This is a genomic window from Nocardioidaceae bacterium SCSIO 66511, assembly GCA_023100825.1.
GTDB lineage: Bacteria > Actinomycetota > Actinomycetes > Propionibacteriales > Nocardioidaceae > Solicola.
In genome coordinates, this window is the sequence record CP095846.1 from 4,543,303 (window position 1) to 4,600,973 (window position 57,671).

General features: G+C 66.1%; 57 protein-coding genes (2 of these 57 only partly in view). 30 read left to right on the plus strand and 27 right to left on the minus strand.

Going from position 1 to position 57,671, the window contains the following annotated elements; genetic code table 11:
- A protein-coding gene (locus MU582_21600) for a 1,4-alpha-glucan branching protein (GenBank protein ID UPK74995.1) crosses the window boundary here: on the minus strand, positions 1-306 show its 5' end (the start). It extends 333 nt beyond the left edge of the window; only the first 306 of its 639 coding nucleotides appear in the window; it begins with the start codon at positions 304-306; its stop codon lies beyond the left edge, outside the window.
- Positions 307-394: 88 nt separating this feature from the next.
- Between MU582_21600 and MU582_21605 the strand changes: the two genes are divergently transcribed.
- Genes MU582_21605 through MU582_21620 form a run of 4 tightly spaced genes read left to right on the plus strand, consistent with a single transcriptional unit; the run spans position 395 to position 2,858 of the window.
- Positions 395-913, plus strand: coding sequence for a CAP domain-containing protein (locus MU582_21605; protein UPK74996.1), 519 nt, complete (start codon positions 395-397; stop codon positions 911-913).
- Between the two features lie 43 nt (positions 914-956).
- On the plus strand, positions 957-2,009 hold the full coding sequence (locus MU582_21610) for a lysylphosphatidylglycerol synthase domain-containing protein (protein UPK74997.1): 1,053 nt from the start codon (positions 957-959) through the stop codon (positions 2,007-2,009).
- Positions 2,010-2,055: 46 nt separating this feature from the next.
- Positions 2,056-2,379 (plus strand): metalloregulator ArsR/SmtB family transcription factor, encoded by a 324-nt coding sequence (locus MU582_21615; protein ID UPK74998.1) that lies wholly within the window; start codon positions 2,056-2,058, stop codon positions 2,377-2,379.
- Positions 2,376-2,858, plus strand: a complete 483-nt coding sequence (locus tag MU582_21620; protein ID UPK74999.1) for an SRPBCC family protein — start codon at positions 2,376-2,378, stop codon at positions 2,856-2,858. The genes MU582_21615 and MU582_21620 overlap by 4 nt, the downstream gene beginning before the upstream one ends.
- A gap of 6 nt (positions 2,859-2,864) precedes the next feature.
- Here MU582_21620 and MU582_21625 read toward each other — a convergent pair whose 3' ends face one another.
- Both MU582_21625 and MU582_21630 read right to left on the minus strand, forming a co-directional pair.
- Positions 2,865-3,467 carry a class I SAM-dependent methyltransferase gene (locus MU582_21625; GenBank protein ID UPK75000.1) on the minus strand — a complete coding sequence of 201 codons (603 nt, stop codon included), beginning with the start codon at positions 3,465-3,467 and terminating at the stop codon, positions 2,865-2,867.
- A gap of 45 nt (positions 3,468-3,512) precedes the next feature.
- On the minus strand, positions 3,513-3,908 hold the full coding sequence (locus MU582_21630; protein UPK75001.1) for an SRPBCC family protein: 396 nt from the start codon (positions 3,906-3,908) through the stop codon (positions 3,513-3,515).
- Between the two features lie 192 nt (positions 3,909-4,100).
- On the opposite strand from MU582_21630, the gene MU582_21635 reads away from it, so the two are divergent.
- The gene (locus tag MU582_21635) at positions 4,101-4,451 is read left to right on the plus strand and encodes a hypothetical protein (protein UPK77220.1); all 351 of its coding nucleotides are present in this window, start codon (positions 4,101-4,103) and stop codon (positions 4,449-4,451) included.
- Here MU582_21635 and MU582_21640 read toward each other — a convergent pair.
- Positions 4,410-4,877, minus strand: coding sequence for a hypothetical protein (locus MU582_21640; protein UPK75002.1), 468 nt, complete (start codon positions 4,875-4,877; stop codon positions 4,410-4,412). The genes MU582_21635 and MU582_21640 overlap by 42 nt on opposite strands.
- A 72-nt stretch (positions 4,878-4,949) precedes the next feature.
- Here MU582_21640 and MU582_21645 point away from each other — a divergent pair, with 72 nt between their 5' ends.
- Positions 4,950-5,390 (plus strand): MarR family winged helix-turn-helix transcriptional regulator, encoded by a 441-nt coding sequence (locus MU582_21645; GenBank protein ID UPK75003.1) that lies wholly within the window; start codon positions 4,950-4,952, stop codon positions 5,388-5,390.
- A gap of 42 nt (positions 5,391-5,432) precedes the next feature.
- On the opposite strand, the gene MU582_21650 is transcribed toward MU582_21645, so the two are convergent.
- The 3 genes from MU582_21650 to MU582_21660 all read right to left on the minus strand — a co-directional run bounded on the left by MU582_21650 (position 5,433) and on the right by MU582_21660 (position 8,608).
- Positions 5,433-6,143, minus strand: coding sequence for an ATP-binding cassette domain-containing protein (locus tag MU582_21650; protein UPK75004.1), 711 nt, complete (start codon positions 6,141-6,143; stop codon positions 5,433-5,435).
- Positions 6,144-6,185: 42 nt separating this feature from the next.
- Complete coding sequence (gene dnaB, locus MU582_21655; GenBank protein ID UPK77221.1) at positions 6,186-7,550, minus strand: replicative DNA helicase; 1,365 nt, start codon at positions 7,548-7,550, stop codon at positions 6,186-6,188.
- A gap of 545 nt (positions 7,551-8,095) precedes the next feature.
- The gene (locus MU582_21660; protein ID UPK75005.1) at positions 8,096-8,608 is read right to left on the minus strand and encodes a MarR family transcriptional regulator; all 513 of its coding nucleotides are present in this window, start codon (positions 8,606-8,608) and stop codon (positions 8,096-8,098) included.
- Positions 8,609-8,698: 90 nt separating this feature from the next.
- On the opposite strand from MU582_21660, the gene MU582_21665 reads away from it, so the two are divergent.
- From MU582_21665 to MU582_21680, 4 genes are all read left to right on the plus strand, one after another.
- Complete coding sequence (locus MU582_21665; protein ID UPK75006.1) at positions 8,699-9,610, plus strand: ABC transporter ATP-binding protein; 912 nt, start codon at positions 8,699-8,701, stop codon at positions 9,608-9,610.
- Positions 9,607-11,232: an ABC transporter permease gene (locus tag MU582_21670; protein ID UPK75007.1), complete on the plus strand. Its 1,626-nt coding sequence runs from the start codon at positions 9,607-9,609 to the stop codon at positions 11,230-11,232. The genes MU582_21665 and MU582_21670 overlap by 4 nt, the downstream gene beginning before the upstream one ends.
- Before the next feature lie 161 nt (positions 11,233-11,393).
- The gene (locus tag MU582_21675) at positions 11,394-11,741 is read left to right on the plus strand and encodes an antibiotic biosynthesis monooxygenase (protein UPK75008.1); all 348 of its coding nucleotides are present in this window, start codon (positions 11,394-11,396) and stop codon (positions 11,739-11,741) included.
- Between the two features lie 44 nt (positions 11,742-11,785).
- On the plus strand, positions 11,786-13,120 hold the full coding sequence (locus tag MU582_21680) for an MATE family efflux transporter (GenBank protein UPK75009.1): 1,335 nt from the start codon (positions 11,786-11,788) through the stop codon (positions 13,118-13,120).
- A 6-nt stretch (positions 13,121-13,126) separates the two neighbouring features.
- Here MU582_21680 and MU582_21685 read toward each other — a convergent pair whose 3' ends face one another.
- Genes MU582_21685 through MU582_21705 form a run of 5 tightly spaced genes read right to left on the minus strand, consistent with a single transcriptional unit; the run spans position 13,127 to position 18,144 of the window.
- Positions 13,127-13,825: a gamma-glutamyl-gamma-aminobutyrate hydrolase family protein gene (locus MU582_21685; GenBank protein ID UPK75010.1), complete on the minus strand. Its 699-nt coding sequence runs from the start codon at positions 13,823-13,825 to the stop codon at positions 13,127-13,129.
- A gap of 14 nt (positions 13,826-13,839) precedes the next feature.
- Positions 13,840-14,607, minus strand: a complete 768-nt coding sequence (locus tag MU582_21690; GenBank protein ID UPK75011.1) for a 3-oxoacyl-ACP reductase — start codon at positions 14,605-14,607, stop codon at positions 13,840-13,842.
- A gap of 46 nt (positions 14,608-14,653) precedes the next feature.
- Positions 14,654-16,015 (minus strand): aldehyde dehydrogenase family protein, encoded by a 1,362-nt coding sequence (locus MU582_21695; GenBank protein ID UPK75012.1) that lies wholly within the window; start codon positions 16,013-16,015, stop codon positions 14,654-14,656.
- Positions 16,016-16,019: 4 nt separating this feature from the next.
- Positions 16,020-17,393: a glutamine synthetase family protein gene (locus MU582_21700; protein ID UPK75013.1), complete on the minus strand. Its 1,374-nt coding sequence runs from the start codon at positions 17,391-17,393 to the stop codon at positions 16,020-16,022.
- Between the two features lie 16 nt (positions 17,394-17,409).
- Positions 17,410-18,144, minus strand: a complete 735-nt coding sequence (locus MU582_21705; GenBank protein UPK75014.1) for an FCD domain-containing protein — start codon at positions 18,142-18,144, stop codon at positions 17,410-17,412.
- A 176-nt stretch (positions 18,145-18,320) separates the two neighbouring features.
- Here MU582_21705 and MU582_21710 point away from each other — a divergent pair, with 176 nt between their 5' ends.
- The 5 genes from MU582_21710 (at position 18,321) to MU582_21730 (ending at position 24,659) form a co-directional block, all read left to right on the plus strand.
- On the plus strand, positions 18,321-19,859 hold the full coding sequence (locus MU582_21710; protein ID UPK75015.1) for an amino acid permease: 1,539 nt from the start codon (positions 18,321-18,323) through the stop codon (positions 19,857-19,859).
- Between the two features lie 43 nt (positions 19,860-19,902).
- Positions 19,903-20,724 (plus strand): GntR family transcriptional regulator, encoded by an 822-nt coding sequence (locus MU582_21715; GenBank protein ID UPK75016.1) that lies wholly within the window; start codon positions 19,903-19,905, stop codon positions 20,722-20,724.
- A 167-nt stretch (positions 20,725-20,891) separates the two neighbouring features.
- Positions 20,892-21,125 carry a hypothetical protein gene (locus MU582_21720; GenBank protein ID UPK75017.1) on the plus strand — a complete coding sequence of 78 codons (234 nt, stop codon included), beginning with the start codon at positions 20,892-20,894 and terminating at the stop codon, positions 21,123-21,125.
- Positions 21,126-21,298: 173 nt separating this feature from the next.
- A complete protein-coding gene (locus MU582_21725) occupies positions 21,299-22,216 on the plus strand; it encodes a choline kinase family protein (GenBank protein ID UPK75018.1) in 918 nt (305 codons plus the stop codon).
- Positions 22,209-24,659: an FAD-dependent oxidoreductase gene (locus MU582_21730; GenBank protein ID UPK75019.1), complete on the plus strand. Its 2,451-nt coding sequence runs from the start codon at positions 22,209-22,211 to the stop codon at positions 24,657-24,659. The genes MU582_21725 and MU582_21730 overlap by 8 nt, the downstream gene beginning before the upstream one ends.
- A gap of 4 nt (positions 24,660-24,663) precedes the next feature.
- Here MU582_21730 and MU582_21735 read toward each other — a convergent pair whose 3' ends face one another.
- The 3 genes from MU582_21735 to MU582_21745 are packed head-to-tail and all read right to left on the minus strand — an operon-like array spanning position 24,664 to position 26,559.
- Positions 24,664-25,440 carry an isocitrate lyase/phosphoenolpyruvate mutase family protein gene (locus MU582_21735; GenBank protein UPK75020.1) on the minus strand — a complete coding sequence of 259 codons (777 nt, stop codon included), beginning with the start codon at positions 25,438-25,440 and terminating at the stop codon, positions 24,664-24,666.
- A gap of 49 nt (positions 25,441-25,489) precedes the next feature.
- Positions 25,490-25,735 carry a LapA family protein gene (locus MU582_21740; GenBank protein ID UPK75021.1) on the minus strand — a complete coding sequence of 82 codons (246 nt, stop codon included), beginning with the start codon at positions 25,733-25,735 and terminating at the stop codon, positions 25,490-25,492.
- Positions 25,736-25,746: 11 nt separating this feature from the next.
- Positions 25,747-26,559 (minus strand): deoxyribonuclease IV, encoded by an 813-nt coding sequence (locus MU582_21745; protein ID UPK75022.1) that lies wholly within the window; start codon positions 26,557-26,559, stop codon positions 25,747-25,749.
- 250 nt (positions 26,560-26,809) lie between these two features.
- On the opposite strand from MU582_21745, the gene MU582_21750 reads away from it, so the two are divergent.
- Positions 26,810-27,796, plus strand: a complete 987-nt coding sequence (locus MU582_21750) for an iron-siderophore ABC transporter substrate-binding protein (GenBank protein UPK75023.1) — start codon at positions 26,810-26,812, stop codon at positions 27,794-27,796.
- A gap of 90 nt (positions 27,797-27,886) precedes the next feature.
- Here the strand turns inward: MU582_21750 and rplI are convergent, their stop codons facing one another.
- The 7 genes from rplI to MU582_21785 form a co-directional block, all read right to left on the minus strand.
- Positions 27,887-28,336: a 50S ribosomal protein L9 gene (gene rplI, locus MU582_21755; protein UPK77222.1), complete on the minus strand. Its 450-nt coding sequence runs from the start codon at positions 28,334-28,336 to the stop codon at positions 27,887-27,889.
- A gap of 17 nt (positions 28,337-28,353) precedes the next feature.
- Positions 28,354-28,590, minus strand: coding sequence for a 30S ribosomal protein S18 (gene rpsR, locus MU582_21760; GenBank protein ID UPK75024.1), 237 nt, complete (start codon positions 28,588-28,590; stop codon positions 28,354-28,356).
- A 76-nt stretch (positions 28,591-28,666) separates the two neighbouring features.
- Positions 28,667-29,206, minus strand: a complete 540-nt coding sequence (locus tag MU582_21765) for a single-stranded DNA-binding protein (GenBank protein UPK75025.1) — start codon at positions 29,204-29,206, stop codon at positions 28,667-28,669.
- Positions 29,207-29,304: 98 nt separating this feature from the next.
- The gene (gene rpsF, locus MU582_21770) at positions 29,305-29,595 is read right to left on the minus strand and encodes a 30S ribosomal protein S6 (GenBank protein UPK75026.1); all 291 of its coding nucleotides are present in this window, start codon (positions 29,593-29,595) and stop codon (positions 29,305-29,307) included.
- Positions 29,596-29,765: 170 nt separating this feature from the next.
- Positions 29,766-32,306 carry an ABC transporter permease gene (locus MU582_21775; protein ID UPK75027.1) on the minus strand — a complete coding sequence of 847 codons (2,541 nt, stop codon included), beginning with the start codon at positions 32,304-32,306 and terminating at the stop codon, positions 29,766-29,768.
- 7 nt (positions 32,307-32,313) lie between these two features.
- The gene (locus tag MU582_21780) at positions 32,314-33,072 is read right to left on the minus strand and encodes an ABC transporter ATP-binding protein (protein UPK75028.1); all 759 of its coding nucleotides are present in this window, start codon (positions 33,070-33,072) and stop codon (positions 32,314-32,316) included.
- A gap of 80 nt (positions 33,073-33,152) precedes the next feature.
- Positions 33,153-33,704 (minus strand): methyltransferase domain-containing protein, encoded by a 552-nt coding sequence (locus MU582_21785; GenBank protein UPK75029.1) that lies wholly within the window; start codon positions 33,702-33,704, stop codon positions 33,153-33,155.
- A gap of 539 nt (positions 33,705-34,243) precedes the next feature.
- On the opposite strand from MU582_21785, the gene MU582_21790 reads away from it, so the two are divergent.
- The 4 genes from MU582_21790 (at position 34,244) to MU582_21805 (ending at position 38,313) form a co-directional block, all read left to right on the plus strand.
- Positions 34,244-34,822 (plus strand): sigma-70 family RNA polymerase sigma factor, encoded by a 579-nt coding sequence (locus MU582_21790; protein ID UPK75030.1) that lies wholly within the window; start codon positions 34,244-34,246, stop codon positions 34,820-34,822.
- Positions 34,819-35,964, plus strand: a complete 1,146-nt coding sequence (locus MU582_21795) for a hypothetical protein (GenBank protein UPK75031.1) — start codon at positions 34,819-34,821, stop codon at positions 35,962-35,964. Before MU582_21790 ends, MU582_21795 begins: the two co-directional genes overlap by 4 nt.
- 104 nt (positions 35,965-36,068) lie before the next feature.
- Positions 36,069-37,190 (plus strand): aminoacyltransferase, encoded by a 1,122-nt coding sequence (locus MU582_21800; GenBank protein ID UPK75032.1) that lies wholly within the window; start codon positions 36,069-36,071, stop codon positions 37,188-37,190.
- A gap of 79 nt (positions 37,191-37,269) precedes the next feature.
- Positions 37,270-38,313 carry an alanine racemase gene (locus tag MU582_21805; protein UPK75033.1) on the plus strand — a complete coding sequence of 348 codons (1,044 nt, stop codon included), beginning with the start codon at positions 37,270-37,272 and terminating at the stop codon, positions 38,311-38,313.
- On the opposite strand, the gene MU582_21810 is transcribed toward MU582_21805, so the two are convergent.
- On the minus strand, positions 38,224-39,603 hold the full coding sequence (locus MU582_21810) for a hypothetical protein (GenBank protein ID UPK75034.1): 1,380 nt from the start codon (positions 39,601-39,603) through the stop codon (positions 38,224-38,226). The genes MU582_21805 and MU582_21810 overlap by 90 nt on opposite strands.
- Before the next feature lie 85 nt (positions 39,604-39,688).
- The gene (locus tag MU582_21815) at positions 39,689-42,076 is read right to left on the minus strand and encodes a penicillin-binding protein (GenBank protein UPK75035.1); all 2,388 of its coding nucleotides are present in this window, start codon (positions 42,074-42,076) and stop codon (positions 39,689-39,691) included.
- A gap of 205 nt (positions 42,077-42,281) precedes the next feature.
- On the opposite strand from MU582_21815, the gene MU582_21820 reads away from it, so the two are divergent.
- A complete protein-coding gene (locus MU582_21820) occupies positions 42,282-42,896 on the plus strand; it encodes a PadR family transcriptional regulator (GenBank protein ID UPK75036.1) in 615 nt (204 codons plus the stop codon).
- 10 nt (positions 42,897-42,906) lie between these two features.
- Entirely contained in the window at positions 42,907-43,977 is a 1,071-nt protein-coding gene (locus tag MU582_21825; GenBank protein UPK75037.1) for an inositol-3-phosphate synthase, read from the plus strand.
- Between the two features lie 87 nt (positions 43,978-44,064).
- Here the strand turns inward: MU582_21825 and MU582_21830 are convergent, their stop codons facing one another.
- Positions 44,065-44,700, minus strand: a complete 636-nt coding sequence (locus MU582_21830; GenBank protein ID UPK75038.1) for a TetR/AcrR family transcriptional regulator — start codon at positions 44,698-44,700, stop codon at positions 44,065-44,067.
- 89 nt (positions 44,701-44,789) lie between these two features.
- On the opposite strand from MU582_21830, the gene MU582_21835 reads away from it, so the two are divergent.
- Positions 44,790-46,211: a DHA2 family efflux MFS transporter permease subunit gene (locus tag MU582_21835; GenBank protein ID UPK75039.1), complete on the plus strand. Its 1,422-nt coding sequence runs from the start codon at positions 44,790-44,792 to the stop codon at positions 46,209-46,211.
- 73 nt (positions 46,212-46,284) lie between these two features.
- Here the strand turns inward: MU582_21835 and MU582_21840 are convergent, their stop codons facing one another.
- Positions 46,285-46,974, minus strand: coding sequence for a DUF981 domain-containing protein (locus MU582_21840; GenBank protein ID UPK75040.1), 690 nt, complete (start codon positions 46,972-46,974; stop codon positions 46,285-46,287).
- A gap of 183 nt (positions 46,975-47,157) precedes the next feature.
- Between MU582_21840 and MU582_21845 the strand changes: the two genes are divergently transcribed.
- Both MU582_21845 and MU582_21850 read left to right on the plus strand, forming a co-directional pair.
- Positions 47,158-48,300: an MFS transporter gene (locus MU582_21845; GenBank protein UPK75041.1), complete on the plus strand. Its 1,143-nt coding sequence runs from the start codon at positions 47,158-47,160 to the stop codon at positions 48,298-48,300.
- Positions 48,301-48,323: 23 nt separating this feature from the next.
- Entirely contained in the window at positions 48,324-49,247 is a 924-nt protein-coding gene (locus MU582_21850; protein ID UPK75042.1) for a lipid kinase, read from the plus strand.
- 1 nt (position 49,248) lies between these two features.
- Here MU582_21850 and MU582_21855 read toward each other — a convergent pair whose 3' ends face one another.
- Entirely contained in the window at positions 49,249-50,679 is a 1,431-nt protein-coding gene (locus MU582_21855) for a CCA tRNA nucleotidyltransferase (protein UPK77223.1), read from the minus strand.
- 169 nt (positions 50,680-50,848) lie between these two features.
- Between MU582_21855 and MU582_21860 the strand changes: the two genes are divergently transcribed.
- From MU582_21860 to MU582_21880, 5 genes are all read left to right on the plus strand, one after another.
- Positions 50,849-53,077 (plus strand): DUF6049 family protein, encoded by a 2,229-nt coding sequence (locus MU582_21860; protein ID UPK75043.1) that lies wholly within the window; start codon positions 50,849-50,851, stop codon positions 53,075-53,077.
- Positions 53,074-54,735, plus strand: a complete 1,662-nt coding sequence (gene murJ, locus MU582_21865; GenBank protein UPK75044.1) for a murein biosynthesis integral membrane protein MurJ — start codon at positions 53,074-53,076, stop codon at positions 54,733-54,735. Before MU582_21860 ends, murJ begins: the two co-directional genes overlap by 4 nt.
- Positions 54,736-54,871: 136 nt before the next feature.
- Positions 54,872-56,479 (plus strand): protein kinase family protein, encoded by a 1,608-nt coding sequence (locus tag MU582_21870; GenBank protein UPK75045.1) that lies wholly within the window; start codon positions 54,872-54,874, stop codon positions 56,477-56,479.
- Positions 56,476-57,135 (plus strand): RNA polymerase sigma factor SigM, encoded by a 660-nt coding sequence (gene sigM, locus MU582_21875; protein ID UPK75046.1) that lies wholly within the window; start codon positions 56,476-56,478, stop codon positions 57,133-57,135. The genes MU582_21870 and sigM overlap by 4 nt, the downstream gene beginning before the upstream one ends.
- Positions 57,128-57,671, plus strand: the 5' portion of a protein-coding gene (locus tag MU582_21880; GenBank protein ID UPK75047.1) for a hypothetical protein. The gene runs 122 nt beyond the window's last position; only the first 544 of its 666 coding nucleotides appear in the window; the start codon lies at positions 57,128-57,130; the stop codon falls past the right edge of the window. Before sigM ends, MU582_21880 begins: the two co-directional genes overlap by 8 nt.

Genomic DNA, 57,671 nt, shown 5'->3' on the forward strand with positions numbered 1-57,671 from the left:
GTCGCTGCAGGCGTCATACACCCAGCGCCTGCCGAGTACCGAATGCTCCATCGTCGCGATGAGCCCGTCTTCTGCTCCGTCCAGCGGTGCGTGGCGATACGTCAACGGCATCTGGATTACGTGCCCATCGCCCGTACTCACCAGCAGGGTTTCGATGCCGACGTCGCCTGCCGGATCGTCGAATCTGTACGCTCCGACCGAAGCAAGCTGTTCTCGCACCGACGGGTACCACGGCCGGCTCGGCAGCCAGTCCGAGAGCATCTCGAGCTTGGTGGGACGAAGTTCAGCGCGATGGATGATGGCCACGTCTCGAGCGTAGTGCGCCACGAGAAGGTCGCGCGGACTGCAGTTCGTGTTCTACGTTGGGCGCCCGTCCAGCAATGAGGTGGAGCACATGCATTCCCGAAAGCTCGCCGCGTCCGCGCTCGGCGCGACCCTCGCCGTCACCGTCGTCGCACCCGCGACCACTGCATCGTCGGCAGGTGCCGACGAACGGTCGTCCACCGCAGCGTCGGCGTCGGCGTCGGCGTCGGCGACCAAGGCTCGCGAGAAGCGGTACGAACGTAAGGTCCGCGTGTACACGAACAAGGCGCGTGCTCGCCACGACCGCAAGCGCCTGAAGAAGAACAAGTGTGTCGACAAGTTCGCCAACACCTGGGCCCGCAAGATGGCGCGGCGACAGGAACTCGAACACCAGTCGCTCGGCCCGATCGCACGTAAGTGCAACCTGCGAATGGTCGGCGAGAACATCGCGTACGGCTATCCGAGCGGGAAGGCCGTCGTACGGGGCTGGATGAACTCGCCCGGCCATCGGGCGAACATCCTGCGTCGCGGTTACCGGCTCCTCGGCGTCGGCATGGCGCGGGACAAGAACGGTCGACCGTGGGCATCGCAGGTGTTCGGACGACGCTGAGCGCTCCGGCGCAACTTCGGCTCAGACTCGGTAACGTGCCCGTATGGCAGATCGCGCGGAGCAGCCGCGTTGGCGGCGATGGGCGCGTTGGCTGCTGTTGCTCGCGCTTGCCATCGTGTGCGCGCGGATCATCCTCGGGCTGATCGGTTCCGTCGACTGGGACACCGTAGGTACGGCACTCGGCCATCTCGCGCTGTGGCAGCTACCGGTGCTCGTCCTGGTCGTCATGGTCCGGCAGGTGTTCAACGCCTGGCCATTGGCGATCTTCATTCCCGGCCTCGGCTTGCCACGGGCCGTCGTCAACGACCAGGCATCGATCCTCATGTGCACGATCGCGCCGCCGCCGTCGGATCTCGTGATCCGCGTGACGATGTTCAAATCGTGGGGCGTCGAGGTGTCCCGTGCGCTCGCCGGCGTCGTGATGAACACCGTCTCGTTCTACATCACGCGCTGGTACGCGCCGGTGATCGGCTTCGTGCTCGTCTTGTACGACCGCTTCGACCAGACCTTCGGCTGGGCCGCGCTGTTGGGCGGTGCGGCGGCGCTCGCACTGCTCATCGTCGTACGCATCATCGCGAGCGGTGAGCGCGCGGCCCGCTGGGTCGGCACTATTGCCGGCCGCATCGTGCAGCGCGTGCGGTCCAGCGTCGATCCGCAGGCGTGGTCGGATGCGGTGTCACGTTTTCGCGGACACGTGATCACCAAGCTGCGCAAGGGTCTGCCGCGTAGCCTGTTGTCGCTACTGGCGATGATGGCGGTCGATGCGCTGGTCCTCGTACTCGCGGTCCGCTTCGTCGACGTACCCGCGCATGCTCTGCCCGCGGTCGAGATCGTCGCGGCGTACATGGTGACGTACCCGCTCACCATGTTCCCGGTCTTCGGCATCGGCATTCTCGACGCGGCGTCCCTCGCGATCATGGTCGGCTATGCCGGAGTCGCGTACGAGCCGTACCTGATCGCGGCACTGGTGGTGTGGCGGATCGTCACGATCGCTACGCCCCTCGTACTCGGTGCGCTCGCCATGCTGATGTGGCGTCGGATGCGCCCAGTCGCGCCGGATGCGGCTCTGGACGCCGATCTCCCGCGGAGTCGGTGAGAACTTCTCGTTGCCCCACTAATGCGTAAGTGATAGCTTACGGATTATGAGCATGGCAACCGCCGAGGCGTGGACGGCGATGGGCGACCCGACCAGACGCGAGATCCTCGCGACACTCACCACGCGGCCGCTTTCGGTGACCGAACTGGCGGCGGCCTTCCCGATCAGCCGTCCCGCGGTATCGCAGCATCTTCGCGTCCTCAAGGACGCCGAGCTGGTTCGCGTACGCCAGCAGGGCCGGCAACGCATCTATGAGGCCGAGCCGAAAACCCTGGCCGCGCTCAAGAGCGAGCTGGAGTCGTTCTGGCAACAGGCGCTTGCGAACTTCAAGCAGATTGCCGAACAGGCAACGACGGAGGGCAAATCATGACCGATACGACCACTGACGCAGTCGTACGACTGGACGTCGAAGTCGCAGTACCCCGCGAGCAGGCGTTCCGACTGTTCGTCGAGGAGTTCGACCGGATCAAGCCGCGCGAGCACAACCTTCTCGCGGTCGACATCGCCGAAACTGTCTTCGAGCCGCGCGTCGGCGGCCATGTGTACGACCGGGGCGTCGACGGCAGCGTTTGCGCATGGGCAGACGTGCTGGCGTACGAGCCGCCGAGCCGATTCGTGATCAGCTGGCGGATCAACCCGCAATGGCAGCTCGAGACCGCGCCCGAGCGGATGAGCGAGATCGAGGTGAGGTTCACCGAGATCGGCCCGGGGCGTACGCGCGTCGACCTCGAGCACCGCAACCTCGACCGGCACGGCGTCGGTTGGGAACACGCACGCTCGGCGCTCGACGGCGAAGGCGGTTGGCCGCTGTACCTGCAGCGCTATCAGCAGGTCGTCGCGGCGGTGTGATCGCCGCTACCGCAAGCGGCGAGCGCGGAGCACCAGGTCCTCGGCGAAGTGCCCGCTCGACTCGGGGGTGTCGACGCGCGGACGCTGCTCGTTGACCTCGATCTCCCAGGCCTCGTCGAGCAGTTCGGCGATCTCGGCCGGCGTGAAGTAGTCACGCGGGTCCGGGCCGTCCCAGTCGCGATGGTGGTGCTCGTCCATCGTCGACAGGTCGTGGCCGACGTACAGCAGCGTGCCTCCGGGTGCGACCGCGTCGATCAACCCGCGCGCTGCCTCGGGGTTGGCACGCGGCAGCGGGAAGTACTGCGCCGATACCAGGTCGAAGCTGGTCGGCGGTGGCGCGCTCTGTGTCAGGTCGCCGTGCTTCCAGGCGATCGCGTTGTCGTACGAGCGCGCGGCTGCGCGGTCGAGCGCGACCTTCGAGATGTCGACCGCCGTGACCTGCCAACCGCGTTCGGCCAGCCACACCGCGTCGCCGCCCTCACCGCATCCGACGTCGAGTGCCTGGCCGGGCTCCAGCTCGGCGGCCTCGACAGTCAGCGCACCGTTGGGCCGCCCGCTCCAGATCGACTCGCGCTCTTCGTACCTTGCGTCCCACGACTGCTCGTCCATGTGACCCAGTGTGCCCGACCGGATCACCAGATCGAGCCGATGCGCTCAGCGCTCGAGAATGCCACGGAGCGTCGCCAGGTCCGCCTCGACGGCCGCGACGTCGGAGGCGAACTGCTCGGCCGTCATGTCCTCGCGTCGGTGAATCGTGAAGATCACCTCTGCTCCGCCCTCAGCCGGCACTACACGGACCGGGTTATGGACGATTGCGCCGTCCGGCATGACCACGTCGTGGTCCAACACGCGATGCTCGTTTCGGGGCACGAAACGTACTTCGACAACGCCGAACGGCGCGTCGGCGATCCAGCGTCCGGCGTCTTCGCGGATACCGTCGGCCAAGCCCGCCGCCCACTCCGGCAGCTTGGCCGGGTCCGACGCGTAGGCGTAGACGTCATCAGGGTCGGCGGCGATGAACGTGCTCACATGTCTTGACTCGAAGCTCATGCGTACAGCGTTGCAGTGCTCGTCGATGCCGTCTTGAACGTATCGGCCGCATGTCCGTACGGCTCGCGCCCCGACTCCTGCACACCGATGAGTCCGGCCGTCCGACACCGTCAACCCTGTACGCAACGCGCCAGGAGCGAATGCGCTGGACTGGGGCGGGACTCGTGACCGAGGGGTTTGACCGTGGCTTCGATGGAGGATGTACGCCCACTGGGCGAGGAGTTGGAGCGTTCGTACGAGGTCTACGTGCGCGGCCGGCTGAAGTTCCGCGTCAAACAGATCGTCTACGTGGCGTTCTCGCTCGACGAGACCGTGATGGAGTTCGCGTTTCCCAAGGAGGAGCGGGCCGCACTCGTCGCCAGCGAGCCGCACAAGTTCCAGTTGCCCGCGGAGTCGGACCTGAGATTCAACTGGATTGCCTCCGATCTCTCGGCGCTGGACCCGGCCGAGGCGCGCGAGTTCGTCGTCGACGCGTGGCGCATGGTCGTGCCGAAGAAGGTCTCACGAGCGTACGACCTGACTCACCCCAACGGCCCCGGCTGAGGAATCGGTCTCGTCGGACGCCGGCGTGGCGGCTGAGTCCAGGATCGAACGCGCCCGTGCGGTGACGAGATTCAGGACTCGCTCGGTCGCGGCGACCTCATCGCTGGGCAGGTCACTCCAGATCGGTGCCGTCAGGTCCTTGATGTGCGCGCCGAGTCGGGCCAGCGTCTCGGCCCCGGCAGTCGATACCCGCTCCCCCGCCAGCAATCCGCGCTCGCTGAGCGACTCCACCAGGGCGGGAGCGTCGGTGAAGTGCGCGCGCTGCGCGACGACCGTCGCGAGCGGGGCGTCTCCGTCGTGCTGAGCGGCGATGCGCAACGTCACCCATTGGGGTTCCGTGAGGCCGGTGTCGGCCAACACGCCGCGCAGGATCGCGTTGAGGCTCTTCTCCGTCTCGCCGATGAGCTGGGGCCCGAAGCCGAGCATGGCATCCTCCTAGATTTGATGGGTGACCCAACGATATCAATGGTTGGGTCACCCATCAATATGATGTGCGACATGGCACTCGATCGCGTCGCAGGACTTCCGACCTGGCTGCTCAGCCGAGCCAACGCCCGCTCCCAAACGATCTTGGGAGACGCCTTTGCGGAGGCGGGCGTACGCGGCTATCACTACCGGCTACTGGCCGCACTCGCCCAGTACGGCGCCTTGAGCCAGGCCGAATTGGGTCGGCGTACCGGGATCGACCGTAAAGACGTCGCGATCGCAGTCGCCGAACTCGATTCCGACCAGCTCATCGCCCGTACGCCCGACCCCGACGACGCACGCCGCAAGGTCGTCTCACTCACTGCCGCCGGCTCGCGCTGCCTTCGCAAGCTCGATGGGGTACTCGGCCGCGTACAGTCCGACGTTCTTTCACCGCTCACTGTCGGCGAGCAGACCACTTTGACCCGCCTACTCACGAAGCTCGTGAACAACGCCGACGAGGCACACAACTGACCGACCGAGCCGGATTACCAGGCTCGAATGTCCCGACCACGCCTACCGCACGTCGGGCCACCCGAGGGCGTCCACCGAGCTGCCCGTGGAAAAGACTCGACCGTTGTCCATCACGACGAGCTGGTCGGCGACGCAGGTGGCGGCAAGGATGGCGACGTCGTTCGTCACCGCGAGCACTGCGGCGCCGGCATCGGCGTACTCGCGCAGGGTTTCCCAGACGGCGTACTTGAGCTCGAAGTCGAGGGCGGCAGAAGGCTCGTCGACGAGCAGGACGGCGGGAGCAGTGAGCAAGGCCGCGGCTAGTGCGGCGCGCTTGGCCTCACCAGCCGACACCTGGTGTGGATACAAGTCCAGTTTTCCCGCGGGGTACCGCGCCGCACCACAGGCACGCTCGACACTCCATCGGCCGTGCGTCCGCTCGAGCCCCCGCAGCTGCTCGCCGATGGTGTCCGCCGGATCGAACGCAGTGACTGCCTCCTGAGGAACGCAGCCGAGGGTGGCACTGCGTAATTCCTGCCACTTGGACTCGGTTTCGATAGCCGAGCCGTTGACCCGAGCTTGACCGGAAACTGTCGCGCTTGCCGGCAACAGGCCGCTGAGCGCGGCAACGACGATGGATTTTCCGGACCCCGGCCCGCCCAAGAGTGCAGTGAGCTGACCGTCTGGCACGACGACATCCACCGAGTCAACGACCGTCTCGCTCCACCGGCCAGTGTCGATATGAACCGTGAGGTCGAGCAGTTCCGCGCCCATGCTCAGGGAGCCTAATCGGCTCCGCTTGCGACCTTGGCCCGGTCAGAAGCCCTGGGTCATGTCGACGAAGCAGGAGTAGTGGCCCTGGAACGCGACGGTGACGTCCCGGATGGGGCCGGCGCGGTGCTTGGCGACGATGAAGTCGGCCTCGCCGGCGCGCTCGTGCTCCTTCTCGTACATATCGGGGCGGTGGAGCAGGAGGACCATATCGGCGTCCTGCTCGATCGAGCCGGACTCGCGTAGGTCGGAGAGCATCGGGCGTTTCTCCGTACGCTGCTCCGGGCCACGGTTGAGCTGGCTGATCGCGACGATCGGCACCTCGAGCTCCTTGGCGAGGAGCTTGATCTGCCGGGAGAACTCGGAGACCTCGATCTGACGCGACTCGACGCGCTTGCCCGAGGTCATCAGCTGCAGATAGTCGATCACGATCAGCTTGAGATCGTGGCGCTGCTTGAGCCGCCGCGCCTTCGCCCGGATCTCCATCATCGTCATATTCGGCGAGTCGTCGATGAACAGCGGCGCCTCGGACACCTCGCCCATCTTGCGGGCCAGCTTGCCCCAGGCGACGTCATTCATCTTGCCGGTGCGCATCTCATGCAGCGACACTCGTGCCTCGGCCGAGAGCAGTCGCATGGTGATCTCGATGCGGCTCATCTCCAGGCTGAAGATGGCGCTTGTCATGCCGTTCTTGATCGATGCCGCACGGCAGAAGTCGAGACCGAGCGTCGACTTACCCGCACCGGGGCGAGCGGCGACGACGATCATCTGGCCGGGGTGCAGACCGTTCGTCAGATCGTCGAGATCGACGAAACCGGTGGGTACGCCGCCCATCGAACCGTCGCGGCTGGCGATCGCATCGATCTCATCGATCGTGGCATCCATGATCGCCGAAAGCGGTGCGTAATCCTCGCTCGTACGCTGCTCGGTGACCTGGTAGATCTCGGCCTGCGCACGGTCGACGATGTCGTCGACATCGCCCTGGCCGGCGTACCCCATCTGCGCGACCTTGGTGCCCGCACCGATCAGGCGGCGCAACACCGCCTTCTCGCGCACGATGCTCGCGTAGTAGCTGGCGTTCGCTGCGATCGGCACGCCGGCGACCAGGGTGTGCAGGTACGGCGCGCCGCCGACCTTGCCCAGCTCGCCCTGGCGCTGCAGCTCGGCAGAAATGGTGACCGCGTCGGCGGGCTCGCCGCGACTGTAGAGGTCGATGACCGCGTCGAAGATGACCTCATGCGCGGGCCGATAGAAGTCGATGCCGCGGATCGTCTCGACGCAGTCGGCGATCGCATCCTTGCTCAGCAGCATCGCGCCGAGCACGCTCTGCTCGGCGTTGTTGTCTTGCGGCGGTGTGCGGTCCAGCTGTGACCCGTAGCCGGCGTCGTAATCGTCGGGCGGCTCCGACAATGCCGCCTCACGACCATGGAACTCCGTCACGCTCACCCGAGAACCACCCTCCGACGTCTGTCTCGACCCTGCTCCGACCGCCCGCGCGACGGCCGTGTTCGACTGATTCGAACACTACGCAAAGGCACCGACAGGGCCTGCTCCACCACGCCGTTGACGTCCCCGTCGGATGCCGCTTTCCGGTAACCGCCCGGCAACAATAGGGACCTGGGGAGCCGACCGCCTAGTCGAACGTCCACAGGTCTTGTGGACAACCGTGGACAACCGGTGGGAAACGCCGGGAACGCATGTGCACAGGTTGTTCATATCCTTGTGGAGAAGCGTCGTACGTTTGTCGCAAAGTGCGTTCTGACCTGCACAGACGTAATGCACCTTATGTGGAATGAGGATTCTCCCGCGCGTTTCGCGCGAGCCGTTCAGCGCATGTGAATATGTCGACAAAATCGGCCCCGGGATCGGCGATTCCCACGGGATCTCGGTCTACCTGTGGATGAAGGTGTCGACCGGCGGAACGTCCGTCGCGTCGCCGGCCGGACACCGGACGGTCACTTACCGCGGTGCGTGTCGCGGTACGCCCGCCAGCGTTCGAGGAACGCTTCCTGGTCGGCCTGCATGAACTCGAAGAAGAGCGCTCCATCGGCCAGCCGATGCGCGCCAGGACGCTGCGGGCCCAGCGTATCGACCGCCGCCCTGAATGCGTCTGCCCACCGTCCCAAGATCGGATTTCGCTGTGCCAGCATGCCACCGAACACGTCGTCGTCGAACACGCGGTAGTGATCGCGCCGGTCGCCCGGCACCCGTTGCTTCGCGAGCAGGCCGGCCTGGACCAGGTAGCGCACGGCACCGGAGACCGCCGCCGGGCTCACGCCTAGTCCGGACGAGAGCTCACCGGCCGTATACCTCTCGGCGTCGTCGGCGAGCACGTACGCGAAGATCCGCGCCGCCATCCGCGGGATACCGGACTCGGCCATCACCATCGCGAGATGCTCGACGACTTCCAGGAATCGTTGGTGCTCCTCTGCGGTACGCGCGGTCGCGTTCGTTGATTCGCCGGCCACCAGCTCTCCCTCCACCAGTTCGGCTCATGCGATTCGGATCATACACTTTAGTTAGTTCACACATGTGTGAAATTTGTGTACCGTCCTCGTATGACACTCGCAATCGACATCGCCGGACTGGTCAAGACCTTCGGCGCAACGCGGGCCCTCGATGAGCTCGACCTACAGGTCGAGACCGGCGAGGTGCACGGCTTCCTCGGCCCGAATGGTGCGGGCAAGTCGACGACGATCCGCGTACTCCTCGGCCTCCTGCGCGCGAACGCCGGGCAGGTCAGGCTGCTCGACGCGGACCCCTGGCACGATGCGGCCGAGCTACACCGGCAACTCGCGTACGTGCCCGGTGACGTGAACCTCTGGCCCAACCTGTCCGGCGGAGAAGTGATCGACCTACTGGGCCGACTCCGCGGAGGTCTCGACGAAAAGCGTCGCGCCGACCTCCTCGACCGCTTCGAGCTCGACCCGAAGAAGAAGGGGCGTACGTACTCGAAGGGCAACCGACAGAAGGTCGCCCTCGTCGCGGCGCTGTCCTCAGACGTCGAGCTGCTGATCCTGGACGAACCCACCTCCGGGCTCGACCCCCTGATGGAGTCGGTGTTCCAGGAATGCATCGACGAGGTCAAGAACGACGGCCGCACCGTGCTGCTGTCCAGCCACATCCTCGCCGAGGTCGAGGCGCTGTGCGATCGCGTCAGTATCATCCGCGCCGGTCGTACGGTCGAAACCGGCACCCTCGCCGACATGCGTCATCTGACACGTACGTCGATCGCCGCGGAGACTGCCCGTGCGCCGCATGGCATCGCAGACCTACGGGGTGTCCATGACGCAGTAGTGGAAGGCAATCGGGCGCATTTCGAGGTCGAGACCGCAGAGCTCGACGCCGCGATCAAACACCTCGGCGAGTTCGAGATCCGCTCCCTGACCAGTCAGCCGCCGACGCTCGAGGAGCTGTTCCTTCGCCACTACGGCGATGAGGTCGAGTCCGAGCCCGAGGCCGTCAAATGAGCACGCTCACCGACTCGTCTCCGCGTACGAAGACCGCGCACAACAACTTCGCCGGCCTGGGGACCTTCCTCCGGTTCTACCTCCGCCGCGACCGCATCTCGTACGTCGTCTGGGTCATCGGGCTCTACATCCTGTACGTCTCGCAGGCGGCGAGCACCGACGGCTTGTACAAGACGCAGGCGGAGTTCGACAAAGCCGCGGACACCATGGGTGGCAACCCGGCGTTCGTCGCGATGCTCGGACCACCACATGCGCTAGACACCCTCGGCGGCAACCTCGCGTGGCAGATCAGCGCAACCGGCGCGATCGCGGTCGGGCTGATGAGCATGTTCCTCGTCGGGCGGCACACCCGCGCCGAAGAGGAGAGCGGCCGAGACGAGCTCGTACGCTCCGGCGTCGTCGGGCGACACACACCGTTCGCCGCCACCACGATCGCCGTATCGGCGGTCAACCTCGTCGTCGGCATCGTCATCTCGTTGGGCCTCGTGGCCTACGGTCTGCCGACGGCAGGTTCGTGGGCGCTCGGGCTGGGCACGGCCCTCACCGGCATCGTCTTCACGGCCGTTTCGCTGCTGGCGGCTCAGCTCACGGAGAGCACGCGGGCGATGTACGGAATCGTCGGCGCGGTCATCGCCGTCTCGTACGTCGTGCGGGGCGTTGGTGACGTCGGTGACGGAACCCTCTCCTGGCTGTCCCCCATCGGTTGGATGCAGGCCGTCCGGCCGTACGCCGACGAGCGCTGGTGGCCAATGCTCCTGTCGCTCGGTGCAGCGATCGTACTCATCGTGATCGCACTGCGCCTCATGGCGCGTCGCGACGTCGGGTCCGGCATCCTGCCGCCGCGACCTGGGCCGGCGCGAGCCGGTGCGGGGCTCCGCAGCGCACTCGGCCTGGCCTGGCGGCTGCAGCGAGGGCCACTGATCGGCTGGGCGATCGGCGTCTTCCTCATCGGCATCGCATACGGCTCGATCGGCACTGACGTCAAAGACATCATGGGTGGCGGCACCGCCGCCGAAGCCGTCGCCCAGGCGGGCGGCGATCTCACCGACTCGTTCTACGCGACGACCGCCTTGATGATGGCGATCTTCGCATCGGCGTACGCGATCCAGGGCGGACTGCGGGCGCGCAGCGAAGAGCTCGCCGGACGTGCAGAGCCCTTGCTGGCAACGAACCTCGACCGTACGCGCTGGCTTTGGGGTCACACCGTGATCGTGCTCGCCGGCTCGCTCGTCATCGTCGGTCTCGGTGGCTTCGGCACCGGGCTGATGTACGGCGTGATGTCCGACGACATGTCACAGTTGCCTCGTCTGTTCGGCGCGTCGCTCTGCCACGTACCTGCGACGTGGGTGCTCGCCGGCGTCACCGTCGCGCTCACCGGGCTCGTGCCTCGGTTCGCGATGGCGGCATGGGCAGCTCTCGGCTTCTGCTTCATCGTGCTGATGTTCGGCGAGATCCTGAACCTTCCGAGCTGGCTCACCGACATATCGCCCTTCCAGCACAGCCCGATGGTGCCGGTCGCCGACTTCGACATCGTCCCGCTGGCCATACTCACGGCGGTCGCTGCGGTTCTGCTGGCGGCCGGCACGTACGGGCTGCGTAGGCGCGACCTCGAGACCACCTGACCGCGGGTCCGGTACGCCGCTTCCGCGGGGGTGGTGCGGCGTACCGGGCCGGCGATCAGGCGAACACTGCCGCATGCTCTGCGCCCTATTCGCGTACGACCGTGGTCGCCGCCTGACCTGAACATTGGTTGAGTTCAAGCGCGCCGTGACACAATCGCCGCATGTCCGAGGAGCCCGCTGGTGTCGCCGCCACGCCCACGCCTCCGTACACGGCGGTGATCTTCACCTCGACGCGTACCGACGGCGACAACGGCTACGCGGCAATGTCCGCGCGCATGAACGAACTCGCCGCGCAGCAACCGGGATACCTAGGAGTAGAAGCCGCGCGTGAGGACGTAGGCATCACCGTCTCGTACTGGCGGGATGAGGATTCCGCGCGCAATTGGAAAGCCGTCGCCGCGCACTTGGTGGCACAGCGGCGCGGCCGGGAAGTCTGGTACCGCGACTACCGGGTACGTGTCGCCACCGTCCACCGTGACTACGGCCCGGCAGATTCGGAGTTCGCCTGACGGGTGATGCCGCCCACCGCACAGTCCTCGCGTAGCGTTGACCGGTGCCAGTACCCCGCGCGCTCCGGTTGCGGTTCAACGCCGACGATCGGCAGATCTTCCGGCTTGCCGTACCCGCATTCGCGGCACTCGTCTCCGAGCCGTTGTTCCTACTCGCCGACACAGCGATCGTCGGTCACCTGGGCACGACTCCACTGGCCGGTCTTGCAATCGCGGCAACCGTCCTGCAGACGTTGATCGGGCTGTGCATCTTCCTTGCGTACGGCACGACGGCATCCGTCGGACGCCGCATCGGCGCAGGCGATCAACGCGGTGCGATGGAAGTCGGGATCGCTGGCGGCTGGCTCGCTCTACTCGTCGGCGCCGCCATGACGATCCTTTGCCTTGCCGGCGCCAACAGCATCGTCGGCTGGTTCGACGCATCTCCCGGCGTACACGACCAGGCCGTCATCTACCTGCGCGTCTCGGCACTCGGCATACCGGCGATGCTCCTCGTCCTGGCGACGACAGGCGTTCTCCGCGGGATGCAGGACCTTCGTACGCCCCTTGTCGTTGCCGTGGCCGCGAACATCGCCAACGTCGCGCTCAACGTCGCGCTCGTGTACGGCGCGGACATGGGGATCGCCGGCGCGGCTCTCGGCACGACCATCGCGCAGTGGTGTGCCGCCGCATATCTGACGGCGACGATCGTCCGCGCCAGCCGCAGGGAGCGGGCGTCCGTGCGGCCACACCGTCGAGGGATCGCACAGGCCGCACGGGCAGGTGTGGCACTGATCGTACGTACGCTCACGCTGCGGGCTGCGTTCCTGATCGCAACCGCAGTCGCAACAACAATGGGCGATGCGTCGCTTGCCGCGCATCAGATCGCGCTCACCATCGTCTCGACGCTGGCGTTTGCCCTTGATGCGCTGGCGATTGCCGGCCAAGCGCTCACCGGGCGCGCACTGGGAGCCGGCGACATCACGACCACCAAGCGGCTCACCCGGCGGATGATGGGCTGGGGCTGGTGGGGCGGCGTCGTGGCGGCCGCCGGCCTGCTCGCACTGCACACCGTGTTGCCGCCGCTGTTCAGCTCCGACGATGCCGTACGCGATGCGCTCGTACCTGCGCTGGTCGTGGTGGCGTTGATTCAACCGATTTCGGGCATCGTGTTCGTACTCGACGGCGTGCTCATCGGCGCCGGCGACGGCACGTACCTCGCCTGGGCCGGCATCTTCGTGCTCATCGCGTACGCACCGCTCGCGGCAGCAGTATTGCTCACCGACAGCGGACTCGCCTTGCTGTGGTGGGCGTACGGCGGATTCATTCTTGCGCGAATGGTGACACTCGTACTCCGCGAGCGGTCCGACACCTGGCTGGTCACCGGCGCAAACGCCTGACGCTGTTCAGCGTTTGTCGGCGTGCTGCACCAGCGCCTCGAAGAGCCGCAGATCCGCGCCCGCCTCCGGATGCCATTGCACCGCGACTTCGAAACGGGACCCTGGCTTCTCCATCGCCTCGAGCATCCCGTCGTCCGCACGCGCCGATACCTGGTAGCCCGGGTGATCGCGGACAGACTGATGGTGGTGGCAGCGCACGGTCGTACGCTCCCCCAGCACCTCACGAACCGTCGTGCACGGATGCGTCAACACCTCGACCTCGCCGTATACATCGCCCCCCGGAGAGTGCAGTTCGGTGCCGAGCTCGTCGGGCACATGCTGGTCAAGAGAACCACCAGCACGGGCTGCCATCACCTGCATGCCCCGGCAGATGCCGAGCACCGGGATGCCGCGTAGCTCCGCTGCATCGAGCAAAGCGATCTCCCAGGCGTCCCGGTCGGGGCGTACGTGTGCCGTCCTTGGATGCGCGTCCTGCCCGTACGTTGCGGGGTCGAGATCGGCGCCCCCCGCGACGACGAGCGCATCGACGCGTGCCACGACCGCCGCGGCATGCGCAGGGTCCTGAACCGGCAACAGCATCGACGATCCGCCCGAACGCTCGACGGCAGTTGCGTACTCGGCACAGAGCAGATCGGTGCGCTGACTCCACACTCCGTACGCGGCGTCCTCGCGATATGCCGACAAACCGATGACCGGTTGGCTCACGGGTGACCTCCGGTTCAGGCGGGCGTCACGTACGCGGCGGCGATCCCGCCGTCGACCAGGAACGTCGTCGCCGTCATGAAGCTCGATTCATCAGATGCCAAGAACAGCACGGCATTGGCCATCTCGCCGGGCTCACCGAACCGCCCCATCGGAATGTGCACGAGGCGTCGCTGGGCCGCCTCCTCATCGCTCGCGTAGAGCTCCTGGAGCAACGGCGTGTTGACCGGCCCAGGGCACAAGGCGTTCACGCGTACGCCCTCGCGAGCGAACTGGACACCGAGCTCGCGCGACATCGTCAGCACTCCGCCCTTCGAGGCGGAGTACGAGATCTGAGACGTTGCCGCGCCCATCGTCGCGACGAACGACGCGGTATTGATGATCGATCCACGCCGCTGCTCCAGCATGTACGGCAACGCGGCCTGGCAGCACAGGTAGACGCTCGTCAGGTTCACGTCCTGCACCCGGCGCCACGCATCGAGATCGGTGTCGAGAATCGACGCATCCTCCGGCGGCGAGATGCCCGCGTTGTTGAACGCGATATCGACCGACCCGTACGTGTCGTAGGCCGTCTTGAACAATGCGTCGACCTCGGCCTTGTCCGTCACGTCGACGTGCGCGTAGGTGATGCCGAGCTTGTCGGCGACCTCCGCACCACGGTCGTCGTCGATGTCACCCACGACGACGCGTGCATCCTCCTCGACGAAGCGCTCGACGGTTGCGAGGCCGATGCCCGAGCACCCGCCGGTGATGACGGCGGTCCGCCCGTGAAGCCTGCCTGCCATGTCCTGTTCCTTTCAATGCGAGCGATCCGGAGCCACAACTTCCCGCTCAGGGGGCGGTACTCAAGAAGACGTTCTTCTCCTCGGTGAATGCGTACGGGGCTTCCGGGCCGAGCTCGCGGCCGAGTCCCGACTGCTTGTAGCCGCCGAACGGTGTCCAGTAGCGCACGGCCGAGTGCGAGTTCACGCTGAGGTTGCCGGACTGTACGCCCCGCGATACACGCAACCCTCGACCGAGGTCCGAGGTGTAGATGGATCCGGAGAGCCCGTACTCGGTGTCGTTGGCTTTTGCGACAGCATCGGCCTCGTCGTCAAAGGGAAGCACCGCCACAACCGGTCCGAACACCTCCTCACGCCAAATCCGTTGCTGCGTCGAGTCGGCCAGCACGACCGTCGGCGCCACCCAGAACCCGTCGCCCGCCGGCATCGAGCCGGTGTACGCGACTTCGACCTCGTCGATGTACGCGCGTACCGATGCACGCTGGTGCTCTGAGATGAGCGGTCCCATCTCGCTCGACCGGTCACTCGGATCGAGTACGCGCACGCCTTTGACCGCAGGCTCCAGCAGCGACAGGAACTCGTCGTACGCAGAACGCTCAACCAGAATGCGCGAGCGAGCGCAGCAGTCCTGCCCGGCGTTGTCGAAGACCGCGTACGGCGCGCTGGCGGCAGCCTTGGCCAGGTCGGCGTCCGCGAACACGATGTTCGCGGACTTTCCGCCGAGTTCGAGGGTGCACCGTTTCACCTGCTCGGCACATCCCGCCATGACCTGCTTGCCGACTTCGGTAGAGCCCGTGAAGCAGACCTTACGTACGTCTGGGTGGGTCACGAATCGCTGCCCTACAACGGATCCCTTGCCAGGCAAGATGGTCAGCACGCCTTCGGGAAGACCCGCCTCGAGCGCAAGCTCGCCGATGCGGATGGCCGTCAACGGAGTGAGCTCGGCGGGTTTGATGACGACGGTGTTGCCGGCAGCGAGCGCAGGGCCCATACCCCAGCCCAGGATGGGCATCGGGAAGTTCCACGGAACGATGATGCCCACGACGCCGAGTGGCTCGTGGAACGTGATGTTCACGCCGCCATCGACCGGTATCTGCTTCCCGTTGAGCCGCTCTGGCGCACCTGAGTAGTAGTTCAGAACGTCGCGTACGTTGCCGGCCTCCCAGGTTGCGTTGCCCCAGGTGTGTCCAGCGTTGCGTACCTCGAGGTCCGCAAGCTCCTCGATGTGATCGTCGATTGCCGCAGCGAACCGGCGTAACAGCGTCGCTCGAGTGCCTGGAGCGAGATCGCGCCATGCCGGAAACGCCTTGTTGGCTTGGTCGATCGCGACATCGGTCTGCTCGAGGCTCATGAGCTCGACGTTCGTCACCGGCTCAGCGGTTGCCGGGTTGACGACGGTGTACGTACTCAATGCGTCACATCCTCTCGAATCCGCGGCGCAGCTCCCAGTCGGTCACGACCGCGTTGTAGGCCTCTACTTCGACCTCCGCCATTCGCGCGTAGTGGTCGACCACCTCGTCGCCCAAACCCTTGCGGGCGATCTCCGAACCGACGAAGGCCTCTCGCGCCTCCTGCAGCGTCTTCGGCACCTCGGGTTTGTCGGAGGAGTACGCGTTTCCGACGGTCTCGGGCTCCAAGGTGAGACCGTTCTCGATTCCGTGCAGACCGCCGGCGAGCATGGCTGCAAGCGAGAGATAGGGGTTCACGTCTCCGCCGGGTACGCGGTTCTCCATCCGCGCTCCGGCGCCGTGCCCGACGAGACGCACTGCGCAGGTTCGGTTGTCCATACCCCAGCCGATCGTCGTGGGTGCGAACGAGCCATCGGCGAATCGCTTGTATGAGTTGATGTTCGGCGCATAGAGCAGGGTGAAGTCTCGCATTGTCGTGAGTACGCCCGCGACGAATTGTTCGTACAGAGTGGAGCGTTCGCCGGTCTCGTCGTCCCAGAACACCAGCGAGCCGTCGTCGCCGCGCAGTGACAGGTGAATGTGACAGGAGCTGCCCTCGAGCTCGTTGTACTTCGCCATGAACGTCAAGGACTTGCCATGCTTCGCTGCGATCTCCTTCGCAGCAGTCTTGTACACGGCGTGATTGTCGGCGGTCACGAGTGCGTCTGCATAGAGGAAGCCGATCTCATGCTGCCCCGGGTTGCACTCGCCCTTGGCCGATTCAACGTCCAGTCCCGCGGTGTACATGGTGTTTCGGATATCGCGGAGCAACGGTTCGACGCGTGACGTACCGACGATCGAGTAGTCGACGTTGTACTGGTTGGAGGGCGTGAGGTCGCGGTATGCACGATTCCACGCGTCCTCGTACGTATCGTCGAAGACGATGAACTCCAGCTCCGTTCCGGCGAAGGCACGATAGCCACCCGCCGCGGCCCGGTCGAGCTGCTTGCGCAGGATCCGGCGCGGCGACTGCTCGACCGGACGGTGGTCCATCCACACCAGATCGCATTGCACCATTGCGGTTGCGGGCAGGTGATCGAGCACTCGGATGGTGTCGAAGTCGAGGACGAACTCCATGTCCCCGTAGCCCTTCTCCCACGACGTCATCTCGTAACCGGCGACGGTGTTCATGTCGACGTCGACGGTGAGGAGGTAGTTGCAGCCCTCGGTACCGTGCTCGACGACATGGTCGAGGAAGTACGGCGCGTGCAGACGCTTGCCCTGCAGACGCCCTTGCATATCAGTGAATGCGGCGATCACGGTATCGATCTCGCCGGCGCGGATGCGGTCCTCGAGGTCCTGCAGAGTGAGGTAGCGGTCGTTGCGTCGTGGTGTGTTCATCGGTGTCCCAACGGGGTCATCCCAATAGTCCGCGCAGGAGCGCTTCGGTGTCGTCACAGTGGCTCTCCATTGCTCGCCGGGCCTTCGTCGCCCGACCAGCGAGGATCGCCTCGGTGATTGCGGAGTGTTGCTGGTCCGAGTGTTCGATGTTGACGTCGAGAACCGGTATCGCCGACAACATGTCGTTCAGATCGGCCTGTACGCCGGTGACAGCGTCAATGATCAACGGAGACTCGGTGATCGCCGCGATCGCGAGGTGGAACTGTGAGTCCGCTTGACGGTGTACGCCCGGGCCCTCGGCCGCCGACACCCGCTCGTGTGCCTCGCGTAGCAGGTTGCGCTGCTCGTCGCTGAGCGTGCGGCTCGCCGCTACGTGGCATGCGCCGCCCTCGACGATCTGCCGGAACACCAGCGAGTCGAGCAGTCGCTCGCGCCTGTCGCCGAGGTCGGCCAGGCTCTCGGTCTCCGGGTGTGCGGGGTCGTACGAGACAATCGTGCCGCCGCCGCGCCCCCTTGTCGTACGCACGAGGCCGGCCATCCGAAGTGCGGCGATCGCCTCGCGCAGCGTTGCCCGAGAGACCTCCATGCGCGCGGCGAGCTCGCGCTCCGGCGGTAGCGCCGCTCCGTTCGGATAGACCCCGAGGCGTACCGCATTGGCGAGCCGACCGACGCAGGACTCGAACGCATGGTGCCCGCGTACCGGGCGTAGGACGGCATCGGTCAGGCCGTCCTCGGTCGTGCGAATCACCACGTCGCCAGCCTCCATTCGGCCGCGTCTTTTGTCAATGGTCTTACTTCAAACCATATTTTGCGCTATACATCTGCCGTACGGGGTAAGCGCCTCACTGCGATCCGGAATGAAACGTCTAGACGCAATTGAGGGTGCGCGTTAGCATCAGCCGTCCTGTCTGACCCAGGGAGTCCCCAATGGCGGATCCGACCAATCTCTCGGACGATGAACGCCGGCTCGCCGAGCTCGGCTACAAACAAGAGCTCAGCCGGAACTGGTCCGGTTTCTCCAACTTCGCTATTTCCTTCTCGATCATCTCGATCCTCGCGGGTTGCTTCACGACGTTCGGCCAGGCATGGAACAACGGCGGACCGGTCGCCATCTCGTGGGGCTGGCCGATCATCTCGATCTTCATCCTGATCGTCGGCTTCACGATGTCCGAGCTGGTCTCGGCGTACCCGACTTCGGGCGGCATCTACTGGTGGGCCGCCAAGATGGGCGGGGCGCGAGCGGGCTTCTACACCGGCTGGCTGAACCTGATCGGACTGCTCGCCGTGACGGCTTCGGTCGCGTACGGGTGTGCGACCTTCATCGACCTGACGCTGGGTACGTTCAGTGAGAGCTGGGAGGACGGATACTCGCTCGGGCGGGTGTACCTGATCTTCGTGGCTCTCCTCGCGATCGCCGCGGTACTCAACATCTTCAGCGGCCACCTGATGGCGGTCCTGAACAACATCTCGGTGTGGTGGCACGTCGCCGGCGCGGCCTTCATCATCTTGATCCTGATCCTCGTACCCGACCAGCACCAGAGCCTCGACTTCGTGTTCACCGAGCGACTCAACAACTCCGGGTACGCCGACGCGAAGTACTGGTTCCTGGTGCTGCCTCTGGGGTTCCTGCTCACGCAGTACACGATCACCGGCTTCGACGCATCGGCTCACCTGTCCGAGGAGACCGAGGCGGCATCGGAGGGCGCCGCCAAGGGCATCTGGCGCTCGATCGCGTACTCCGCAATCGGCGGTTGGATCATCCTGCTGTCGTTCCTGTTCGCCGTGCAGGATGCGGACGCGGTCACCGACGGAGGTGGAGCCGTCGACGTCATCTTCAGCCAGGCACTCCCACAGGGGTGGCACGGAACCGTACTGCTGATCTCGGCGGCCGGTCAGTTCTTCTGCACCGTCGCCTGCCTCACGAGCGCATCGCGGATGACGTTCGCCTTCAGCCGCGACGGGGCGATCCCCGGCTCGCGGCTCTGGTCGAAGGTCTCGAGCAGCAAGGTCCCGGCCAACGCAGTCGTCTTCGTGGCCGTCATCGGCGCGATCATCACCCTGCCCGCGCTGAAGGGCGTCGGCGGCATTCCGGTCGCGTTCTACGCGGTCACGTCAGTGGCCGTGATCGGGTTGTACCTGTCGTTCGCTATCCCGATCTGGCTGCGCTGGCGGATGGGTGACGATTTCGAACCCGGGTCGTGGACCCTCGGCCGCAAGTATCGCTGGATGAACCTCGTCGCGGTGATCGAGATCGCGATCATCTCGATCTACTTCATCATGCCGTTCACACCGACGGCGATCCCCGGCCACGAGGACTTCGCCTGGGAGAACGTCAACTACGCACCGGTGCTCACCATCGGTACCTTGATCCTGCTGACGATCTGGTGGTACGCATCCGCCCGGAACTGGTTCACCGGACCGAAGCACACGATCGACGAGGCGGTCGTGGACGCCTTCGATGACTGAGCGGTCGTACGCGCGGTCGGCCACTGCGGCGTAGGCTCAACGCGTGCGGACGCTCACCGTCAACGACAACGCATTCACCGGCATGCCCGACCTTCGTACGGCCGGGGGCGGGCCGTCCCACGCGCGCATCGAACAATGGCTGGCGGGCCTGATCGCCGATGGTTCGCTCTCGACCGGTGACAAGCTGCCGCCGGAGGGCGAGCTGGCCGCCGCCGTTGGCGTGAGCCGGATGACCCTTCGCCAGTCCCTTTCTGCATTGGAGCAACGCGAATTGCTTCAGCGCAGGAGGGGACGCGGCGGAGGTACGTTCGTCGCCCGGCCGCGGATCGAATGCGACCTCACCGGACTCCCCGGATTCACCGAGCAGATGAGTCGGGCACACGTACGCGCGGGCGCTCGGATGGTCACCGCACAGAGTAGGGCGGCACCTCCGGAGGTCGCCAAGGCCCTCGAGGTCCCCGCGGGAGCGCAGGTGTACGAGATCGTGCGCGTACGTCTTGCCGACCGTGAGCCACTTGCCCTGGAGGAGACCTACCTGTCGGCAGACATGTTTCCCGGACTACTCGATCGCCGACTGACCGGATCGCTCTACTCGCTCATGCGCCGCACGTACGACCGCGCACCGCATGCGGCTCGCGAATGGCTGGAGCCGGTCGTTGCTTCGGCCGAGCACGCTCGGCTGCTCGACACAGAGCCTTCGGCGCCGCTGATGCTGGTCACCCGAACCGCATATACAGCCACCGGGATGCCCGTCGAGTTCGCGTATGATCGCTATCGCGCTGACCGCACCAGGATCGCCCTGCGCACCAGCATCGAGGGGTCCGAAACTGCCGAACCATTTCGGGTGGATATTCGGCCGGAGTAGGCAACCTCGGAGCGGGCAACTGCGTCGGTCAGGGTGGGGCTGTTGTCTAACGACGTTCTCGGTCCAGTCCCGGAGAGCCCAGTGACGGGTCCCGCACCGTCCGCATGAGTCCACACGTTCATATCGACGGATAGATGTGAGAAGTGTCTAAACCTACGTTGGCAAACATGATCGAGTTCCACCGTGCGCGTCTGGTGGCGATCGACAACTGGAGCGCAGTGCAGGGGGCGATGGCCACACAGGGTGATTCGGTCACGGCGATCGCGCACGCGCTCGGTGTCAGTCACCTCGGCGCCCACTCGGTGATCGCGATGGCGAACGGCCCGATTCCGGCCCGCAGCCATGTGGAGTCGCAATTGAACTCCCTCGACCAACTCCGGCGCATCGTCGACGGAACCTGACCCAGAAGGTCAGGTAGGTCGGCGCGTCGAGCCAGCGGGGGCTCAAGTTTCATCGACAACGGGGACGCCGACCCACTCGAGTGCGCCCTCGTGGACATTCCGACCAGCATTTTCGCGTCGGTAACCGTGCTTGGCGTCTAGACCTTTAGGTGACGCTTCGTTAACCTTCGGGAATGGTCGAGACAGGAGACCCGGCGCTCGAGGCGCTCGACGCGTTGGCGGTACTCGGCGATCGCCCGCGTACCGTCGAGGAGCTCTCCGGCGGGTTGACCAACCGCAACCTCAAGGTGACGTCGGCGACCGGTACCCATGTCGTGCGCTGCAGTCGCAGCGACACGGAGCTGCTCGGCATCGACCGTGACGCCGAGCATGCGAACTCCCGTGCTGCCGAGGCCGCCGGCGTCGGTGCGCCCGTTCTCGAGTACCGCCCTGAGCTCAGCATGCTCGTCATCGGCTACATCGACGGCATCACGTACGACAACCACAACTTCCAGGTCGACGGCGTCGTCGAACGCGCGGCGAGAGCCTGCCGGCAGCTTCACACCGGGCCCGCTTTCGTCAACGAGTTCGACATGTTCGCCCGACAGCAGCGCTACCTGCGGATCGTGCGCGAACGCGGTTTCGCCCTACCACCCCGGTACGAAACGTTCACCGACGACTTCGCTCGCATGCGTACGGCGCTCACCGTACGCGCGGAGCCGCTCGTACCGTGCAACAACGATCTGCTGGCGGGCAACTTCATCGACGACGGCGATAAGCTCTGGCTGATCGACTACGAGTACTCCGGTAACAACGACGCTTGCTTCGAGCTCGGCAACATCAGCACCGAATGTGATCTGACTGCCGAGCAGCTCGAAGAGCTCGTGACGGCGTACTTCGAACGACCACTACGCAACAAGATCGCCCGCACCCGGCTGCAGGCGATCGCCTCGCAGTACGGGTGGTCGCTCTGGGGTGTGATCCAAGACGCGACCAGCCCGCTCGACTTCGACTTCCATGCCTGGAGCATGGAGCGCTACGAGCGTGCCGCGGCCGCCTTCACTTCCACAAGCTTCGACACGCTTCTCGAGGAGGTCCAGCGCGATGACTGAGCTCCCGTCGCGGGCACAGGTCGTGATAGTCGGCGGCGGCGTGATCGGGGCCAGCGTCGCGTACCACCTGACGAAGCTCGGCCGGACCGACGTCGTACTACTCGAGCAGGGCGAGTTGTCGTGCGGCACGACTTGGCATGCCGCCGGGCTCGTCGGTCAGTTGCGCGCATCCGAGAGCGGCACTCGTCTGGTGCAGTACTCGACCGAGCTGTACGCGGCTCTCGAGGCCGAAGTCGGACTGAGCGCGGGCTACAAGCGCTGCGGAGGCGTCACCGTTGCGCGTACTCCCGAACGCATGACTCAGTTGCGACGCACTGCCTCCACTGCGGAGGCGTACGGACTCGAGTGTGAGCTGCTCACCGCGGAGCAGGCGCAGGAGCGGTATCCCGTCATGCGCGTCGACGATCTCGTCGGCGGCATCTGGCTGCCCGGAGACGGCAAGGCGAACCCGACGGATCTGACGATGGCACTCGCCAAGGGGGCCCGGCAGGGTGGCGCGTCCATCCACGAGCGGGTCCGGGTGACCGGCTTCGGCGTACGAGACGGCGCCGTCGCCTCGGTGCACACCGATGTCGGCGACATCGAGGCCGAGATCGTCGTCAACTGCGCCGGCCAGTGGGCGAAGCACCTCGGCGACCAGGTCGGCGTTACGATCCCACTGCACTCCGCCGAGCACTTCTATGTCGTCACCGATCAACTCGGCGGCGTACATCCCGACCTGCCGATCCTGCGTGATCCGGACGGCTATACGTACTTCAAGGAGGAGGTCGGCGGCCTGATCGTCGGCGGGTTCGAACCCGATGCGAAGCCCTGGCGCTCGCCGCATGATCTGCCGTACCCGTTCGAGTTCCAGCTGCTCGACGAGGACTGGGAGCACTTCTCGGTGCTGATGGACAGCGCACTCGAACGCATTCCGGCGCTCGGCGAGACGGGAATCCGCAAGTTCTACAACGGACCTGAGAGTTTCACGCCCGATAACCAGTTCATCCTCGGCGAGGCGCCGACACTGCGTAACTACTTTGTGGGCGCGGGGTTCAACTCCGTCGGCATTGCGTCGGCGGGCGGCGCAGGTCGCGCGCTCGCGGAGTGGATCGTCGAGGGCCGGGCGACGGCCGACCTGCTCGCGGTCGACATCAGGAGGTTCGCGCCGTTCCATGGCAACAACGCCTGGTTGCGCTCGCGGGTTTCGGAGATCCTCGGCCTGCACTACGCGATCCCCTGGCCGAACCGCGAGCTCTCGACCGCCCGGCCGTTCCGGCGCTCACCCGTGCACGACCGGCTCGCGGACCGCAACGCCTACTTCGGCAGCAAGATGGGCTGGGAACGCCCGAACTACTTCGCACCGAGTGGCGAGAAGCCAGACATCGAGTACGCATGGGGCAAACAGAACTGGCTGCCCTGGTCGTCGGCCGAGCAGCTCGCGACCCGCAACGCGGTGGCGGTGTTCGACCAGACCTCGTTCTCGAAATACCTCGTCACCGGCGGCGACGCCGTCGCGGCACTGCAATGGATCTGCACCAACGACGTCGACGTGCCCATCGGCCGAGCCGTCTACACCGGGCTGTTGAACGACGGCGGGACGTACGAGTCGGACCTCACCGTCACTCGCACCGGACCCCAGACGTACCTCCTCGTCAGTAGCTCGGCGTCAACTGAGCGGGACCAGGACTGGATCCGGCGCAACCTGCCCGCCGGGACCACGACACAGATCGTCGATGTCACCTCGGCGTACGCGGTGCTCGGGGTCATGGGACCACGCTCGCGCGACCTGTTGTCGCGGTTGACCGACGCCGACCTCGGCTCGGACGCCTTCCAGTTCGGCGAGAGTCGCGAGCTGACGATCGGCGCGGCGACCGTACGCGCGACCCGGATCACCTACGTCGGTGAGCTCGGCTGGGAGCTCTATGTACCAACGGACTTCGCCGTCGGCGTGTACGACGATCTCATGGCCGCCGGCGCCGACCTCGGAATCGTCGACGCCGGCTACTACGCGATCGAGTCAATGCGCCTGGAGAAGGGCTACCGCGCATTCGGCCGCGAGCTGACCCCCGACTACGGACCCGTCGAGGCGGGGCTGACCTTCGCCTGCAAGCTGAAGACCGATATCGACTTCATCGGCCGTTCGGCAGTCGAGCAGGCCAAGGCGGCCGGTCCACGGAAGCGGCTCGTTTCGTTCGTCGTATCGGATCCTGAGCCGATGCTCTGGGGCGGCGAGCTGGTGCTCCGCGACGGGGTTGCGGCCGGCATCGTCACGTCGGCCGCGTGGGGAGCGACGACGCGAGCCTGCGTCGGGCTCGCGTACGTCACCGCGACAGATGGAGAGGTCGCGAACGCCGACTGGGTACGCGCAGGAACGTACTCCGTGAACGTGGCCGGCACGACGTACCCCGTCGAGGTCTCCTTGCGGGCGCCGTACGACCCGAAGAGCGAACGCGTGCGCTGACGGCCTAGGCCGGATAGGTACCGCCGGACAACAGTCCGACCGCTGCGGCCTCGATCGCCTTGCTCGCGACCCCATGCAGTGCCGGACCGACGCTGATCCGACTAACGCCTGCCTCCGAAAGCTCTTCGATGCTGGGCGCTCCGGGCATCAGCATCGCGTTGACGGGCACCTGGAGCGCGCTGGCCAGCTCGGACAGTATGGGTGGGTCGAGCAGTCCCGGCACGAAGACCCCACTGGCGCCGGCATCGACGTACGACTTCGCTCGCTCCAAGGTCTCGGCCGGCCGCTGCGTCTCCGCGATCCCGTCGGTGAAGTAGGTGTCGATCCGGGCATTGATGAACAGCTCAACGCCCTGCTCGTCGGCTGCTCGGCGTACGGTCTCGATCCGCGCCGCTTGGTCAGCGCGGGTACGAAGGGCGCGCGCGTCCGTGTCCTCGAGATTGACTCCCACGATGCCGGTGTCCAGGATCGCCGCGATGTTGCGGGCGAGCTCATCGTGGCCATCGGCGTACCCGGCCTCGATGTCCGCCGAGACGGGTAGGTCGACCGACGCGACGATGCGAGCGAGGGAAGCGATCACCAACTCGAGGTCGAGGTCACCTCCGTCGTCGAGTCCGAGCCCCCACGCGTGTGCGGCGCTCGTGGTGGCAATGGCCGTAGCGCCGGCGCGTTCGACAGCTCGCGCCGACGAGACGTCCCAGGCATTGGGGAGTATGAGGGGCTCAGTCGTGGTGTGGAGCCGGGCGAAGTCAGATGCACGCTCGCGCTGATCAGGTGACATGCACCGATCACAGCACGGCGAGGAGCCAGCCGCTGGCGGTGATCGGACGTCAACGCTCCTTGCGTCGACCGCGCATCCACGGGAACAGCGACCCGACGACGAGACCCGCCACGAAGATGACCAACAGCCAGATCCAGGCAGGCATCGAGATCGTCCAGAACAGGAAGTCGATCCTGCCCTTGCTGGTGTTCTGAAAGATGAACACGAGCGCGACGACGGCGATCACCAGACCGACAACGAGCTTCGGACTGATCCGTAACGGTCGTCCCTCACCACGGTCGGACTGATCGGTCATGATCGCCTCCGTCAGGCTTGCGTGACGCGCTCTCGAAGCCACTCGATATCGGCTGTGTGCTCGGTGGCACCACCTGGAGTTTCGCAGACCACGGGTACGCCCGCACTTCGTACGACTCCGACGATGAGGTCGGGATCGATGTTGCCGGCGCCGAGGTTGGCATGGCGGTCGGCTCCGGAGTCGAACTCGTCACGGCTGTCATTGCAATGCACCAGGTCGATGCGACCGGTGATCGCGCGTACGTCATCGACGATCGTCTCCAACGCGTTGCCGCCCGCATGGGCGTGGCAGGTGTCGAGGCAGAACCCGACGTTGTCGAACCCCTCGGCCTTCGAGATCGCATCCCACACCCGCGCGATGCGGTCGAGGTAGCGGGTCATGGCGTTGTCTCCGCCGGCGGTGTTCTCGATCAGCACCGGCAGCTTGAGGTCGGTGGCCTCGATGGCCTTGCGCCAGTTGTCGAAACCCTTCTCCGGGTCGTCTGTCTTGTTGACGTGACCGCCGTGCACGATCAGGCCCTTGGCCCCGATCGAGGCGGCCGCGTCGACGTGTTGCTGCAGCAGCTTGCGGCTCGGGATGCGGATGCGGTTGTTGGTCGTCGCGACGTTGATCAGGTACGGCGCGTGGACGTACAGGTCGATGCCAGCGGCTTCGGCGTCTGCCTTGAGCGCCTCCGGCCCCCCGTCGTACGCCCACTCCGGCCCCTTGTAACCCTGGGGGTCACCAAGGAAGATCTGCACGACCGATGCGGACCGCGCCTCGGCCTCCGCGATCGGGTCGGTCTGGTCGACGTGGGCACCGATCTTCTCCGCGACGTTGCTCATGATCCCACTCTAGTGTCCTGCGTTCGAAGTACCTTGACGTTCTTCGCCGCCCAGGCGGCGCCCCGCGGCGTCCTCGTCGTCGGAAATAGGGCCCACTATGACTGTCCTCCTCGTCCTTGCGGATGCATCCACCTGGACGACGCCTACCGTAAAGCCACTTCAAACGCAGGACACTAGAGATGCGCACCGACGACCGGACCGGTCGTACCCGGGCGGTCACCGGGTTCAACAAGCAGGTTAGCCTCACCTAATGACCTTCACGCTACGCCGCACCGCGACCCTGATCGCTTCGGTCGCACTCTTCACGACCGTCGGTTGTGGATCAGACTCATCCGACTCCTCCGAGTCCGATAGCGAACCGGTCGGCGACGCATCGGCGTACCCGGTCACCATCGATACGTCGTTCGGCGCAGTCGAGATCGAGGAGCCCCCGGAGCGCGTGGTGACGATCGGCTTCAGCGATCAGGACTTCGCACTCGCTCTCGGTGTCGAGCCGGTCGGCGTCCGCGAGTTTCTGGGTTATGACGCGCCGAATCGGCCTTGGGCACCAAAGAGCGTGCAGGGCAAGGAGATCCCGACGGTCGGCGCCGAGGAGCTCAATGTCGAGAAGGTCGCGTCGCTCGACCCCGATCTCATCCTCGGGCTGAACGGCTACATCGACAAGGCGACGTACGAACTTCTCGCCGAGTTCGCACCGACTGTTGCCGAGACCGACGCCGGTGCGCCGGACTGGGAGGAGCAGACGCTGCTCACCGGCAAGGCGCTCGGCGTGGAAGCCGAGGCGAAGGATCTCGTACAGCAGACGAAGCAGGCGTTCGCCGACGCCCGCGACGAGCATCCCGAGTTCGAGGGAAAGAGCGCGGCGTTTGCGCTGGGCGGCGCGTACGCACTGGGCACGGACGACTACCGATCCGGCTGGTTGACCGATCTCGGATTCACCGTGCCGAAGACAGGCGGAGAAGTGAGCGAGGAGGAGCTCGGAACCTTCGACGCCGACGTGCTGATCGCGGAGGGTGTCGAAGAGGACGTGGCTGAGTCCGAGTTGTTCCAGAGTCTCGACGTAGTCAAGCAGAACCGGATGGTCGACGTGGGTGAGTTCTCCGACGACTTCGCCGGCGCGCTCGGGTTCAACAGTCCGCTGAGCCTGCCGTACGTACTGGAGGTCGCAGTGCCACGGCTTGCCGCGGCCACCGACGACGACCCGTCGACGAAGCCCGCGCCGTACCCGGAGAGCTGAAAAAGAGCGAGGCACTCCTCGCGCGGCGCCGAGTCACCCGCAAGGGTGGTACTCGTCAGTGCGCGAGAAGTGCCTCGTCAGCGTGGTGCGTCAGCTGGCGGCCGCGACATCGAGGGCCAGCTTCGCCGACACCTCGGGGTGGATCGAGACCGTGACGGAGTGCCCGCCGACCGACTTGATCGGGTTGCCGACCTCGATGCGACGCTTGTCGACGTCGATACCGGCCTGGTCCTTCAGCGCCGCCGCGATCTCGGAGACGGTGACGGCGCCGAACAGACGCCCGCCCTCGCCGACGCGCTCGCGGATCTTGACGGTCACGCCCTCGATCTGGTTGCGGATGTCTTCGGCGTGTGCGACATCGCGGACCTCGCGGACCGTACGCGCCTTCTTGATCGAGTCGATCTGCTTCTCGGCGCCGCGACTCCAACGAATCGCGTAGCCGCGGGGCATCAGGAAGTTGCGGCCGTAGCCGTCCTTGACCTCGACGACATCGCCAGGTGCGCCGAGGTTTGCGACCTCGTGAGTGAGGATCAGCTTCATCATGTGCTCCTCTGCACTCAGCGGGTGGTCGAGGTGTACGGCAGCAACGCCATCTCGCGGGCGTTCTTGATCGCGGTCGCGATCTTGCGCTGCTCCTGAACGGAGACACCGGTCACCCGACGCGCACGGATCTTGCCGCGGTCGGAAATGAACTTGCGCAGCAGCGCGGTGTCTTTGTAGTCGATGTAGCTCACGCCAGCCACGAGCAGAGGATTCTGCTTCTTCTTGGGCTTGCGTACAACGGGCTTCGCCATTGTGGTGCTCCTCGTTACTGAGCCCGGCCTCGGTGGCCGGAATGGTCTGAAAATCTGGTCTGACTAGGTCGCTGCCCTAGAACGGAGGCTCATCCGACGAACCCGCCGGCGCGTTGCCGGAGGCCCACGGGTCGCTCTGCCCGCCACCGGCGTTGCCGCCGCCGGCCGGAGCCGCCCACGGATCGTTGGCCGGAGCGGACTGCTGCCCGCCGCCTCCGCCGCCGGAGTAGCCGCCCTGACCGCCGCCGGAGCGGCTGGCCCGAGTCACCTTGGCGGTGGCGCTGCGCAGGCTGGGACCGACCTCGTCGACATCGATCTCGGTGCTCTGGCCGCGCGAGCCGTCCTGGCGCTCGAACTGACGGATCTTCAGTCGGCCCTGAACAATGACGCGCATGCCCTTCTCGAGGGACTCCGCGACATTCTCGGCCGCCTGACGCCAAACGGCACAGGACAGGAACAGCGTGTCACCGTCCTTCCACTCACCCGACTGACGGTCGAACTGACGCGGCGTCGAGGCGATGCGGAAGTTGGCAACCGCTGCTCCGGACGGTGTGAAGCGCAGCTCGGGATGGTCGACGAGGTTGCCGACCACGGTGATGACGGTGTCGCCTGCCATGAGATCTCCGAAAGGTTGAGGGACTGCTGCCTAGCAGTAAACCGCCGTCCGCCGACATTGGGAACTGTTGTCCACGACGTACGGTCGGCGGCTGTGGATTATCGAGCGTCCGGGCGTACGACCTTGGTCCGGATGACCGACTCCGACAGCGACAGCTGCCGGCTCAGCTCCTTGACCGTGTCGGGCTTGGCGCTGAACTCGACGACGGCATAGATGCCTTCGGACTTCTTGTCGATCTCGTACGCGAGACGGCGACGTCCCCAGACGTCGACGCTCTCGACATCGCCGCCGTCTTGGCGCACGACATTGAGGTACTGATCGAGGTTCGGGGCGACGGTGCGCTCCTCGAGATCTGGATCGAGGATCACCATCAGCTCATAACGACGCAAGGCGTTCCACCTCCTACGGACTCTGCGGTCACGGTCTCTCCGTGACAGGAGGGCTTTGCATCAGCTCGCAACGCATGGGCGTACGAGCAATCGATGCAGTGTAGCCGGGCGAGGACGGCCGAGGCCAATCGAGCGTTGGCCGGCAGCCGCCTCGCCGCTGTCCGCCTTCGCTACTCGTCCGCGATCGCAGTGAGCACGTCGAGTCGCGCAGCTCTGCGCGCCGGTAGGACCGCCGCGAGAACGCCGACGATCGCCGCGATCAGGACGAACACGATCAGCTGGACGACGGGCACAGCCAAGGCCGTGAATCCCTCATCGATCATCGCGTGCCGCAGCACGATCCCGAAGACGACGCCCATCGCAATGCCGAGCACGGCACCCAGCACGGCGATCGCAACCGACTCCAACCGGACCATCCGACGAAGCTGTCGCCGGGTCATACCGACCGCGCGGAGCAACCCGATCTCACGCGTACGCTCGATCACACTCAGCGCCAGCGTGTTGATGATGCCGAGCACGGCGATGACGATCGCCAGCGCGAGCAACGCGTACACCAGCAACACCAGCTGGTCGACCTGCGCCCGCTGGGTGTCGATGAAGTCCTGCTGATCCTGCACCGTCACCAGTGGCTCGTCCTCGACCAGGTCGTCGAGTGCCGACTGCAGCTCTGCACCCGAGACACCACTCGCGGCGTTGACGCTCGTGGTGAAGTCGCGGCGCGGCAGATCGGCGCGCTGCAGAGTGCTGTACGGGACGAGCACCCCTGACACAACGTTGGAGTCCTCGTAGATGCCGGTGACCTCGGCCTGCTGCTCACCGGACGGGAACGCCAGTGTCACCGAGTCACCGATGCTCAGGTCGCGATCGTCGGCGGTGGACTCGCTCACGGCGATCTCACCCTGGCGTACGTCGATCGAGCCGGACACCATCGGGAAGTCGTAGATCTCGTTCAGCTCGGCCGCATCGCCGCCGGTCATGGTCGCCGACTTGTCGTTCAGGTCGCCGAACGCGACCTGGGTGGCAGCGACGGCGCCCGCTTCGTCGAGCTTTCGTACGTCTTCGGTGATCTTCGGGCTGAACCCGGTGAACGTCGGGTTGGACAGCAGGAAGTCCGCCTGGAACTCCTTCTTCACCGCGTCCTCGATCGACGCGTTCAGAGACGCCCCGAGGATCGAGATCGTGGTGACGAGTGCGAGCCCGATCATCAGCGCGGACGAGGTCGCCGCCGTCCGGCGTGGATTGCGCAGGGAGTTCTGCGTTGCGAGGCGGCCGACCATCCGGAACACCGGCCGGTACAAGACCCCGAGCGCTCGCAGAACGGGTACGCCGAGCACCGGGCTCAACATCGCCGTGGCCATCAGCAGCGCGAAGACACCGGCGCCGACGGCGATCAGGCCGCCAGTACCTTCGCCGAGCAGTCCGAACACCAACAGGGCGACACCGGCCAGCGCGAGCACGCCGCCGACGATCATCCGCACGTGAATCGCCGACTCCGGCAGTGCGACGTCGTCACGTAGCGCCGCCACCGGCGGGATTCGTGAGGCCCGCCTCGCCGGCAGATACGCGGCGACGATGGTGACGATCATGCCGACGAGATACGAGACGATGACGGTACGCGCGTCGAAGACGAGCGGTGTCTGTGACAGGTCGAGCCCGATCAGCGCGAACAGCGACCGGAGCAGCGAAGCAAGACCCCATCCTGCGAGTAGACCGACCGTCGAGCCGATGAACCCGACGATGACCGCTTCGAGAAGCACCGACCCGGTGACCTGCCGGCGGGACGCCCCCACGGCGCGGAGCAGCGCGAGCTCGCGGCTGCGTTGGGCAACCAGGATCGAGAATGTGTTGACGATCAGGAAGGTGCCGACGACGACGGCGATCGCGGCGAACACGAGCAGGATCGACCCGAAGATGTCGAGGAACGGCCCGATCTCGTCCTGGGTCTCGTCGCTCACCTTGTCACCGGTGACCGCCTCGAGTTGGTCGGGGATGACCTGTGCGACGTTGTCTCGCAGCTCGGTCTGGCTGACTCCCGGTGCCGCTGTGACGGAGACGGTGTTGAACGCGTCGCTCCCGTCCACGAAGAGCTCCTGAGCGGTCTTGGTGTCGAAGAAGACCAGGCTGGCTCCGGCGAGACCGCCGCCGCCGAACTTCGCAAGACCGACGAGCTCGGCCGAGAGCCGGGACTTGTCGCCTGCGCTGGTCATCTCGATCGTGTCGCCGAGCTCGTATCCGGCGGCGTCGGCGGTGCTCTCGTCGACGGCTACTTCGTTCGGGCCGCTCGGCGCCTTGCCCTCGGCGATCGTGACCGCCGGCTCACCGGTCATCGCCGGCGCGTCGTCGTAGTTGAAGGACAGCGTCGGAGCGCCTTGTCCGCCGACGATCTTGTCGTCGGAGTCGAGTAGGAAGAGGTCTTGCCCCTGCACGGAGCCGTCCGCGCGTTCGACGCCGGGTGCGTCGGCGATCTTGGTCACCAGCGACGCCGGGAGCGTACGCGTGTCGATCGAAGCGAAGTTGCCGCTCGACTGATCGGTCGGGCGTACGGTGACGTCGGGCGAGGAGCCCTCGACGATGCCGTCGAAGCTCGCCCGCATCGTGTCGGTGAAGATCAGCGAACCGGCGACGAATGCGACTCCGAGCACGATTGCGAAGGCGCTCAGTGCCAGCCGCACCTTGCGCGCGAACAGGTTGCGGAATGTAACGCGAAGCATCGGCGGGCTATGCGCTGAGCGCGCGGGTCTGGATGGCGGCCATGTGCTCGAGTACGCGGTCGGCGTTCGGGTCGCGTAGCTCGTCGACGATCACTCCGTCGGCGAGGAAGATCACCCGATCGGAGTAAGACGCCGCGACGGGATCGTGCGTCACCATCACGATGGTCTGGCCGAACTCGCGAACGCTGCGCTGCAGGAAGCCCAAGACCTCCGCCCCCGATGTGCTGTCGAGGTTGCCGGTCGGCTCGTCGGCGAACACGATCGACGGACGTGAGACCAACGCCCGCGCACACGCGACGCGCTGCTGCTGACCGCCCGATAGCGCGTTCGGACGGTGGTCGAGGCGATCGCGCAGGCCCACGGTCTCGACGATCAGGTCGAACCATTCCCGGTCGGGCTTGCGCCCGGCGATCGACAACGGCAGCAGAATGTTCTCTTCGGCCGTCAGGGTGGGTACGAGGTTGAAGGCCTGGAAGACGAACCCGATCTCCTCGCGCCGCAGTTTGGTCAGCGCGTTGTCACTCAGCGATCCGAGATCCGTGTCGCCGATCGTGATCGTGCCCGCGGATGCGATGTCGAGTGCGGCCAGCAGGTGCATCAAGGTCGACTTGCCAGAACCCGAGGGCCCCATGATCGAGGTGAACTCGCCCTCGTACAGCTCGACCGTGACGCCGTCGAGCGCGTGTACCTGCGCCTCGCCAGTGCCGTAGGTCTTGGTGAGTTCGTTCGCTCGAGCAGCAACGCGCCGCTCGTTGGATTCGGTCATTGGTTCCTCCCCGGGTTCAGTGCGTTAAAGGTAGCGTCGAGAATCTGGCGGTCGCCATCCGCCGAAAGTCGACACATCGACTACCTACGTCGAATCTGCAGCACCACCGAGTCGACCTTCGGCGGCGGGTTGAACGCCTTCCGAGGCACGGGCATCCCTAAAGTCAGCGAGTACGCATGCGCGTGCCTGCCCCGCGGCCCCTGAACAAGTCGCGCCGCGGCCGCCTTCTGCAGTACGAGGTCTGCCGCGTGTAGCTGCGGCAGCGACAGAAGTCGGCGTACGAGCTGACTGGTGTGGTTGTACGGCGGGCTCGCCACGACACGGAACGGCTTGCGCGGCCAGCGCAGATCGGCGAGATCCGCGCGTACGACCGTGACATCGACGTCGCCGAATCGTCGGCGCAGAGCAGTTGCGCGCTCTGCATTGAGCTCTACGGCGATCACTCGCGCCCCTCGGCGTACCAACGGTTCGGTGAGCGCTCCGTTGCCGGCGCCTACGTCGACGACGAGGCGGCCGTCGAGCTCAGCGTTGTCGACGACGCGCTCGGCCCATTCAGGCTGAAGTGGATGCCATCCCCAGGACCGCCGGGTGGATCTGGCGCTCGACGAACGCCTGTGCCCGTTCGCGGACACGACGCACCATCACAAACATCATCATGCGCCAGACCGTACGGATCGCCGACGGCGCCGGCAACGCATTTTCGGCGTGGCCCGAGCGTGCCGCCGCTCGCGCGAGCGGCGGCACGCTCGGGTGGCCTCCGGTCACGGTGGCCACTGGCGTACCAGCGGGCACAGCAACCTGTCACTTTGCACGGTGTAGCTGCCGTGCAAAGCGGAGTTTCACCAAGTTCACTTGGTAAACCACCACCGACCCCGCAAAGCCAACCGAATCGGGTTAGCCGGCAAGCAAGCCGAGCCATGTAGCTGCGGCCCCCGCGTCGCCGCGTCTTTGCCCAGCCGGAGTAGTGAGGAAAGCCGACAGCGACGAGAACCGAAGCGGCGAGTAGTCGTACCGACGAAGCGGAAAGCCGACAGCGAAGCCGAGCCGGGCAGACGGGTAGTCGTGCCGAAGAAAAGGTGAACGCCGACGGCGATGAGGACTGGAGTGGCGGGTAGTCGCCCGGTAGACGTACGGGTGTAACGATCGGACCTGATCCGGACATGGGGGTGACATGAGCGAGGCGGATCGGTTTCAACGCGTGTACGAAGCGAACTTCACCCCGCTGCTCGGCTATGCCCTGCGTCGGGTGATTGCCGCCGAGGATGCCGCCGACGCCGTCGCCGAGACCTTTCTGGTCGCCTGGCGGCGAATCGACCGAGTGCCGGACGGTGACGATGCGCGGCTGTGGCTTTACGGGGTGTGCCGCCGGGTACTCGCGAACAGCAACCGCGCCAGCACCCGACGTACGCGCCTGGGAGCGCGCCTTCGCGCCACGATCGGGGAACAGACGATCCCCGATCCGGCGGGTGACGTGGCGCTCGCGGTGACGGTACGCGAGGCGCTGGCGAAACTTCGGCCAGCGGACCGCGAGCTACTGCAGCTGTCGTCGTGGGAGCACCTCGAACCCCGCGAGATCGCCGTGGTGCTCGACATCTCGGCCCGGTCCGCCCGTACGCGCCTTTCCCGGGCCCGGGAGCGGCTGCGAAAAGAACTCGACGGAGACGATCCACGCGAACCCGGACATGTACTCCACGACCGGCCAGCGGCGCTGCCGCGGCAATCTCGACTCGCACCGAGGGAGGGGCGATGAACAACGACAAGGTGGACGAACTGGTCGCGGCCGGCGACCCGTACCCACAACGTTCGGTCGACGACCTCGCTCTTCAGGCGGCGAGCCAGGAGTTGATGGAGGAAGTCATGTCGACACCGACAAGAGCCCCGATCCCCAAGGACCCCGCTGTGCAGCGTCGACCGCGCTGGGTGGCTCCCGTCATTGCGGCGGCAGCCGTCGCCGCAGTCGTGGCGGGCGCAGTTGCGGTCATCGGCCCCCAGTCCGACGACCACGGTCAGCGCGCGCAGAACGCGGGCGCACCGTCAGCCGGTGCGGATACTGCCCCGCCGACGAGCGACAACCTCCGTCAGGTCGTGGTCGGGCAGGACGGCTGGCAGGTCGACGGTCTCAACGACGTCGGCGCCGGAGGTTCGATCTCGTGGCAGGACGGATCGGGCAAGGGCACGCTGGAGATGTCGTGGTACGACGCGTCCGACTACGACGCGTACCTTCGTGATCGCAAAACCGACTACGACGACAAGGAGCGGGTGTCGTTGCTCGGCCAGCAGGGCTGGGCATTCAGCGAGCGTATCGACGATGCCTCGACCAAGGGGGAGCTGAGTTGCTGCATGGCGCCACGGCCCGGGAAGAAGGTCGATCCAAAACGCGGGCGTAGCCACGGCGAACCGGAGACCAGTCTGCGCGTCATGACCATCCTGCCGACCGTTGGCGATCGGTTCCTCGAGTTCGATGCGACCGTGGCCGATCGGGCCGAGTACGACGAGCTGATGAGCACCCTGCGACGAGTCGATCGGCGTGCCTGGCTCGACTCTCTCGACGGTGCTGTCGTGCAGCCCGCCGAGGCGGAGGCGTTCCTCGAGGAGGCGAGTCGCGACGTGCCCATGCCTGCGGGAGTCACCGTCACGCCCGAAGACCTGAACCTTCCACAGGATCCGTACCAAGCCCGGGCGGCCTTCGTCCGACCGGTGCTCTGCGGATGGGCGGAGGAGTACGTCGGCGGTGACGACGCGGCGCTCGACGTCCTACGGAAGGCCGAGGACTGGCCCGTCCTGCAGGCGATGACCGCCGACGGCGACTACGCCGAGTCGGTCCCCGAGGAGGTGCGGATCCTCGAACGCCATCCGCAGTACCAGGGCTGGCGCCAGATGTTCGGCTGCTGACGCGGCCCCAGTAATCCGCGATCCCGGTCACCACCACTTTGGTGACCGGGATCGCGTCCTGACGGGTGCGTGTTGTGCGTAGCGACTCCGGTAGCCTCGCGTGGGTGACTGCTTCATTGACCGTATCGACGATCAGTGCCGATCAGCACCGGGCGTTCATCGCCGGTCGGCCGAGTGCGAGCTTCCTACAGATGCCGTCGTGGGCTGCGGTCAAGTCGGAATGGCGCAGTGAGTCCATCGGATGGTTCACCGACAACGGCGCGATCGCCGGCGTTGGTCTGGTGCTGTATCGCCAACTGCCGAAGGTGAAGCGCTACCTCGCGTACTTGCCTGAGGGCCCGGTGATCGATTGGGACGGCGCCGACCTGTCGCGTTGGCTCGACCCGATGGTCAAACACCTACGTGGCAAGGGCGCGTTCGGCGTACGGATGGGACCGCCGGTCGTCACCCGTCGATGGGAAGCAGCGACGATCAAGAAGGCCATTGCCGACGACGCGCTGCACACATTGGACGACGTGCCCGCCGATACCAATGACCCGGCCGGGCTCTCGGTCGTCGAAGCTCTGGAGTCGCTGGGCTGGCGCGAGCAGGCCACCGAAGGCGGCTTCTCCGCCGGACAGCCGAAGTACAACTTCCAGCTCGCGATCGACGGCACCGAGGACGACGTACTGCGCGGCATGAACCAACTGTGGCGCCGGAACATCAAGAAGGCCGCGAAGGCAGGTGTCGAGGTCCGACTCGGCGGACGCGACGACCTCGCGGAGTTCCACCGCATCTACGCCGAGACGGCAGAGCGTGACCACTTCACGCCGCGCCCGCTCGGCTATTTCGAGCAGATGTGGGATTCGCTGACCGACGAGGATCCGCTACGGATGCGGTTGTATCTCGCGACACATGAAGGCGACCTGGTCGCGTCGACGACGCTCGTGCAGGTTGGCGAGCATGCTTGGTATTCGTACGGAGCATCGACGACCGCGAAGCGGGAGGTACGCGGGTCGAACGCGATCCAGTGGCAGATGATGCGTGACGCCATGGAGTCGGGCGCGAAGGTGTACGACCTGCGCGGCATCACCGACACCCTCGACCCGGACGACTCACACGTCGGGCTGATCCAGTTCAAGGTCGGCACCGGCGGAGAGGCCGTCGCGTACGCGGGCGAATGGGACCTCCCGATCTCGAAGGTGCTCTACACGGCATTCGACCAGTACATGCGACGGAGGAGCTGAATGTACCGAGGGCACAGCATGAAGCGACGGCCAGACTGAATGTACCGACGACACAGCGCTAAGCGACGGAGGAGCTGACGTGGCACTCACCCTGCGGATCGACGGGGAGCGGTGGCGCAGTCACCTGCGCGCGGTCGCCGACGCACAACCCGGGCTAGTGCCTGTTGCCAAAGGCAACGGTTACGGTTTCGGTCGGCCGGCACTTGCCCGGCGTACCCAGTGGCTCGGTTCGGACACGATCGCGGTCGGCACGTACACCGAGGTGCCGTCGGTTGCTTCGCGCTACGACGGTGACATCTTGGTGATGAGCCCGTGGCGTCCGTTCCTTCCGGAGGTACGCGACGGCTCGGCGTACAACCCGCGCATCATCCACACGGTCGGGCGGGTCGAAGACATCGAAGCGCTGGCGAGCAGCCAGCCGGGGGCGCGGGTCGTGGTCGAGGGCATGACCTCGATGGAGCGGCACGGACTCGACCGGCATTCGCTCAGCGAGGCCGCGAAGGCATTGGGCCGGCTGCAACTCGACGGCTTCTCCCTGCATCTCCCGATGGCCGGCGACAACCTCGCCGAGGCCGAGCAGTGGATCGCGGCTGTGCAGGCGTCGCAGCTCGATACCGGCACGGTGTTCGTATCGCATCTCAAGGACAGCGAGCTCGCCACTCTTCGAGAGCGCCGTCCGAACATCTCCGTCCGACCGCGCATCGGCACCGATCTGTGGCTCGGCGACCGCCGCGCCCTACGCGTACGCTCGAGCGTCCTCGACGTCCACGAGGTGAGTCGCGGCGAGCGCGTCGGATACCGCCAGCGTGCGATGCCGCGCGACGGTTCGCTGGTGGTGGTGTCCGGAGGCACGGCGCACGGGATCGGCCTGGAGGCGCCGACGTCTGCGGTGTCGGTGCGTCAGCGGGCGACGTCGTTCGCGAAGGGCGGCCTCGAGGCAGCGGGCCTCGCCCTGTCGCCGTTCACCGTCGCGGGTAAGCAGCGGTGGTTCGCCGAGCCGCCGCATATGCAGGCGAGCATGCTGTTGTTGCCGTCATCGGTCACTCCGCCGCAGGTCGGTGACGACGTCTCTGTCGACGTTCGGTTCACGATCACGACGTTCGACCGGATCGAGCTCGACTGACGGATCGTCGCTCGCGAAGCGGTGATCGAGCATGATGCGTGCCGCGAGCCACAACTGCGCTGCGACCCTGATCAGGATCAGCGCGGGATACACGCGGTCGACGTCACCGCTGTCCATGGTGAACCCCGCCTCATGCCACCACGTGCCGAGCACGAACAGGATCTCGGCGCCCTGCCACCACAGCAGGTCACGCCACCGCGGCCAGGCGTACGCCGCCAGCGGCAGGAGCACCAGCGCGTACTGCGGTTCGTAGGTCTTGGTGAGTACGAACCAGCCGAGTACGAGCAGCAGCGCAAGGGTCGGCGCATCGGGAGACCGGTATGCCTTCAGGGCGAAGGTGGCAACGCCTCCGACGACGATGAGCATGCCGATCAGCAGCGCCACGTTGAGCGCATCACTGGACGGCGTGACGCCCAGGTCGGCGGCGATGTCCCAGATCGAGCCCGCGCCGAGGTCGAGGTCCACATACGCCGAGATCGGGTCGAAGTACGCGCCTCCGGAAACGACGACGAGCGGGATCACCGCGCACACCCACGCGACGACTGCGCCCCCGATGGCTCGGCCGGCCACGTCGAGGCTGTCTCCGCGTACGCCTGCCAATGCCAGCGCCGGCAGGATGAGTAGCGGCCAGAACGCCATCGCCCCGGCAAGCCCGAGGAGCACGCCGGCCACCGTTGCCCGCCGCCGGGACCAGGCCAGCCAGGCACCGCAGACGAGTGCTATCGGGATCAGATCCCAGCCGAGAACCGTGGTGAACAGCAGCACCGGAGCGCTCGCCATCGCCACCATCGCGTAGGGCCGCCGCGGCCGGGCGAGGACAAGACATCGCAGGCCGATGAGGAATGCGAGTAGCTGAACGACCGCGACGACACCGATGTACACGACACTCTCGTGGCGTACCTCGGCGTCCTTCGCGATGTCGACGACCGGCGCGCTGCGGCGTTCGTCGATGTCTGCGTCGCCGGTGACGCCCTGAGCAACGACCGCGGCGGCGTACGACATCGCGGCGTCGGGAACGGTCTGTTCCGGACGTACGACGTGTTGGTCGGCCGAGGCATCCCAAGGCGCCACCCGCTCGGCGAGTCCGGAGAACGCATAGTCGTTGACGAGCGGTGTGTGGCAGGCCTTCGCGTAGTCGTTCGGCGAGTCCCACCAGGCGCCGGCGGCACACGGTGCCTTCACCACCAGCGAAAGCGTGAACGTCACCGCACCGATCGCGAGGACGACGCGCAGCGGCGTCCACCACGGATGCGGTCGCCCATGCGCACCGAGGTCAGCGATCCCGCTCACCCGCGTACGCCCTTCATGCGCACACGATGCCACACGGCGCGGGCCGATCGGTCAGTCCAGCCGCCCCGCAGGAGTCGCGGGTCGGCTAGCCTCTCGGCGGGCCCTGCGTGCCGCTGGACTGCGGTGGGTCTTGCGTGCCCTGACCACCATCCGACTGACCGCCATCACCGGTATTGCCGTTGTTGCCACCATCGCCACCGTCGGTCTCGGGCGGGCCGTCACCCGTACCGCCGTCGTCGGTCGGGCCGTCGGTCTCCGGATCGAGAACGCCGTCGTCGTCGGTTTCCGGATTATCGGTGTCGGGACCATCAGTGTTGCCACCGTCGGTCTCCGGGTCGTCGGTGTTGGGGCCGTCGGTGTCCGGGCCGCCGTCGGTGGTCGGATCAAGCTCGGTGTTCGGATCGTCGTCGGTCGTCTCCGGCGGCGTGTAGATCTCGCCCTCGTCGGCAGTGATGTACGCCGGCTCCGGGAACTCGCCGCAGTCCTCGCCCTCGAGCACCTTGTTCATGTACGTCTGGAACGTCGACGCCGGGAAGTCGCCGCCGTAGAACGTCGGCATGTACAGGGACCCGTCGTTTCGGTACGCGATGTCGCCGTTGCCGTTGGGGCCGCGTACGTACATCACCGCTGTGGAGAGCCTGGGCGACATGCCTGCGAACCACGATGAAGAGACTCGATCCGGCTCACTTGCTGTTGCTGTTCCGGTCTTGCCGGCGGTCGGGCAGACGGTCGCTGCGGAGTTTCCGGTCGCGCCCGGCACGTTGACGACCTGCTGGAGCGCGTAGGTGACATCGGCGGCGACGTCCGCGCTGAACGCGCGATCGGACTTCTCCTCGTGCTGGAACGATCCGCCGTTCGGGTCGTCGACGGACTCGATGACGTACCAGTCGTTGTGCTGACCTTCATTACCGAACGTCGCATACGAGTTGGCCATGTCGATCACCGAGACCGGCGCGTACCCAAGTGGAGTCGTCGGGTACGCATTGACGCGTTGGTCGCGCGTGAACACCTTGCGAACCGGAACACCGGCTCGTCTCGCCGCATCGATCGTCTTCTGACCGCCGTCCTCCATTTGCAGGATGAGGTCGATGAACGCCGTGTTGACCGAGTGCTCGGTTGCGTTTTCGAGTGAGATCGTGCCGTACGACTGGCCGCCGCTGTCGCCTTGGTTCTCGATGTCGGTGCCATCGGGCAGGTAGTACGGCGAGCTGCCGTCGACGCTGGACTGCAGGCTGAAGCCGTTCTCCAAGCCGGCCGCGAGCGCGAACGGCTTGAACGTCGAGCCGGGTTGAGCGCCGTGTTCGGCCCAGTTGTACTGACTCTTCAGGTAGTTCGGTCCGCCGTACATCGCTCGCAGCGCACCGGATTTGGTCTCGACCGAGGCAAGCCCGATGTGGAGGCCCTGCATGCCGTCCTTGCCGGCCGCCTCCTTCAGACCCGTCGCCTGCTGCTGCTCGCGTACAGACTTGCGCGCCGCGATCTGGTCGTCTGTGTCGAAGGTGGTGACGACCTTGAGCCCGCCACCGTTGATCTGGGTGTCGCTGAAGCCTTCCTTCTGCAGCTCCTGCTCCACCATCCGCAGCAGGTAGCCCTTCGGCCCGCTGAAGCGGTCGGTGGTCTTGATCTCCGGGAACTTCGGCAGCCGCTTCTTCGCGTGCTCGGCCTTGGCCTCGTCGATCGCGCCCATCTCGGCCATACCATCGAGGACGTAGTCGTAGCGCTCCTTGAGCTGCTGCCTCGCCTCCTTGCCGTTGGCCGGGTCGTAGCCGCTCGGGTTGTTCAGAACCGACGTCAGCACAGCGCTCTGCCGCAGGCTGAGGTCTTCGACGTCGACGTCGAAGAATGCGCGCGCGGCGGTCTGGATGCCGTACGCACCGCGACCGAAGTAGATGGTGTTGAGGTAGCCCTCGAGGATCTCGTCCTTGCTCAGCTGGTTGTGGATCTTCAGCGAGAGGACGGCCTCCTTCAGCTTTCGGGTGTACGTCTGGTCCTGGGTGAGATAGAGGATCTTGACGTACTGCTGGGTGATGGTCGACGCGCCCTGGGTCGAGTCGGATGTCGCGTTGTTCATCGCGGCGCGCAGGATGCCCTGGAAGTCGACACCGCGGTTCTCGAAGAACGTACGGTCCTCCGCTGCGATCGCGGCGGCCTGCGTCACCTGCGGGATGCGGTCGAGCTCGACCGACTCGCGGTTCTGGGTCTCGAACTTGCCGAGCACGGTCTTGCCGTCGGAGTAGTAGACGTACGTCGTCTCGGTCTGGAACTCGGCGTTCGCGCTCGGGATGTCGACGCTGCGGTAGAAGATGTAGCCGCCGACGACGAGGGCAACGAAGAACACCGTGAACGCGATCGCGGACCACTTGAAGAACGCGAACAACTTCGGGTGTTTGCGTTGCTTCTTGCGCTTACGTGGTTGGGAATCGTCGTCAGGGGTGGCGTCAACGGGCGTCGAGCTGTCGTCGGACTGGCTCACCGGCGGTCTCCCTGCGGGTAATGGGCATCTGAAATCGGGGGTGCGACGACGCCCCAACTAAACAGTGTGCACCGTGAACCCACCAGAACCGAAACCGAGAATACCCGTGTGGTGGAACTCGCATCGTTTCGATGTATCGTAGCGATACATCACAACGCTACGTTTGTCCGGTCAGTCAGGCTGGGGAGTCGATCGGAGGTGGCCCATGGCACGACGCGGCGCAGCGCTGGAGCTCGCCGTCCTCGGGCTGCTCCAGGACGCTCCGATGCACGGGTACGAGCTACGCAAGCGGCTCAATGCCGTACTCGGCTGGGGGCGGGTGCTTTCGTACGGCACGCTGTATCCCTGCCTCAAGGCGCTACTGAAGTCCGGTCACATCGAGGCGGACGACGCCCCGGCGACCGGGCGCTCGGCTCGGCGGGCGCGGATCGTCTACAAGCTCACGCCGGCCGGCAAGGAGCATCTGGCGGATCTGCTCGCCCATTCCGGCCCCTCGTCATGGGACGACGAAACCTTCGGGGTTCGGTTCGCGTTCTTCTCGCGCACCGATTCGAAGACCCGCGTACGCATCCTCGAGGGGCGGCGTAGCCGTCTCGAGGAGCGGGTCGAGAACGTACGCGCCTCGCTGGCCCGGAGCCGCGAGCGGGTCGACGCGTACACGTTGGAGCTCCAGCGACACGGCCTCGAAGCCGCCGAGCACGAAGTCAAGTGGCTGACCGGACTGATCAACGCGGAACGATCGGGCGCTCCGCCGCGCACCGACGATGAAGACCCATCGCCGGACCGCGCCAGCACTCGCCACAACATCAGCGATCGATAAAGGAGAACCCATGGGTTCGGTACGAGTAGCAATCGTGGGCGTCGGCAACTGCGCGACGTCCCTCATCCAAGGCGTCGAGTACTACAAGGATGCCGACGCCGCGCAGAGCGTTCCGGGCCTCATGCACGTCCAGTTCGGCGACTACCACGTGCGCGACATCGAGTTCGTCGCAGCGTTCGACGTCGATGCCAAGAAGGTCGGCTTCGATCTCGCCGAAGCGACCCGCGCGAGCGAGAACAACACCATCCGGATCTGCGATGTACCGCCGACCGGTGTCACCGTGCAGCGCGGCAACACCCTCGACGGGCTCGGCAAGTACTACCGCGAGACGATCGAGGAGGCCGACGGTGAGCCGGCCGACGTCGTACGCGTACTCAAGGAGTCGGGCGCCGATGTGCTCGTCTCGTACCTGCCGGTCGGCTCGGAGCAGGCCGATAAGTTCTACGCACAGTGCGCGATCGACGCCGGCGTCGGCTTCGTCAACGCGCTGCCGGTCTTCATCGCCTCCGACCCCGAGTGGGCCGCGAAGTTCGAGGCCGCTGGCGTGCCGATCGTCGGTGACGACATCAAGAGCCAGGTCGGCGCGACGATCACGCACCGCGTGATGGCCAAGCTGTTCGAAGACCGCGGCGTCGTACTCGACCGCACGTACCAACTGAACGTCGGCGGCAACATGGACTTCAAGAACATGCTGGAGCGCGACCGGCTCGAGAGCAAAAAGGTGTCGAAGACACAGGCAGTCACGTCCAACCTCGAGCACGACCTCGGCGCGAAGAACGTGCACATCGGCCCGAGCGACTACGTGCAGTGGCTCGACGACCGCAAATGGGCGTACGTACGCCTCGAGGGCCGGGCGTTCGGAGATGTGCCGCTGAACCTCGAGTACAAGCTGGAGGTGTGGGACTCCCCCAACTCCGCCGGCATCATCATCGACGCCATCCGTGCGGCGAAGATCGCCAAGGACCGCGGCGTCGGCGGCCCGGTGCATGCACCGTCGACGTACTTCATGAAGTCGCCGCCGGTCCAGCGCCCCGATGACGAGGGTCACGCAGGCGTGGAGGCGTTCATCCGAGGCGAGTGACGCGACGCCAGAATCCTGAGATCAGCTGAGCAGATCGGCTCTTGCTACGCGTAGCAAGAGCCGATCTGCTTTTGTACGCGCGGGCCGTCAGCGTGGCGCGAACGCGGCGAGGAACGTGTCGACGCCCTCGCGAACCGCCTTGTCGACCAGGTCGTCGTCGACCGCCCGGTTGCCGTGCCCGCTCACCTGGAGTGGTTCGTCGCTGATCAGCGCGAGCAGATGGCGGGCGGACCGACCCGCATCGCTGAGCTCGAGCTGACCGGCGAGAGCCAACTGTGCCAACTTGCCCGCGAGCGCGTCGATCGTGCGCTTGCGGTTGCCGTCGCGCTGACGCCCGATGAGCTCCGGGAATCGCGCCTCCTCGGATAGCTGAAGGCGCATCACTGCGAGCCCGTCGTCCTTGCGGACGCAGTCGACAAGTGCGTACGCAACGCGTTCCAGCTCGGTGCGCACGTCGATAGACCCGGCATCGAGTTCCTCGATGACGTTCATCACCTTCTCGTGCGAGCTTGCCGAGTAGCGCTCCAGCACGGCGGTGAACAGCGCCTCCTTGTCGGCGAAGTGGTTGTACAGAGTCGGCTTGGCGACCGACGCCTCCCGGGCGATCGAGTCCATGCCGGCATCGGCGTACCCGTCTCGGGCGAAGACCACCAGTGCCGCGTCGAGTATCGCTGTGCGCTTCTGTACCCGGCCAGTCGTGCGGGGTTCCTTCACCGTGACCATGGCGACAGGATACCCCAGTTGCGAAATCTGAACCGATAAGTTCATACTGAACCAGCTAGTTCAGATTTTCGTACGAGGGGATACTCATCATGGCTACTTCGACGGACCGGACCGACCGGTCCTTTGCAACGCTCGTTGCCGTACTCGTCTTGGGCGCCGTGCTGGCCCTGATCAACACCACGATCGTCGGTGTAGCCCTGCCCCGGATCGGTGCCGAGTTCGGAGCCGGCATCGACGCGTTGTCGTGGGTCGGGACGGCCTACATACTCGCTGTCGCTTTCGCGATACCGCTGAGCGGCTGGGCGAGCGTCCGCTACGGGCTGCGCCGCACCTGGCTCGCCGCACTCGGCGTGTTCGTCGCAGGGTCGGCGCTTTCGGCCGCGGCGCCGAGTCTCGAACTCCTGGTCGCGAGCCGCATCGTGCAGGGCGTCGGCGGCGGCATGCTCGAGCCAATCATGCTGACCGCCATCGCGCAGGCCGCGGGCCCAGCGCGGATGGGGCGAGCGATGGGCATCGTTGCCGGCGCGATCGGGCTCGGGCCACTCATCGGCCCGGTTCTCGGTGGCGCGACCGTGGACGTTCTCGACTGGCGCGCGATGTTCGCAGCGTTCGTCCCGCTCGGGCTCATCGCACTGGGGCTTTCGGCTCGGATCCTGCCCACTTCTGTCGGTACGCCGCAGCCACTCGACAGGATCGGCCTCGCGCTGATCGGTGCCGGCAGCCTCGGAGTCCTGTTCGGCCTGTCGCAAGCGTCGAGCCCCAGCGGGATCGCGGCGGGTGGATGGCTCGCCATCGTGGTCGGAGTCACGCTGTTGGTCGCGTACGTCCGGTGGGCAGCTCGACGTGGCACCGCAGCAATCGTGTCGTTGGAGCCGTTCCGGGTACGTGGGTTCGTGCCAGCCGCATCGGTGATGTTGCTGCTCGGCGCGACCATTTACCCACTGTTCTACGGTCTGCCGCAGTTCTTCCAGGGCGTACGCGACTACGGTGCGCTGGGTGCCGGAGTGTTGCTGATGCCGTACGGAGCAGGGGCGTTGGCCGGCATGACCTTCGGAGGTCGGCTCAGCGACGGCCGCAGCACCCGCGCCCTCGTCATCACAGGCGCATTCGTCGCCGCAATCGGCACACTCACGTACGTCGTCGCCGGTCCCGACGCCCCGATCTTGCTGTACGTCGTCGCGTCGGTGATCACCGGAGTAGGTGTCGGCTTCGTCGGCGGTCCAACCGTCTCATCGCTCTACCGGGTGCTCGAGCCGAGCCTGGTTCCGACGGGATCGACGGTGTTGTTCATCCTGAACCAGCTCGGCGGGGCGCTCGGGATCGCCGTGATGACGATCCTGATCAGCGCGGCCGGCGACGGAGCCTCGGACTGGGGTCCGGCTGCCGGAACGCTGCCCATGACACTGCCGGCACTGGGTGCGGGCGTCGTCGTCCTGATCGCAATACGCCTACCGGGCAAACCGCGCGCCCAACTGTCACGCACTGATGATGACCTGGCGACAGCCGCTTGAGTCGACTCGTGTCCTACAAGCACTGATCGGTTGTCATCGGTGAGCACCCCGATGACAACCGATCAACCGAACGTCACCACTTGTGGTTGGTGCCGTGCTCGATGTTGTAGTACATCCCGATATGGGTGTAGAAGTTCATCGCACCGAACAGCAGGAAAACGGTGCCTCCGATCAGCCACGCCCAGACGACCCACCGCATCAACTGGAGACGGTCCGTCCAGAGGGCGAACGCGAACAACAGAGCGCCGATGGCCACGATGCCCCACAAGCCGCCGAGGAACAGCGCCTCGAGGATCGGCAGGTGTCCGAACCGGCCGCTGATCGGCTCCTCCGGCGGAGCCGCACCCAGCTGGAATCGTACGAAGGTGATGGCCAGCACGGCCATGCCGAGACCCAGTGCGCCAACGAAGATGCTCACGGGCTTCAGTGCCGCCACCGCGGCTGCGGTTGCCTGCTCGATGTCACCGCCGAACTGTGCTCGATTGCGCCAGAGATAGACCGCGGCGAAGATCAGCAGTGCCCCGAAACCGACCGCCGGCTGGCCGAAGGCGATGTTCGCGTACTCGAACCCGCCAGCCCCGAAGGGCCAGGTCACGGTCGTGTGTACTCCCAAGACCAGGAGTATGAGTCCCGTGATTCCGAAGAACGCCGCCCAGCCCTCGCTCTCGATGCGCTTGCTGCCCATGAGTTGCTTGAGGAACAACGCGACACCCAACAAGCCGGCGCCCGCGGTGACGGCAATCAACTCGTTGTAGACGACCACGACACTCACCTTCCGTTATCTCACTCGGATGACTATCACCCGCAAGTATAGTTGAATCTTCCACTATTACGGGAACGTCGCCGCGGGCAGGTCTATTCCCGACGCACGACGCCCGGGTGCCGCGGTCGAGCGCACGCCTTGCCATCGCGACACAGCAAATGGCCGACTCGTACGATGGCGGGCGTGTCTGAGGCCGCCTACGTTCGCGACGGCCTGTGGACTTCCGGCTTCCGACGCCTCCTCCTGACCCGACTCACGTCACAATGCGGCGACGGCGTCTTCCAGGCCGGGATCGCCTGGCTCGTACTGCTCTCCCCCGACGCGCAACGTACGCCGGCCGCTTTCGTCGGTGTCCTCGCGTTGCTGCTACTCCCGTTCAGCGTCGTCGGCCCGTTTGCAGGAGTCGTCCTCGACCGTTGGCGACGCCGACAGATCTTGTTCTTCGGGCAGTTACTGCGGGTTGTGGCCGTCGGCACCGTCGCCGTGCTTGCCGGTGTCGGCGGTCAGCGTGGAACCGCACTCGCGTACGTACTCGTGCTCGTCGCCCTCGGCATCAACCGATTGCTGCTCGCGGCACTGTCAGCGTCGGTTCCCTACGTCGTACAGCGCGCTCGCCTCGTCGATGCCAACGCGATCGGGCCCACCGCAGGGACCGTGTCCACCGGTGCCGGCCTCGCGATCGGAGCCGGGATCATCGCGACCAGTGCCACGTCGGCGCAAGCACTACTCGCGTCGATGCTGGTTTTCGGTGTCGCCGCGCTGCTCGCCCGACGATTCGCACCGGCGGCACTCGGCCCGGACGCAGGCGCACGTACGCCTCGACTCGCTGATGCCGTCGTGGACCTGCTCGCTGCGTACCGGCACCTCAGTGCTCGCACCCGGGCGTGGTGGGCACTCGCCCGGCTCGGGTTGTTCCGCTTCGCATTCGGCTGGTGGGCCGTGTGGGTATTCGCCGAAACCGCTGCGAGTCACTCCGACGCCGATGCCGCGGTCTCCGCCGTCGCGACGGCGGCCGGGATAGGCGCTGCGGCCGTACTCACACCGCTTGCGGCACGTCGCTGGACGCTGGACCGATGGGTACGCACGCTCTCGGTGGCGATGGTCGTGCTCGCGCTGGCCTCCGCACTGGCGAACCCCGCGACTATGTGGGGATTGCAGGGCTTCGCGTTCGGGATCGCCGGGCAGACCCTGAAGATCCAGACCGACACCATCGTCCAACGCGAAGTGCAAGAGTCGTACCTCGGCCGCATCTTCACGTTGTACGACGTCACGTTCAACGTCACGTTCGTCGTCGGGGCATTGGTCGGAGCGATCGGCTACCGCTGATCGAATGTGACTATCTTCTACTCATGGCGGAGCAGTTCAGCAAGGTCGCGCTCGTCGTCAACGCCGCCTCGCGCGCCGGCGCACAGGCGTACGACACGGCGTACCGACGCCTGTGCGAGTTGGGCGTCGAACCCGACGTCGCATACCCGATCCGCGACCCGGAACGACTGGCCGCCGTACTGACGTCGGTCGTCGACGACGGTTGCGACCTGGTCATCGTCGGCGGCGGCGACGGTACGCTCAGCGCCGCGATCGACCAGTTGTCAGACGACGACGTCACATTGGGCATCCTGCCGCTCGGCACCGCGAACGATCTGGCACGCACCTTGCAGATCCCGGCTGATCTCGAAGCCGCATGCGCAACGATCGCGAACGGAAAGGTCGTCGCGATCGACATCGGAGCAATGGGCGAGCGGAACTTCTGCAATGTCGCCTCGATCGGACTCGCGGTCGGTGTCACTCATGCACTGTCCAACACCCTCAAGCGTTGGCTCGGCCCACTCGCGTACCCGGTGGCAGCGGTACGCGCGTACCGGAGGCACCAGTCGTTTCGGGCTCACCTCGAGTTTCCCGACGGAGACCACGGACCGCTCCGTGTCGACCACACTCTCGCTGTTGCCGTCGGGAACGGCCGGTACTACGGCGGTGGCAACGTCGTAGCGCCCGACGCGGGCATCGGCGACCACCTGCTCGATGTCTACGCGATTCCTCGCGGCACGCTCCGCGAGCGACTCGGGGTGATACGCAGAGTTCGCGACGGTACGTTCGTCGACTACCGCCACGTCGTGCACGTCACCACCCGACGCGTACGCCTGCACGCGGAGCCGGAACAATCGGTCAATCTCGACGGAGAGCTGGTCGGGTCAACGCCGCAGGAGTTCGTCGTCCAACCCGAGGTGCTCGACGTACTGGTGCCCACCGACTCGACCGCCGGGTCACGAGACTGACTCAGGGGGCGTCGGAACCGCGTTCGGCCCACCAGGCGAGCAGCGCCTCGCGGGCGGCTTCTTCGCCGAGCGGCCCGCGGTCCATGCGCACCTCGAGCAGATAGCGGTACGCCTCCCCGACCTCGCGTCCGGGCCCGATACCCAGGATGCCCATGATCTGGTTTCCGTCGAGGTCCGGTCGGATCGACGCGAGCTCCTCTTCCTCGGCGAGCCGACCGATGCGCTCCTCGAGATCGTCGTACACCCGTTGGAGTCGCTCGGCCTTGCGGCGGTTCCGGGTCGTGCTGTCGGCCCGGGTGAGTACGTGCAGGCGTTCGAGTTGGTCGCCCGCGTCGCGTACGTACCGACGTACGGCGGAGTCGGTCCATTCACCGGTGCCGTAGCCGTGGAATCGAAGGTGCAGCTCGACCAGCTTCGCAACGTCGTCGGTGATGTCGCCCGCGAACCGGAGCGCACGCATCCGTTTGCGGGTCATCTTTGCGCCGACCACGTCGTGATGGTGGAACGTCACTGTGCCGTCGGCCTGGAACCGACGAGTACGCGGCTTACCGATGTCGTGCAGCAAGGCAGCGAGTCGAATCGTCAGATCGGGCACCTCGTCGAGGCGGTGCTCGAGGTCGATCGCCTGCTCCAGGACGGTCAATGAGTGTTGATAAACGTCCTTGTGCCGGTGATGTTCGTCTCGCTCGAGACGTAACGCCGGCAGTTCGGGGAGTACGTGACCGGCGATTCCGGTGTCGACGAGGAGGGTCAGCCCGATACGCGGATGGCGGCCGAGAAGCAATTTGACCAGCTCGTCGCGGACTCGCTCGGCCGACACGATCTCGATCCGATCGGCCATCTCACGCATGGCCGTGACCACCGCATCGGCAGGAGCGAAACCGAGCTGGGACGCGAACCGGGCAGCGCGCATCATCCGCAGCGGATCGTCGCCGAAGGAGATCTCGGGCTCGATGGGCGTACGAAGGACGCCGGCCGCGAGATCTTCGACGCCACCGAACGGGTCGACGAACCGGTGCTCCGGGACGGTGACGGCCATCGCATTCACGGTGAAATCACGTCGCGCGAGGTCGCCCTCCAACGAGTCACCGAACTCGACCGACGGTTTGCGACTCGCACCGTCGTACGCGTCACTGCGGTACGTGGTGATCTCGATCTGCGCATCGCCCTTACGGCATCCGATCGTGCCGAAGGCGCGTCCGATCGTCCAGACAGTGTCGGCCCAACCCCGAACGATCGTCTCGACGGCGTCCGGCCGCAGCGAAGTGGTGAAGTCGAGGTCGGTGCCGAGTCGATCCAGCAGCGCATCGCGTACCGACCCGCCGACGAGCGCGAGCTCACCGCCCTGCTCCTCGACCAGCCGACCGAGCTCATCGACGACCGGCGCCACTCTCAGCAGTGCGCGGATCGCGTTGCGCTGGGCGGTAGACAGGTCGACCGAGGCGGGAGGATCGTGAGGACTGGACACGGCCGACCATCGTACGTGCTCCGCCGGTGGGCGCGCGCCGTCGGTCAGGTCGCTGGGAGACCAGTTCGCTGGATGGGTGAGCGCGCCCGGGGGAATCCGCGCTACGTCATGGCGCCCCATCTAACATGGCGCAGTGACCAATGGCCGTACGGATTTCAGGCGCATCGTCGCCGCCGTGGCGGCGCTGCTCTGTGTCGCTGTCATGGCATCCGCCGTGCCGAACGTCTCCCAAGCGCGTACCTCGGGCGCCGAGGTCGCAGGCCGGACGACGACCCTCGCGAAGAGCGCCCGAGCCCAGGACGACATCGCGGTCACGATCAAGCGCACCAACAGCACCTACCTCGAGAAGCGCAAACCCGTCGTCATCAACGCCAAGGCGACGAACAAGTCCGACCACGAGTGGACCAACATCAAGGCGTACCTCGTCATCGACACGAACCCGCTCACAGACGATGACGCAGTGGCCGACGCTGCCGGCAGCGCGGTCGATGCCCCCGCGGGCAGTCGTATTTACCGGCCGTTCCGCCTCATCACGAACGTCGGCAAGCTCGGCGTCGGTGAGTCGAAGCGCTTCAAGGTACGAGTGCCGTTCAAGCATCTCGGGCTGGGCTCTCGGCCAACGGAGGGCGCGTACCAGGTCGGCGTCCACCTCCTCGGCACAGACGACGAAGGCAACCGCGACGAAACACATGCGATCGGCCGAGCTCGCACGTTGATGCCGTATCTGAACGACCGTACGGCCGCGGCCGAGCCGATCGAGGTCTCGATGGTGTGGCCGTTCACCACCACGATCAGGCGCGCATCCGACGGGTCGTACCCCGATGCCGACGACCTGATCGACGACGTGTCCGAACGCGGACACCTCGGCCGGATGCTCACGGCTGCACGCGCCGCACCCGCTCGTACGATCACCGTGCTACTCGACCCTGCGTTGATCGAGGCTCTGTCGGCGATCGCGCAGGGGTCGTACGGTCCGCCCGAGGCCGACTCGAAGTCCGCAACCGTGGAACCAGACGAACTGCCCACCGGAGATCTGACACCACAACAGACCGCGAAGACGTTCCTTTCCGACCTACGAGACCTCGCCCGGGCGCAGGACGTGTGGTTCACCCCGTACGCCCAGCCCGATCTGGACGCTCTGGAACGGCACCCGCGACCCAGACAGGCCGCGGCGGTCTATCAGGCGACCGAGAGCGCCTCTCGCAACCTCCTGAACCAGTTCGGTCTCAAGGGACGCGTCGCATACATACCTCCGGACGGGATCTCCGAGCTCGACTCGCTTCAGTGGGCGCAGTCGAACACCGACACGAGCGATCCTTCCGCGCCCGGACCCGTTTCGATCCTCTCGCCGAACATGCTCGACGACTGGGACTACTCGGGCTCCCCGCTAGTCTCCCTCGACGCGGGCAAGTCGACGATCCCGACGGTCGTCGATGACGGCACGGTGATGACCGGCGGCCCGGCGCCCGGGCGTACCGACAGCTCACTGCAGATCCGACAGCGCCTCGCGAGCACCGCCACGGTCCGCGCAATCGAACGCACCTCCGATCCCGACGCGTCACAGAACATCGCCGTCGTCGTGGACCCCGAGTGGGACCCCGGGCCACGCCCCGGTAAGACCGACATCTTCGATGCGCTCGAGGCGACCTGGGTCAAGGGCGTCTCTCCCGAACGCCAATTGGACTCGAACGCCACGAACTGGCAGGGAACCGTCGGTGTGCCAACCGACGAGGCGGACAAGCCGGTCGCAGACACGCTCGTGGATTCGGCGACCAAGATCGTGCGGGATGCAGATGACCTCGCGTCGCTGGTGAGCGCGAGTCAACCGCTGCGCGACTACTACGGCGGCTCGGCCGGCATGGTCGTGTCCCAGAACTGGCGGTCGGAACTCGACGCCGAGGAGTACGCGGCCGATGCCGTCGATGTACCCGAATCCCAACTCGAGAAGGTCACCATCGACGGCCCGGGCTTCGTGTCGTTCTCGGGTAACAGCGGCCGGCTGCCGATCACGATCCACAACGGGCTCGACGTACCCATCAAGGTCGGCGTCGCCATCCGGGCAAAGGGCGAACGCATCGAGATCCCCGATATGGAGCCCAAGGAGGTCGCCGCGGGGCAGAGTCCGTCGTTCACGATCGACGCCGACATCGGCGAGGTCACCAACACCGCGTTCACCGCGCGACTGGTGACGCCGAACGGTCGTCGCTTCGGCGAGCCGGCGGAGTTCAACGTACGGTCCAGCGTTGTCGGTACGGCGATCTGGATCGGCATGGGCATTGCGGGCGTGCTGGTGATCATCGCACTCGTACGCCGGATCCGTAGACGACGAGCGTCCTCGCCCGCGGACGAAACGGCGACGTGAACAAGCACCGGGCCGAGCGACCCGGTAACCCTCTGCTCAACGCCAGCCTGGTGATGGCCCTCGGCACCATCGTCTCGAGACTCACCGGGTTCGTGAAGACGGCTCTTGTCGCCGTCGCGTTGGGTGTCTCGATCAACGCCGACGTGTTCACCGTCGCCAACACCGTGCCCAACACGATGTACATCCTGGTCGCCGGCGGCGTCTTCAACGTCGTGCTCGTTCCCCAGCTCGTACGCGCGATGAAGAACGACAGCGACGGCGGTGACGCGTACGCCAATCGCGTTGTCACGCTCGGGCTCCTGGTGCTCCTCGGTGCGACGGTGCTGCTGGTTCTGGTCACGCCGTACCTCGCGCGGCTGTTGTTCGATCCGAGCCTGTTCACTGCCGGTTTCGCCGCCGAACGCGACTCCGCGTATGCCCTGATGCGCTACTGCATGCCTCAGGTGTTCTTCTACGGCGCATTCGTACTCTGTGGTCAGATCCTCAACGCACGCGGCCGCTTCGGCCCGATGATGTGGGCACCGATCGTCAACAACCTGGTGTCGGCACTGGTGATGCTGTCCTACATCGCGGTGTACGGGTCATCGGACGCCGACGCATCGGGCGGCTTCTCCGACGCTGCCGAGATCCTGCTCGGCGTCGGCTCGACGCTCGGCATCGCCTTGCAGGCGGCCGTGCTGATTCCGTACCTGCGGCGTGCGGGGTTCCGATACCGGATGCGGTTCGACTTCCGCGGTGTCGGGCTCGGTCACACGATCCGACTCGGCGGGTGGACGCTGCTGTTCGTGATCGTCAACCAGATCACGTACATCGTCGTCAACCGGCTGGCGACCGCATCATCGACCGATGCATCGTCGGAGGGTACGCAAGCGGCCGGTGCGACCGTCTACCAGATCGCATTCCTCATCTCGCAGGTTCCGCACGGGATCATCACCGTGTCGGTGTTCACGGCCACGATTCCGCTGCTGTCGTCGATCGCCGCCGACCACGACTATCCGCGTATGCGCCGAGAGCTCGTCGGCGCGATGCGCATGGTGCTCGTCGCGATCGTGCCGATCGCGGTGACGGTCGCGTGCACCGGCCAGTTGATCGCGACCGCCATGACGTCGTACGGCGGTCTGACCGGAAGCACCGACGTCATCGGCAAGACGATCATCGCCTTCACACCGGCGATGATCCTGTTCAGCATGCATTACATGACCCTTCGCGGCTTCTACGCCGACGAAGACACGCGTACTCCCTTCACCGTGCAGATCTGGCTCGCGCTGACGAACATCGTTGCGGCCATCGTGCTCACGTCGTTCGCGCGTACCGACCAGGTCGCGATGTTTCTCGCCATCGCGTACGGACTCGGCTACCTCGTCGGCTTCCTGATCGCGTCCACCAGGCTGTCTGGGCGCATCGGGTCGATCGTGAACGCGTCGATGCTCGGCTTCTTCGCGAGACTCGCGATCGCCTCGGCGGTCGCGGGCGTCGCGATCGTCGCGTGCATTCGACTCGGGGACGAGCTCGGGGTCTCCGGCGACTCGGCACGGGCGGCCTTCGTACTGCTTGGGGTCTCTGGTCTGGTCGGTGCCGCCGTGTATGTCATCGCGTCGCGGCTGGTCCGACTGCGCGAAGTCACCGGTCTGCTGCGGGCCATCCGCGGCCGGCGCTAGTCTCCGCGACCGACCACGGTGGTGCCGTTCGCATATCGGCTGGTGCGACCTCCCGCCCCGCGCTTCGGTCGGCCTTTACCATGGTCACGGTGGCTGAACGTAGCCACCGATGAACGAAAGGCGAAGTCGAACAGCTGTGGATACCCGTGCGCTGGCATCCGGTGACGTCCTGGCGGGGCGGTACCGCCTCGAAGACCTGATCTCAGAGGGCAACGACGCATTCATTTGGCGTGCTGCCGACCAGGCACTCAACCGCTCGGTATGTGTACAGGCGATAGCCGCGTCGGACACCAGGGTCGACGCGTTCCTCGAAGCGGCGCGACGCTCTACGGCGGTCACTGACCCACGGTTTCTGCGCATCCTCGACATCGTCGAGGATGAGCGCGGCCAGGCGTACCTCGTCCGTGAGTGGGCACGCGCCGTGTCCCTCGACCGACTGTTGCGGCAGTCGACGTTGCCCAACCGTCGCTCGGCGACCGTCGTCTCCGAGATCGCGGAGGCGGTTGCCAACGCGCATGAGGCCGGCGTCTACCACCTCCACCTCGGCCCGAGCGCGATCCTGATCAAGGACAGCGGGGCCGTACGCATCACCGGCCTGGCCGTCGACGAGGCGTTGAACGACAGCGGGAGCATCGATCGCCCGGTCGGGTACGAGGAGCAGGTCGATGTCGAGGCAATCGGCAAGATCCTATACGCCTGCCTGGCCGGCCGCTGGCCGGGTGCGCGCTACAAGGGGTTGAAGGCGGCGCCCACCGAGCACGGTCGGCTGCTTCGCCCGCGGCAGGTACGCGCCGGTGTGTCGCGGGACGTCGACACCGTATGCGATCGCATTCTCGGCACGCCGCCTCGACATGGTGAGCAGCCGCTGCGGGCGGCCCGCGACATCGCGCACGAGCTCCGGCTCGCCGGCGACGACGAGGCACTCGTCACCGACGACCAGCCCAGCCTGATCGGATCGTCACCGGATCTGTTCAGCTCCGACATCGACTTGTTCGCGGGCAGCCCGCCACCGGCGATCAACCCGCCCAAGCCGAAGCCCGCCGTACTCCAGCCTGCGCCGCCGACGACCTTGGAGCGCTCACGCGCGGCCGCCGTGCAGGCGACCAAGGGCGATCGAAAGTGGATCGCCGTCGGCATCGCAATGCTGCTGCTCGTCGCGGTTGCGATGGGCATCGTCGTCGGGCGACAGTCCGACGGCCCGCCGAGCGCTTCATCTGACGATTCGACGTCAACAGGCTCGAACAAGGGGACGCCCTCCCAGCCGTTGCTGATCAGCGGCGTCTCCGACTTCGATCCCGAGAGCGACTCGCAGGAAGAGAACCCAGAACAGACCGAATACGCGATCGACAACAAGCCCAACACCGTATGGGAAACGCTGTACTACGAGAGTCGCCCCGACCTCGGCGGGCTCAAGTCGGGCGTGGGTCTACTCGTCGACCTCGGCAAAGTACGGACCGTCGACTCGGTCGATGTCACCATGCAGGGCGGGCCGACCGGGATCACCATCTACGGCGCTGATCCCGGCCTCGACCAGGCACCGACGTCCTCTCCGAACGAGAACGGCAGCGAGTTCTACGGCAGCTCGAGCTTCCCCAAGGTTCGGGGCGGCACCTCGCAGCTGCTCGACTTCAACCAGCCGATCGATACCCGGTGGGTTCTCGTGTGGCTGACTCGCCTTCCACAGGACACCGACGGCACGTACCGCGGCCGCATCGCCGAGATCAAGGTGCGTGGCACTTCGTGACCGACGCCGGACTCACCGACGCCGATGACGCCGAGTTGCTGCGTCGACATGTCGCAGGCGATCCAAGCGCATTCTCCACGTTGGTTCGTCGCCATCAGGACCGGATGTGGGCCGTTGCCCTTCGTACGACCGGAAATCCGGAGGAGGCGGCCGACGCGGTGCAGGAAGCGATGGTCAAGGCATTCCGCTCGGCCGACAGATTCCGCGGCGACGCCGCCGTCACGACCTGGCTACACCGCATCGTCGTCAACTCCTGTCTCGACCTGCTGCGTCGCAAGAAGGCGCGACCATCGGTACCACTCGAAGACGATGATCATGTCGGCGCACTCGCCGACCGTCCGACCGGCGACCCCGCCGTCGAACGTGAGCAGCGGCTCGACGTACTCGCGGCATTACAGCAGCTGCCGGAGGAGCAGCGCGCCGCGGTCGTACTCGTCGACATGGAGGGCTACTCCGTCGCCGAGGTCGCCGAGATACTCGACTGTGCGCCGGGCACCGTGAAGAGTAGATGCGCTCGCGGGCGTGACCGCCTCGCACCGCTGTTGGCCGCCTGGCGGAACCACCGGTCCGACCCATCCGTCTCAGCACAAACGACCAGCGCAGACACGGCGCAGCCGCCACCCGACGCGACGACAGGAGGTGACCCTCGTGGCTGACCGGCATGACGACGACGTACGCGCCTGGCTCGCCGAGGACCCCGCTCCGAAGATGCCGGAAGACGTTGCGGCGCGCGTACACGCGGCGCTCGAGCGCGAGTCGCAGGTACGCGTCGACGCGACCGCACCCCCTGCCGAGTCGGCGCCGGCCACCGTCACTCCGATTCGTAGGCCGGGGCGCTGGAGGACGCCGCTACTCGCGGCCGCCGGTGTCGTCGCGGTCGTCGCCATCGGCGTCCCGGTGGTGAACCAGATGTCCGGCTCGTCGAGCGACGATGCCGGGTCGGCAGCCGACCAGTCGTCCGAATCGCAGGCGGCCGGCGACTCTGCTGAGCCGTCGATCAGCGGGGCTCAAAAGGAAGACGGCGGAGACAGCGCCGCACCGACGTTGCAGCTCCATCGTGACTCCTTCGCCTCCGACGTACGCGCGTACGTCGACTCGCACCAGTTGGAGTCTGCTCGGGCGACGGGTGGTGCGGCCTCGGATGTCCGATGCGCCGACGGCGCGCCGGCCTCCTCAGCCGGGCTCACCGCTC

Excerpts from the sequence above, each read along its gene's own strand:
- MU582_21610 (UPK74997.1), top strand. The coding sequence starts at position 957 with ATGGCAGATCGCGCGGAGCAGCCGCGTTGGCGGCGATGGGCGCGTTGG.
- MU582_21605 (UPK74996.1), top strand. The coding sequence starts at position 395 with ATGCATTCCCGAAAGCTCGCCGCGTCCGCGCTCGGCGCGACCCTCGCC.
- MU582_21700 (UPK75013.1), bottom strand. The coding sequence starts at position 17,393 with ATGAACACACCACGACGCAACGACCGCTACCTCACTCTGCAGGACCTC.
- rpsR (UPK75024.1), bottom strand. The coding sequence starts at position 28,590 with ATGGCGAAGCCCGTTGTACGCAAGCCCAAGAAGAAGCAGAATCCTCTG.
- MU582_21820 (UPK75036.1), top strand. The coding sequence starts at position 42,282 with ATGGCACGACGCGGCGCAGCGCTGGAGCTCGCCGTCCTCGGGCTGCTC.
- MU582_21750 (UPK75023.1), top strand. The coding sequence starts at position 26,810 with ATGACCTTCACGCTACGCCGCACCGCGACCCTGATCGCTTCGGTCGCA.
- MU582_21740 (UPK75021.1), bottom strand. The coding sequence starts at position 25,735 with ATGACCGATCAGTCCGACCGTGGTGAGGGACGACCGTTACGGATCAGT.
- MU582_21775 (UPK75027.1), bottom strand. The coding sequence starts at position 32,306 with ATGCTTCGCGTTACATTCCGCAACCTGTTCGCGCGCAAGGTGCGGCTG.
- MU582_21615 (UPK74998.1), top strand. The coding sequence starts at position 2,056 with ATGAGCATGGCAACCGCCGAGGCGTGGACGGCGATGGGCGACCCGACC.
- MU582_21720 (UPK75017.1), top strand. The coding sequence starts at position 20,892 with ATGATCGAGTTCCACCGTGCGCGTCTGGTGGCGATCGACAACTGGAGC.
- MU582_21735 (UPK75020.1), bottom strand. The coding sequence starts at position 25,440 with ATGTCACCTGATCAGCGCGAGCGTGCATCTGACTTCGCCCGGCTCCAC.
- MU582_21665 (UPK75006.1), top strand. The coding sequence starts at position 8,699 with ATGACACTCGCAATCGACATCGCCGGACTGGTCAAGACCTTCGGCGCA.
- MU582_21675 (UPK75008.1), top strand. The coding sequence starts at position 11,394 with ATGTCCGAGGAGCCCGCTGGTGTCGCCGCCACGCCCACGCCTCCGTAC.
- MU582_21635 (UPK77220.1), top strand. The coding sequence starts at position 4,101 with ATGGAGGATGTACGCCCACTGGGCGAGGAGTTGGAGCGTTCGTACGAG.
- MU582_21830 (UPK75038.1), bottom strand. The coding sequence starts at position 44,700 with ATGGTCACGGTGAAGGAACCCCGCACGACTGGCCGGGTACAGAAGCGC.
- MU582_21825 (UPK75037.1), top strand. The coding sequence starts at position 42,907 with ATGGGTTCGGTACGAGTAGCAATCGTGGGCGTCGGCAACTGCGCGACG.
- MU582_21835 (UPK75039.1), top strand. The coding sequence starts at position 44,790 with ATGGCTACTTCGACGGACCGGACCGACCGGTCCTTTGCAACGCTCGTT.
- MU582_21730 (UPK75019.1), top strand. The coding sequence starts at position 22,209 with ATGACTGAGCTCCCGTCGCGGGCACAGGTCGTGATAGTCGGCGGCGGC.
- MU582_21620 (UPK74999.1), top strand. The coding sequence starts at position 2,376 with ATGACCGATACGACCACTGACGCAGTCGTACGACTGGACGTCGAAGTC.
- MU582_21850 (UPK75042.1), top strand. The coding sequence starts at position 48,324 with ATGGCGGAGCAGTTCAGCAAGGTCGCGCTCGTCGTCAACGCCGCCTCG.
- rplI (UPK77222.1), bottom strand. The coding sequence starts at position 28,336 with ATGAAGCTGATCCTCACTCACGAGGTCGCAAACCTCGGCGCACCTGGC.
- MU582_21690 (UPK75011.1), bottom strand. The coding sequence starts at position 14,607 with ATGGCAGGCAGGCTTCACGGGCGGACCGCCGTCATCACCGGCGGGTGC.
- MU582_21765 (UPK75025.1), bottom strand. The coding sequence starts at position 29,206 with ATGGCAGGCGACACCGTCATCACCGTGGTCGGCAACCTCGTCGACCAT.
- MU582_21645 (UPK75003.1), top strand. The coding sequence starts at position 4,950 with ATGGCACTCGATCGCGTCGCAGGACTTCCGACCTGGCTGCTCAGCCGA.
- MU582_21650 (UPK75004.1), bottom strand. The coding sequence starts at position 6,143 with ATGGGCGCGGAACTGCTCGACCTCACGGTTCATATCGACACTGGCCGG.
- MU582_21710 (UPK75015.1), top strand. The coding sequence starts at position 18,321 with ATGGCGGATCCGACCAATCTCTCGGACGATGAACGCCGGCTCGCCGAG.
- MU582_21790 (UPK75030.1), top strand. The coding sequence starts at position 34,244 with ATGAGCGAGGCGGATCGGTTTCAACGCGTGTACGAAGCGAACTTCACC.
- MU582_21670 (UPK75007.1), top strand. The coding sequence starts at position 9,607 with ATGAGCACGCTCACCGACTCGTCTCCGCGTACGAAGACCGCGCACAAC.
- MU582_21625 (UPK75000.1), bottom strand. The coding sequence starts at position 3,467 with ATGGACGAGCAGTCGTGGGACGCAAGGTACGAAGAGCGCGAGTCGATC.
- MU582_21725 (UPK75018.1), top strand. The coding sequence starts at position 21,299 with ATGGTCGAGACAGGAGACCCGGCGCTCGAGGCGCTCGACGCGTTGGCG.
- MU582_21745 (UPK75022.1), bottom strand. The coding sequence starts at position 26,559 with ATGAGCAACGTCGCGGAGAAGATCGGTGCCCACGTCGACCAGACCGAC.
- MU582_21795 (UPK75031.1), top strand. The coding sequence starts at position 34,819 with ATGAACAACGACAAGGTGGACGAACTGGTCGCGGCCGGCGACCCGTAC.
- MU582_21780 (UPK75028.1), bottom strand. The coding sequence starts at position 33,072 with ATGACCGAATCCAACGAGCGGCGCGTTGCTGCTCGAGCGAACGAACTC.
- MU582_21630 (UPK75001.1), bottom strand. The coding sequence starts at position 3,908 with ATGAGCTTCGAGTCAAGACATGTGAGCACGTTCATCGCCGCCGACCCT.
- MU582_21640 (UPK75002.1), bottom strand. The coding sequence starts at position 4,877 with ATGCTCGGCTTCGGGCCCCAGCTCATCGGCGAGACGGAGAAGAGCCTC.